Origin of the sequence: Methylocaldum sp. GT1BB (assembly GCF_051027545.1) — a bacterium.
Lineage (GTDB): Bacteria > Pseudomonadota > Gammaproteobacteria > Methylococcales > Methylococcaceae > Methylocaldum.
This window is the reverse complement of record NZ_CP194902.1, coordinates 2,122,935-2,180,605: the sequence shown is the minus strand read 5'-3', so window position 1 is coordinate 2,180,605 and position 57,671 is coordinate 2,122,935. Positions and strand designations below refer to the sequence as shown.

The following is a 57,671-nucleotide window of genomic DNA, read 5'->3' as shown; positions in this document are numbered from 1 at the left end:
AAATGCCCCCGCCCGAACCGGAATCCGTGCCGGTGGAACCGGAACCGCGATCAGCGTCGCAGGCTCAGCTCGCGCCTGAACCCGAACCGATGCCACACCAGCCTGTTTCAGCGATTCCGTCGATGTTTATCGTTCAGATCACGCCCGAGCTCGCGCCCGTCGCCAAAGTCGGCGGCCTCGCCGATGTCGTGTTCGGACTCGGCAACGAACTGGAAATCCGCGGCAATCACGTCGAAATCATACTGCCCAAATACGATTGCCTACGTTACGACCATATCTGGGGCCTGTGCGAAACCTACAAAGACTTGTGGGTGCCCTGGTACGGCGGCGCCATTCATTGCACCGTCTATTTCGGATTCGTGCATGGCCGCAAGTGCTTCTTCATCGAGCCGCATTCCAGCGACAATTTCTTCAACCGCGGCTGCATTTACGGCTTCAACGACGACGTTCTGCGCTTCGCGTTCTTCACGCGGGCGGCCATGGAGTTTCTCTGGAAATCCGGCAAGAATCCCGACATCATTCATTGCCATGACTGGCAGACGGCGCTGGCGCCGGTGTTTCTGTTCGAGATCTATAAATTCCTCGGCATGACCCACCCGCGGGTGTGCTTCACCATCCACAATTTCAAGCACCAGGGAGTCACCGGCGCGCAAGTGCTCCACGCGACCGGCCTCAACCGGCCCGAATACTATTTCCATTACGACCGGCTGCGGGACAATTTCAATCCCCATGCGATCAATCTGATGAAAGCCGGCGTGGTCTATTCCAACTTCGTGACGACCGTTTCCCCGCGCCATGCCAACGAAGCCAAGGACCAGGGCCAGGGTTTCGGCCTTGAACCCACGCTGCATATCCACCACGTAAAATACGGCGGCGTCGTCAACGGCATCGATTACAACGTGTGGAATCCGGAAATCGACCATCATATCGCGCAGCGCTACGGCGTCGACAACATCGAGGAAAAATACAAGAACAAGAAGGCGCTGCGAGACCGCCTGATGATCGCCGACAACGAAAAACCGATCGTCGCCTTCGTCGGCCGGCTGGACCCCCAGAAAGGGCTGGAACTCATCCGCCACGCCATTTTTTATACGTTGCACCGGCGCGGCCAGTTCGTGCTGCTGGGCTCCAGTCCGGACGGACAGATCAACAGCTATTTCTGGAGCCTGAAACACCAACTGAACGATAACCCGGATTGTCACATCGAAATCGGCTTCAACGAGGAACTGTCGCATCTCATCTACGCCGGCGCGGATATCATGCTGGTGCCGAGCCAGTTCGAACCCTGCGGTCTCACCCAGCTGATCGCCATGCGCTACGGCACCGTGCCCGTGGTGCGGGAAGTCGGCGGCCTGGCGGACACGGTATTCGACAAGGATTATTCGTACAAACCGCTGAACGAGCGCAACGGCTATGTGTTCAGGGATTACGATTACAGCGGGCTGGAATCGGCGCTCGGACGGGCGTTGAGCTGTTACTACGACTATCCCGATCACTTCCGGGAACTGATGAAGAACGCCATGCGCTACGATTTCTCGTGGAAGAATCCGGGACAGGATTACCTCAATATCTACGACCTCATCCGCGAGAAATAAGACTCGCTCGGCAAGACCCGGACGATTATTAACCCGGCCTATAAATATAGGCCGGGTTAATCCGGGGCAGGGTTTTCTTAGCGCGGCGACAAGCCGCGTGAGCCCAGGCCGGGCGTGTACCGGCCTGGGCGGCGGCCCGAAATACCAGGAGGGTATTTACGGGTCTGATTAATAACTCAAGATCGCGAAAGCTCGAGCGGCTTGATCAATACCTTGGAGGCGCGTTGGAGGCTATAAGATGCCCGACGCGCCTCGGGCAAATCGGCAGTGTTCGCCGGTTCGAAACCGCGTTCCCGGAACCAGTGCGCCGTTTGAGTGGTTAGCGCGAATAGCCGATTCAGATGCAGGGTGCGGGCCTTCGCCTCCAGATATTCGAGCAAACGCTCGCCCCGCTTTTCGCCGCGGTAGTCGTCATGGAGCGCGAGGCAGGCCAATTCTCCCATCCGTTCTTCCCGGAACACATGCAACGCGGCGCAGCCGATAATCAGTCCGTCCCGCTCGATCACCACGAAATCGTGGATATCGGTTTCCAGCCGTTCGCGGGAGCGCGGCACCAGTACGCCGGCTTGCTCGAGCGGCGCGATAAGATCGAGTACCCCCGCAACGTCCTGAACCTTCGCCGGGCGCATGGTTTCGAACGGCGTTCGGCTAATCAGCGTTCCGATACCGTCTCGGGTGAACAATTCGAGCAGTACTCCGCCATCGATGTGGCGATCGAGCAAGTGAGCGCGCTGTACACCTTCGCGACACGCCCTGACCGCAGCTTTGAGGTGCGGAATAACCTCCTTGTTCGCTAAGGCGCTTTCGTCTTTCAGCAATTCCTCGGCCTCGCCGGTGGTAAGCTGCCGAATCAGCTTCCCGTCGGAACTGGAGATGCAGTCTTGTTCCGTCAACAGCAGCAGCTTGTCGGCCCTGAGGGCGATGGCGGCCGATGTCGCGACCTGTTCGGCATTGAGGTTGAACACCTCGCCGGTGGGCGAGTAACCGATCGCGGAGAGCAACACGATATCGCCCCGGTCCAGTGCTCCGCGAATCCCGTCGACATCGATGCGCCTCACTTCTCCGGTGTTCTGGAAATCCACGCCATCCCGAACGCCCACCGGCTTTGCCGCGACGAAATTGCCCGAGGCTACCCGGATACGCACACCGGCCATCGGCGAATTGGCTAGGCCTTGCGACAACAATGCCTCGATTTCCACCCGAACCGTTCCCGCAGCCTCCTTGACGCATTCGAGCGCCGTTTTATCGGTGATGCGAAGCCCTTGATGATAATTCGCCTCGACGCCACGGAATCTCAGACGGGCGTCGATTTGGGGGCGAATCCCGTGCACCAGAACCAGGCGCACGCCCAGTCCGTTGAGCATGGCGAAATCGTGGATCGCGTTCGGGAATCCGCTATCGGCAACGGCTTCCCCGCCGAACGACACGACGAAGGTTTTTCCCCTATGAGCATGGATGTAGGGCGAAGAATCGCGAAACCAGCGAACGAAAACGTCGGGAGAAGTCGATGAAGGCATTTTCCGCTCAAGCCTCGGGCCGGATGCAAAACCGTTCGATCAAACGGCTCAGGATATCGGTTCCTGCACGGATATGAGTCATCGGAAGATACTCGTCGGGTTGATGGGCCTGTTCGATATGGCCCGGCCCCATGACGACGGTTTGCAGCCCGAGCCGTTTCAGAAACGGGGCCTCGGTGCCAAACGCGACGGCACCGGAATCGTAGCCGCTCAATTCCTCGCAACACCGGACGATTTCCCCGTTGGCATCGCTCTCGAACGGCGGCAATCCCTCGAACATGCGGCGGATTTCGAGGGAAAGCCCATTGGCTTGGGCCAATACCGGCTCCAGCCGTTTTACCAGCTTCTCGTGCAAATCCTCGAGCTCCATTCCCGGCAACGGGCGAATGTCGATCTGGGTTTCGCAGTGCGCGCAAATGCGGTTGGGATTGTCTCCGCCGTGGATAGAACCGAGATTCAGCGTCGGATAATCCACTTTGAACGCCGGATTGCGGTGCCGAGCCCTGAGCTCGGCACGGAAAGCCAGCAATTCCGACAGTACGGCGTGCATGCCATCGATCGCGTTCGCGCCCAAGGAGGGATCGCTCGAATGCCCGGCCTTTCCCCTCACCACGATGGATTCGAGCATGACGCCCTTGTGCATGCGGATCGGCTTGAGACCGGTAGGCTCCCCAATGACGGCGTAACGCCCGAGTTTCACCTTGTCCGCTACCAGGGATTTCACTCCCGACATCGAACTTTCTTCGTCGGCGGTCGCGAGAATGACCAAAGGGTGCCGAAAGTCCTTGGCTTCGAAGCGGTTTGCCGCCTCCAAGGCCAGCGCAAAGAAGGATTTCATGTCGGCGCTGCCGAGGCCATAAATACGACCATCCTTCTCCACGGCCTTGAAAGGGTCCGAAGACCATAATTCGGGATCGCAGGGAACTGTATCGGTATGGCCTGACAGCACTAGTCCGGTGGGATCCTCGCGACTGCCCAGGGTTGCGATCAGATTGGCTTTGCGATCGCCGATAGCACGGATTTCGACAGAAAAGCCCAGTCCGTCCAGCCACTCCGCCAAAAGATGGATGACCGCAAGATTGCTTTGGTCGTAATGGGGATCGGTGCAACTGACCGAGGGGCGCTCGATGAGCGCCTCGATCATTTCGAGCGTTTCCGGAATGGCCCGGTTCACGACCTTAGATGTCCTCCAGATTCATATCGGTTACCGCGCCTTGGGAGGCGGACGATACGAGCTTGGCGTACTTGGCGAGCACCCCTTTGGTATAGCGCGGCTTGGGCTGGCGCCACTCCGCGAGCCGCGAGCGGATTTCGTCCTCGCCGAGGTGCAATGTGATTTCGCGCCTTTCGGCGTCGATGGTAATGGTGTCGCCGTTACGAACGATCGCCAGAGGGCCGCCCGCATAGGCCTCGGGCGTAATGTGACCGACGACGAAACCGTGGGTGCCGCCGGAAAACCGCCCGTCGGTGATGAGCGCCACATCCTTGGCCAAGCCTTTGCCCATGACGGCGGAAGTAGGCGAAAGCATTTCGCGCATGCCGGGACCGCCCTTGGGTCCTTCGTAGCGTATGACGATGGCATCGCCTTTCTGGACCGTCCCATCGAGAATCGCCTTCAGGGCCAATTCTTCGCAATCGAATACCCGCGCCCGTCCGGTGAAGGACAACCCTTCCTTTCCGGTAATCTTGGCAACGGCGCCCTCGGGCGCGAGATTGCCTTTCAGAACCACCAAATGGCTGTCTTTTTTGATCGGGCTGCCAAGAGAACGTATGATCTCCTGCCCATCGGGGTAAGGCCGCACATCGGCCAAGTTTTCGGCGAGCGTCCTGCCGGTGACGGTGAGGCAGTCACCGTGCAAAAGTCCCGCGTCCAGCAACATCTTCATCAAAGGTAAGATGCCGCCGATTTCGATCAGTTCCGCCATGGCGTAGCGTCCGCTCGGCTTGAGATCGGCCAGCATGGGTACTTTCTCGCCGATGCGGGTGAAATCGTCCAGCGTCAGATCGACGCCGCAGGCGTTGGCCATGGCCAAGAGGTGCAACACCGCGTTGGTGGACCCGCCCAACGCGATGACGACCGTAATGGCGTTCTCGAAAGCCGGTTTGCTCATGATGTCGCGGGGGCGGATGCCGAGTTCCAGGAGCTTGAGCACCTGCTGGCCGGCTCTTTCACAATCCGATTGTTTGTCCGGCGAAACCGCCGCCTGGGCGGAGCTGCCTGGAAGACTCATGCCCAGCGCCTCGATGGCCGAAGCCATGGTGTTTGCGGTGTACATGCCGCCGCACGAGCCCGCGCCGGGAATGGCCTTGGCCTCGATCTCTTTCAATTGAGCGTCACCGATCTTGTCATTGGCGCGAGCACCGACCGCCTCGAATACCGACACAACGTCGAGTTTCTTATCGCCAAGACAGCCGGGCAGAATGGTGCCGCCGTAGACGAATACCGCGGGACGGTTGAGGCGCGCCAGCGCGATCAGGCAACCCGGCATATTCTTGTCGCAGCCGCCTATGGCCACGACACCGTCGAAGCCCTGACAGCCGACGACCGTCTCGATGGAATCGGCGATGACTTCTCGGGACACCAGCGAGTACTTCATGCCCTCCGTGCCCATCGAGATGCCGTCCGAAATGGTGATGGTATTGAAGATCACGGCCTTGCCGCCGCTTTGATCCACACCGCGGGCTGCGTCGTCCGCCAGACGGTTGATGTGCATATTGCACGGCGTCACCATGCTCCAGGTGGACGCGATGCCGATCTGGGGCTTTTTGAAATCGTCATCCGAAAAACCGACCGCGTGCAGCATGGCCCGGCTCGGCGCCCGTTCCATGCCGTCGACGACCTGGGATGAAAAGGAACGGGTTTCTTTATCGCTCATCAGTAATCTCCAACAACAGGACTTAGCCGATTTACGGCTTGTAACACAGTAACAAATCGACTGGCGGCTTAGAGGCCATTATGAACTTTCAAGGATAATCCGAAGAATCGAGCATTCGGCGCAAACGTGGGTAGTCTCGACAGGTTTGCCTGCTTCTGTAATTCAATCCGTTAAGCCGAAATCATTACAGGCGCTAGAACGAACCCCAAGCACTTTTCTTGCGCCAGCTCATGCGCGGCAGGACCACTCCGAGCACGATGCCCCCGAAAAGCACTCCGGCGCCGATCATAAACCAATCTTGACGATGATCCTCATCCAAAGCTTGCTTCTCCCGGCGAATCGTATCCAATTCCCGTTCAAGCTTGATAACGCTTTCCCGCAGCATATCGCGCTCGGCCTGGATTTGGAGAACATTGGCAGAGGCCTGACGTATCGCCATCAGTTCGGTGTTCAGGCGGGTAGTCTCTGCTTGAAGTTGTTGGGCTGTCTTATCGGTACTTTGTTTCCCTGATGTTACGGTAGACAGTTCACTTTTCAGCCGTTTGTTTTCTTCCAATGCTGTCTCGAGTTTTTTGGTCATTTCGTCCAGCTGGTTGATAGCGATTGGCTGATCAGAAAGATACCGACTGAGTATCCATCCCTCCTCACCGCTGTCCAACCGCACGAAGGAATAACCCGTCTGGGGATTTTTCTCGAGCACGTTAACCGCCGTGCCCGAAGGCACCATTCTTACAATCTTGTGTTGTAAGCTCTGACCCCGGCGCAACTGAACTTCCAATCTGTCGGTGACATAGGCCTTCTCGGCGGCGTAAATCGTGACAGGGGCAGAAAGAATAAGTACGAAGAGAATCGTTGTTAACGTATTTTTTTGCATCAGCAGAGCCACTTAACGTTCTAGCAATAGTTAAAGGGTGAGATTTGATTTCTCGCCACGACCGACCCTAGCATGAAAAGCCACAGCGCAGAAGAATTCTCTCGGGCAACATTCGGGCCGGCCCGTATCGCTCTCGCCCGGGCAACGCACATTCCGGCACCGAGAAAGTGTCGCGCTTTTTTTTACCCGCTCGGTTGCGACACTACATTCCCTTGAGCAGGATCTCGGCTTTTTCCCGTTCAGCAAAATTTTTCTTCTCCTTCAACAGGCGCTCCAGTTCCTTGCGTGCCTCGTCTTTCCGCCCAGACTTAGCCAAAGCCTCAGCCAAATGAATACGAATCTGCGCCACATGGGGTGCATGCACGGCAGCGTCCTGCAGTAAATTCAGGCCTTCTTTCTGTTTTCCGTTCTGGACGAAAATCCACCCGACCGTATCCATGACTTCCGGACGATTCTCGGATGCCGGGAGCAATTTTTCGGCTAAAGGCAAAGCCTTGTCGCTGCCCAATTCTTGATACAACCAGGCCAGGTTATTTTGGACGAGCGAGTTTTCCGGCTTCAGGCTTTGAGCTTTTTCGTAAGCCTCCACGGCTTCTTTCCGTCTCCCGGCCTCCTGATAAGCCATAGCTAGCATCATCCAGGACTCGACGTCGTCTTGGGACGATTGCAGCCAATGAGTCAGCCCGTCAAACGCCTCGGTATCCTGCCCCAAAGCATGGCGCGTCTGAAACAACCGCCGCGCCAAGGCCGAGTTCGGAGCCAATTGGAAAGCCTTTTCATAAGACGCGAGCGCTTCCTTGAACAGCTTCTGAGCGAACCGAATGTCGCCATCCATTTGGAAGCCCACAGCTAACTTCGGGTGCTTGGCCTTGATATCTTCCGCTATTTTTAATGCTTCTCGGTAATTCTTGTCCTGAAGGTTGAACTCCGCTTTAGCTAAGAGGGCCGGCATATAATCGGGAGCTTGCTTCAAAACACTTTCCCATTCGACCCTAGCCGCTTGCTTTTCGCCCTTTTTATACAGGACTTGGGCCAATTGATGGCGATATTCCGGATTCCCCGGAACCTTGCTCACCAATTTCTTAAACGTGGCGATGGCACTTGCTCCCTGGTCGTTGGCCGATTGAGCCAAGCCCAGACTTTGAAGCGCCAATGGGTGATCGGGATTATTGGCTTCGGCATCGCGAGCAACCTCCAACGCCTGCAAAGGCTTACCCTGTGCCAGGAAGTATCGGGACAGCAACACCGACGGCTGCAACACCTTTGGATTTCTTTCGCGGGCCTCCTTGAGATGTTTCTCCATATTTTGATAGTCCTTACGCATTTCGGCGATCTGAGCCAGACCGATGAGCGCCGCCAAGTTTTTCGGGTCGCGTTGGAGAATCTGTTGATAACGTTGGGACGCGGCATCATGGTTGTTGCCCCTGAGTTCAAGCTTCGCCAAATTAAGCGCGGCGGTAGCATAATCGGGATTGAGCTTCAATGCCGCCGTCCAGTGCTCGCGCGCCTTATCCGTATCGCCCTTGGACATATAGGCGGTGCCAAGCAAATTATCCGGCATTGGGTCGCCCGGCATCTTGCTCATCAGTTTTCGTGCCGCCTCGATCGCTTCATCCGGCTTCTTCTGCTGGATCAAGGCTAGGACCAACATGACGTCCGCTTGCAACAGGTTTTGATCCAGGTCGACGGCGGATTTGAGATCGACCACGGCCTGTTCCATTTGCCCGGACGCGATACGCCCTAGGGCCAACTGCGCTTTGACCGCCGCTACGTCGGGAGCGAGTTCGGAGGCTCGATCCAGATACTCCGTAGCTGAGTCGTATTGTTTGCCCTGGAGGTAAGCGCTGCCGAGAAGAGCGAGAAACTGTGGATCGTTGGATGCCTGATCCTCGACTCCCTTCAATAGTTCGATGGCGTCATGGGCGCGTCCCAATTTCATCCGTGTCGCGGCCAGCAGCTTTGCCGCAGGCAGATGCTTTGGAACGGCTCCGAGATATTGAGAAAGATTGTTCTCCGCGGACTCGTATTTCCCCTGTTGGTAAGCGATCGTGCCCAAAAGCAGCCTGCTGGGCGGATGATTCGGAAGCGCGTTGGTTACTTTGACGAGGGCGTCTTCGGCCTCTTGAAATTCCTTCTTCTGAAAGGCTATGACCGCATGAAGATACAGCGCCAACGGCACATCTCCCGCCGCTTTTCGAACCGCATCGACATCTTTTTGCGCATCGTCCGCCTTACCCGAGGCGAGATAAACCGTAGCCCGCCCGAGCCGTGCCCGTATGTCGAAAGGCTGGACCTCAAGCGCCCTGGTGAAGGCATCGGCCGCCCCGGTCAGGTCGCCATCCAGCCGCTTGGTTTCTCCCAAAATAATCCATCCGCTTACATTCTTGGGATCCTTGACAATGGACTGATTGGCGTATTCGATCGCCTTCTTGTACTGTTTTTGCTGCACCTCAAGCATGGCAAGTCCCAACAAGGCGTCGCTCGCCGTCGAGTCGAACTTCAGGGCTGCATCGAAGCTTTCCTTTGCCTGCTCCGGCTCCCGCAGGGCGATTTGAGCCAAACCACGAATGCCGTACACTTGAGCGCGAATCGTACCGGTCAAATCGTCTTCCGGCTTGATTTGGTCCAGAACGGCTTTCGGCTTGTCCTGCAACAGATAGGCCCGCGCCAGGGGAATGATCCACTTTTCTTTTGACGCCCCCAAGTCTCGGGCTTTTTCCAACTCTTTAACCGCCGACGGGCCATCAGCCAACTTGAGATACGACTCCCCGATCAATATGCGCGCGTCGGCATTTTCCGGGTCGCTCTGCAGCAAGTTTTTCAGCTGAATGACCGCCGCCTTAATCTCACCCTTTTGGATGTAATCCTGAGCCTGCTTGAGCAGGTCCACTTCGGCTCTCGCCCAGTCGTGACCGATGACCGACGTTAGCAGGATAAGCGCCTGAAGCGTGCGGGCCATATCAACCTCCTAAATCTTAAGATTGAATTTGCTCAAGAGTGCATAAAGCGTTGGGCGTGTAATCTCGAGGATTTCAGCCGCTTTGGTGACGTTTTCGCCGGCTTCGCTCAGGGCAGCGCAAATCGCTTGCCGTTCGGCCATGTCGCGAGCCTCCCGCAAACTCCATAAGCGCCGTTTGAATTCGCCCGGTGCAAGCTCCATATCCTTGGCATCAATGAGAGGACCCGAGGCCATCACCACCGCTCTCTTGACCTTATGCTCCAACTCCCGAACATTTCCGGGCCAATGATAGGTTTCCATGGCGGCCAGCGCTCCATCGCTGAAACCGAGGATGTTTGCACGACGCATTTGCTGCGCAAACTTGTCCAGGAAAGCGCGCGCCAAAACCGCCACATCTCCGGTTCTTTCCCTGAGCGGCGGAATGTTGATGATCATTTCGTTGATGCGGAAATAAAGGTCTTCTCGAAACTTCCCTTCACTGATCAGCTTCGAGAGATTTTGGTGGGTGGCGCAAATCAAGCGCACATCGACTTTGATCGGCTGCCGTCCTCCGACCCGCTCGACGACCCGTTCCTGCAGCACGCGCAAGAGCTTCGGTTGTAGCGATAGAGGGATATCGCCGATTTCATCGAGAAAAAAGGTTCCGCCGTCGGCCAATTCGAACTTGCCCTTGGTTTGTTGAGTCGCGCCGGTATACGCCCCCTTCTCGAAACCGAACAGTTCGCTTTCCAATAAGCTATCCGGGATCGCAGCCGCATTGACGGCAACAAAAGGCTTTTTCGAACGCGGGCTCAACGCATGAAGCGCGCGTGCGAGTACCTCCTTGCCGGTACCGCTCTCACCCAACAGCAGCACAGTAATATCGGTCGGCGCCAGACGCTCGATCATGCGACAAACTTCGTGCATCTCGGGACTGGCCGCGATGACGCCTTCCAACGGGTTAGTGATGTGCATCCGCCGAAACTGCCGGTTTTCTTCCTCGAGGCTGTAAAGGCGAAATGCCCGCTCCACCACGAAAGACAAGGTTTCCGGATCGATCGGCTTTTGATAGAAGTCGTAAGCGCCGAGCCCGATGGACTTGACCGGATTGACTTGATCATCGTTACCGGTAATGACGATGACCTTGGTTGTCGGCGCGATGGACAGAATCTCGCTGAGCACCGCGAAACCCTCGCTCACGCCGCCCGGATCCGGGGGTAATCCGAGATCCAGCGTAACAACCGCCGGTTGATTACGCTTGACCGCCGCGATTGCGGATTCTCGGTCGTCCGCCATCAGAACTTTGTATTGCTCGAAGTTCCAGCGAAGTTGACTTTGTAGCCCAGGATCGTCTTCGACGATCAACAGAGTTTGCTCGCTCAAGCGGAATTCACCTCGTTTAAGGCAAGCTCGTCGGAATTGGAAACGACGGGAATCGAGAAGCTGAACAGCGTGCGCTTGCCCGGTTCGCTTGTCACGCTGAGTTCCCCACCCAAAGAACGTATATATTCGCGGCTCTCGTACGCACCGATGCCCATTCCGGTCACTCCCTTCGTGGTTTCGAAAGGCTTGAACAGGCGAGTACGGATAAACTCTTCGTCCATGCCTCGTCCATTGTCCTCGATTTCAACGGCAGCATGGCCGCTCTTACTCATCTTCATTCGAATATGCACCCGACCGTTCTTGCCGGCGGCATCCTGAGCGTTCTGGATAATATGCTCGAAAGAAGACGCCAGGCGGTCGCGATTGGCTCTAACCAGGATCGACTGCCTAAACATATCACACGTGGGAATTGGCGCCTGAGCCTTCCGCGACTCCAGCACCTCACGAACAAGCGCCCCGAGGTCAATCACCTTTTCCGACTGCGCTGAGCCGGAGTTTTTCAATTGGGACATCAGCCGGCTCATTTTCCCGACCGCATGATCCACCGTTTTGATGGCATCTCGCATAAATTCGGGATTGTTGTGATGTCGCTCCGCATTGCGCACCACCAAGCTTAGTTGCGCGATAAGGTTTTTCAAATCATGGATGATAAAAGCGGAAAGCCGGTTGAAACCTTCGAACTGTCGAGCTTCGGCCAGAGCCCGGCCGGCATCCTCGAGCGCCAGATAGCTTGCAGCCAACCGACTGGAGGTCTTCAATAGGTCTATGACTTCCCAATTCCAGTGTATCGGAGTACGAGGACGAGTCAGCAGCAACAGTCCCGACATACACCGTTTCTGCTGAAATAACGGCACCAGCAACCATGCGTCGGAAGCGGGTTCGAGCCATATAGGCCGGTTGAGTCCGTCATAAGCCTCCGGCATCGTCACCATCTCGGGCAAATTGACGATCCACTCCTTATCTTCCATGTAGCGAATTACCGCATCGCCCCCATCGACCAGAGGGACATCGAGCTCCGGTTCTCCGAAGCTCGCCCGCCAGACTAAATGCCCGTTCGATTCCCGGACCCAAAGCACACCGCTAGGACTCTCCACGGCTTGCCCCAAAGCCACGATTATGCGTTCTTCGAGCGCTAACCCGGAGCCGGTATCCGAGAGCATCGTAATGATTCGAAGCCACTCCTCCCGGTAATCGTAGGCATAGTTAAAGAAATTCTTGCTTAGAAAAACTCTCGTGCGGGCCCGCATCTGCCCCGAAAAAAGCAGCAATGCGAGCAACAAGAACGCCCCGACCAGGAAAACGATTTGCGCGACGGTTCCCCATTCCCCGCCGTAAATCTTGATGTAATATCCGGCAGTCGCCATGAGCAACAAATAAATGCCGGCCCCGAGCAGAGTCGCGGAATGAAAGACGACCTGACGGGAAACGAACACATCCACCGACCACTGCGGGTTACGGGCGGCAGAAACGATGAAGAGGGGAGGCAACAGGGCTGAGACAGCGCCGCGCGCCAGCCATAGATCTGGATTGATGCGCTGGAACAACAAGGCGTCCGAGTAAAGATAAAAGTCGTAGGCGAACATTCCTCCCAACGCGAAACAGAGGAATTTGATCCGCCACCGAAGATCGGTCCGGATATTGCGAAAATATTGTTCGACCAATACCAGACCGATCAAGGCCAAGCCGACGTGGCCGCAGAGCTGAAACGCAGGCTGAAAAACGTCCGGATAATATCGTTCCAACCCCGGAGAAATCCAGACATAAACCACCTGGAACCCTACCGCCAGATGAACGCCCCGATTGATGATTCTCGACGTTGTCGAATTCGAGTCGGCGCCGGCATCTTTAAGCGGGTTGAACAGCTTGCTGAGGAAGAGCAGCCAGACATAGGTGCGGACGATTTCGACCGACCAAACGACTGCCGCGGGGAAAAAGTGAAAGATTTCCTGTATCGCCAGAACGCCGGACCAGGCCGTGGTCACGAATGATGCCAGGACCAGCCAACGTCCGGTAACATTGCCGCGCCAGCTGACGAGCAATAACGCGCTTAAAAAAAGATAAGCGAAGAAACCTGCCAGATAGCTGGCGGCGCCGACAGTCATGCGTCCTCTGCGTTAAATAAGAATGTTCCGCGAATAAGCGTAGTCAGAATATCCGGAACCAACTTTTCTAAGCGGGCATTCAGCGAGCGCCCTTACCCCAAACAACCACTTCGATCGTCTGCAACATAATAAGAAAGTCGAGAAAGAGACTGTAATTCTTGACGTAATACAAGTCGTACTGCAGCTTCTCGATGGCATCCTGATAATTCGACCCATACGGATAACACAGTTGCGCCCAGCCGGTAATGCCCGGCTTCACCCGATGGCGTTCCGAATAATAAGGAATGGTTTCTGCGAACTTTTCTACGAATTCAGGCCGCTCCGGACGAGGTCCGACGAAACTCATTTCACCTTTCAGGACGTTGAACAGCTGCGGCAATTCATCAATGCGAGTCTTTCGGATAAATCGCCCCACCCGGGTGACACGATCGTCGTTCCGTGTTGCCCAGCGCGCTTTGCCGTCTTTTTCGGCATCGGTGCGCATGCTCCTGAACTTTATCACCTTGAACAACCGCCAATTTTTCCCAACGCGCACCTGGTGGTAAAACACCGGCGCACGCCAACCGCTCTCGAGCACAATCGCCAAAGCGGTCAGCAACATGATGGGCCAGCTTACCGCGAGTAAAGCAAGGCTTGCCAATACATCGAATGCGCGCTTGGAAAGCTGCTGAAAGCCGCTGTACCGGAACCCGTCGGAAAAAACCAGCCAACTGGGATGCAGACAGTCGACTCGAATCAGCCCCGCCTCGCGCTCGAAGAAGTGCAAAAGATCCACCACTTCCAGACCATTCATCTTGCAGTCCAAAATCTCGTCTACGGCAAGCCCTCCCCGGCGATCATCCGGCGCGACAACGATCTCATCGATATCGTGCGCGATGGCGAATTCGTTGAGAGGCATTTCCAACGCACATAGGCGGTGAGGTTCTATCCGACTGACATCTCCACCCATTTGCACAAAGCCGATAACACGAAAGCTCGGATTGGACGCTTTGTTTTCGAACTCTTGAATCATGTTCGCGTTGTAACCGGCCCCTAAAACCAACACCCGGCGCCTAAGCTCCTGCCGGTCCACGAACTTTAGAAACAGGAAACGCGAGAACAGCGTTAAAACCAGGGCCGATAGCAATGCATAGCCGAATACGCCTCGCCCCACGAAAATCGTCGGAATGGCATAAAAGACCAAACCCATCAGAACCGTACCGAGCACAAAACTGGCCAATACGCGAAGCAGCAAACCCGCATCGCCTCCGTGCTGTGCTCGTTGATAAAGCCCCATGCCGGTAGTGCTTGCCAGCATGAACGTGCAGAACAGCGCGGACGGATTGGTCAGTTCGATCGCCGAAAGGCTGCTTTGGAAATCCGGAAAAAATCGTAGAACCGACCCCATATAAAAGGCCGAAAAGAAAATACCGCAGTCCAGCAGGAAAATAACGACATAAATGCTTGAAATATAATGGCGAAAAACGCGGATCATAAATCTTGCCGATTCCTAATCAGATAGTTGCTGCCAGAGCGTACGAAGCTGCCTTATTCCGACAGAGCTACGGGATGAGAATCGGCCGATCAATTTCGAAGAAAAATTGTATCGAGGTCATACTCAAGCAATGTTCAAGACTGCGATTGCGCGGCAAATCAGTGCTGGCTTACTCGATGAATATCGAGTGAACTGTTCTTATTTATGCTCGCCCCCTAGCGCACGGATTTCTCTTATGCCTCAACACTCACCCCAAAGACGAATGCACTCGAGACTAGTCCGGGCTACGCTCGGCGGAGACCTTAAAGTGCATTTGTCTCCGCGATCTTCCAAACCCCAAGTCGACAAGCCGATAGATATTCGGCTTGCGGTCGTAATCGGGCCACAACTTTAACACATTCGCTTCGTACTAAAAGCGCACCTGATTTTGGATTTTTCATTCAGGAATTCGAGCTTACGATGCATGCCGGCCTTTTAAGGCTACCGCTCGGAAACGATGCTTACCGCAAACGGCCGAACAAGAACAATACGTCAACGTCGCCAGTCATTTCCCAATTTCATCTGCATCCCCACAATGCAGGGCGCTTATCGAACGACTCGAAAAACTTCCCGCTTCGATGACCGTCCTTTAGAATTGAAGGCGACATTGCGTTATCGGCGTCGCAAACAGTTCCGTCTTTCATGAAATCGTCTCGCTTTAAATCCGATACCGGCCGACCATGGGACTGAATGCGCGTTGTCAAGGCTTAGTCGTCACAAGACTCCCAAAATATAATCTAAGCTTTCGCTGAATTTCCATGATTTCTCACTCATTTGGAGGCATGATGCGCTCGCTCGCTGAAACGAAGATCGGCATAATCGGACTGGGCTATGTAGGACTTCCGCTCGCTGTGGAATTCGGCAAGCACTTCGATACCGTAGGCCTGGATATCAACGCCCAGCGCATTGCGGAATTGAAAGACGGACTCGACCGATCGCTCGAAGTCGACGCCGAAGAACTCGCCAGCGTAAAACGACTGAGCTATACGGCCAATCCCGCCGATCTCTTGAGCTGCAACGTCTATATCGTTACCGTCCCGACCCCCATTGACGAACACAAACGTCCGGATCTGACTCCCCTGGAAAAAGCCAGCGACACGGTCGGCAAGCTTCTCTCGAAAGGCGATATTGTCATTTACGAATCCACGGTTTATCCGGGAGCAACCGAAGAAGTCTGCGTACCGATCCTGGAGGCTCGATCGGGATTGAGCTTCAACCGGGATTTCTACTGCGGTTACAGCCCCGAACGCATCAATCCCGGCGATAAGGAACACCGCGTGACCACCATCAAGAAAGTCACGTCGGGCTCGACCTCGGAAGTCGCCGACTTCGTCGACGAGCTTTACCGAAAAATCATCACGGCCGGCACTCACAAAGCCAGCAGCATCAAAGTCGCCGAGGCGGCGAAAGTCATCGAGAACACGCAGAGAGACGTGAACATCGCGCTCATCAACGAGTTGGCGATCTTGTTCAACAAGTTGGGCTTGAACACGTTAGAGGTTCTCGAGGCCGCCGGAAGCAAGTGGAACTTTCTTCCCTTCCGTCCAGGTCTGGTCGGCGGGCACTGTATCGGTGTCGACCCGTATTACCTGACCCATAAAGCCCAAGAAATCGGGCATCACCCCGAAATCATCCTGGCCGGTCGCCGCATCAACGACGGCATGGGCGAGTATGTCGCCAGTCGATTGGTCAAACTAATGACTCGGAGGCGCCTTCAAGTCTGTCAATCAAACATTCTCATCATGGGATTGACCTTCAAGGAAAATTGCCCCGACATTCGGAACACACGGGTAACGGACATCATCAAAGAACTTGAGAGCTACAATGCTCGGGTCGATGTTTACGATACGTGGGCGAATCCCGAGGAAGTCAAGGAAGAATACGGCATCGATCTCGTCAGGGAGCTTCCGGCCGGAAAGTACGATGCCGTCGTGATTGCCGTCGCCCACCGGGAATTCAAAGCCATGGGCGTCCAAGCCATTCGGGCGTTGGCAAAACCCGACGGCGTCTTGTTCGATGTCAAGTACGCACTGCCCCACGACATCGTAGATGATTACTTATAATTCACAGGGACATCGCCAATGAAAGTATTGGTCACAGGAACGGCGGGATTTATCGGCGCGGCGCTGGCGCAGGTGCTATTGGCACGCGGGGACGAGGTTATCGGCATTGATAACGTCAACGATTACTACGATGTCGGTCTCAAGGAAGCGCGGCTCGCCCGGCTCAAAAGTCACCCCGGCTTCACGGAAATCCGCATCGCCCTGGAAGACCGCGAGCGTCTGAATCAGGCGTTTGCGGATCACCGGCCGCAGCGCGTGGTGAATCTTGCCGCTCAAGCCGGGGTGAGATATTCGCTGACGCATCCTCATGCATACATCGATGCGAATCTGGTGGGTTTCTGCAATATGTTGGAGGCGTGCCGGCATCACGAGATCGAGCACCTAGTCTATGCCTCGTCCAGCTCCGTTTACGGTGCCAATACCGCCATGCCGTTTTCGGTCCACCACAACGTCGACCACCCGGTGAGCCTGTACGCGGCCACGAAGAAAGCCAACGAACTGATGGCGCACACTTACAGCCACCTCTATGGCTTGCCTACCACCGGCCTGCGCTTTTTCACCGTGTACGGCCCTTGGGGCCGCCCGGACATGGCTTTGTTCATGTTCACCCGGAACATCCTGGCCGGTAAGCCGATAGACGTCTTCAATTTCGGACATCACCGCCGCGACTTCACCTATATCGACGATATTGTGGAAGGCGTAGTCAGAGTTCTTGACAACATCGCGGCGCCCAACCCGAATTGGAACGGCGACCACCCCGATCCCGGCACCAGCAAGGCGCCGTACCGCCTTTATAATATCGGCAATCACCAGCCGGTCGAACTCATGCGTTTTATCGAAGTTCTGGAGGATTGCCTCGGCAAGAAAGCCGAAAAAAACCTTCTTCCCATGCAAAGCGGCGATGTACCCGACACCTACGCGGATGTGGACGATCTTATCCGTGATGTAGACTATCGGCCGGCAACGCCCATAGAAACCGGGATTTCCAATTTTGTCGGGTGGTACAAAGATTACTATCGTGTGTCCTAGCCGGGCGATGAGGAAAACAGACCCTGAATCGCATTTCCGAAGCGGACACCCATTGGAATGTGAGAGTCTGTGCACTGGCGCCCGGCAAAATCGTCGACTTGCCTCTCATCTCATTTGCGATCCGTCTATCGCTCCATCTGAATGCTGAATTTCCGCAATGCGCAGGTGCCGATACTAGGCTTTGCAGCTTTCAGCGGCACCGGCAAGACCACGCTTTTAAAGAAGATCATCCCGCTGCTCCGATTGAACGAGCTTAGCGTCGGACTTATCAAGCACAGTCATCACAGCTTCGAAATAGATTATCCCGGCAAAGACAGCTACGAGTTGCGGAGGGCCGGAGCAAACCCGGTCATGCTGAGTTCGTCGCACCGCCGCGCCATCATCACGGAACACCGGGTAATCCGAGAACCGACGCTAGCCGAGGAACTGGCCTATTTCGACCAGACCGGCCTGGACCTGATCTTGGTGGAAGGATTCAAGCGAGAACGCTTCCCGAAAATCGAGTTGCACCGTCCTGCTCTCGGCAAACCTCTTTTGTTTCCCGCCGACGACACCATCATCGCGATCGCAACGGACGCCGAACCGGCGGTTGAGCCCAACATACCGAGACTCGATATCAACGATCCGGAACAAATTACCCGTTTCATTTACCAGGAATTTCTTGCCCATGCGCGAGTGTGATTGCTGCTCCGAGAAACAGTCGCAACCCTTGGCATTGGACGAAGTGCTGAATCGGATGCTCAATGCCATATCGCCCGCGGCGGGAATCGAACAGATCCCTTTGAAACAGGCGCTCGGCCGTATCTTGGCGGAAACGGTCTACGCATCGACCGACCTTCCTCCTTTTTCCAGCTCGGCTATGGATGGCTACGCGTTAAGAGCCGATGAAATCCAGGAAACACCCGTGCTTCGCGTCGTCGGTACCGCTTGGGCAGGCCAGCCTCATTCGGCTCCGATCTCGGCCGGGGAGTGCGTGCGGATTTTCACCGGCGCCGCGCTCCCGGAAGGCGCCGATGCCGTGATCATGCAGGAGCACGCGCACCGCGACGGGGATCGAATTCGAGTCACCGAAAAAACCAAGCCGGGCGAATGCATTCGGTCTCGCGGGGAAGAAATAAAATCCGGCGACCGGCTTCTTGACGAGGGACAACGTCTCGGCCCCGCCGAATTGGGACTATTGGCGTCGATCGGCAGTCCCTCGGTTTCCGTCCGCCGCAAACCGCGCGTCGCTTTTTTTTCCACCGGCGACGAGCTCCGCCCTATCACCGAACCGCTGGCATTCGGCGAAATTCATGACAGCAACCGTTATGTGCTGGATGCATTGTTAGCCGGGTTGGGGGTCGAAACGATCGATATGGGCGTGACGGGAGATAACAAGGAAGAAATCCAACGCGTTCTGCTGGAAGCATCGAACCAAGCCGATGCCGTCATCACCTCCGGTGGCGCCTCGGTGGGCGATGCCGATTTCATCACTGAAGTCGTAAAAGAAATCGGCCACATCGATTTCTGGAAAGTCGCCATCAAACCCGGAAAGCCCTTCGTTTTCGGCCGGATCAATTCGAGCTTTTTTTTCGGTTTGCCGGGAAATCCGGTATCTATGATGGTGACGTTTCAACAACTGGCTCGCCCCGCACTGCTGCGCCTGATGGGCGCATCGATCGTCGAACCCTTGCGGCTCCGGGCCGTTTGCACCAATCGTCTTCATAAACAGCCCGGGCGACTGGAATTCCAGCGCGGCATTTATCGCCGCGACCCGAACGGCATCTTCACCGTGACCGGCCTGGGCGGTCAAAGCGCTTCACAGATGACCTCCATGAGTTCGGCCAACTGCTTCATCGTTCTTCCCGTCGAAAACGCGGGAATCGAAGCCGGCCAAACCGTGGACGTAGAACCTTTTCACGGCTTCCATCAAGCGATCGGATCCTGAGAAGCGCGCCGTTCACCATGATCACAAACCCCACCAATCCACCAACGAGGAGCACGATATGGAAAGAAAAGGCGTTTTAGTCACGGGCGGTGCCGGTTATATCGGCAGCCATTTGGTCAAGCAATTGGGTGAAATGGGGGAACGCCTGGTGGTGCTCGACAATCTCTCCACCGGCTTCAAGGAAGCCGTGCTGTATGGAGATTTCGTCGAGGGCGATACGGGCGACACGAACTTGGTATCGCGAATTTTGCGCGACTACGAGGTCGATTCGGTACTTCACTTCGCCGCCCACACCATCGTTCCGGAGTCCGTATCCGATCCGCTGAAATATTACGGCAACAATACCTGCAAGACGCGCAATCTACTGGAATGTGCCCGCGATGCCGGCGTTAAACATTTCATTTTCTCTTCGACCGCCGCCGTATACGGCATTCCTAACGAACCCTACGCATCCGAGTCGTCGCCGACCGCACCGATCAATCCCTACGGCGCATCGAAGCTGATGAGCGAGTGGATGCTTCGGGACCTCTCGGCGGCAACGGACCTGAAACATGTCATCCTGCGGTATTTCAACGTGGCCGGTTCCGATCCGGAAGGCAGGATCGGCCAATCGACCCGCAAAGCGACCTTGCTGATCAAGGTCGCGGCGGAAGTAGCCGTCGGCAAGCGGGAAAAATTATGCGTTTTCGGTACCGACTACCCGACCGAGGACGGCACCGGTGTGCGGGATTACATTCACGTCAGCGATCTCGCCGACGCTCATATTCAAGCCTTGACCTATTTGCGCAACGGCGGCGACTCGGCCACGCTGAATTGCGGCTACGGACACGGCTATAGTGTCCGAGAGGTCATCAACGCGGTGAATCGAGTAAACGGAAAGCCGATCACGGTGGAGGAAATGCCAAGGCGTCCCGGGGATCCGCCTCAGTTGGTGGCGGCGGTCGGAAAGATCCGGGAATTGCTCGACTGGACACCGCGCTACGACGACCTGCCGTTCATCGTAAAGACGTCCCTGGACTGGGAAAAGAAACTTATCGAACATCCTTGGGGCAATTAGAAGCAACTTGGGCTTGAATACCCTAAACACCGATATTCCCCGCTCCGTTCTACTCTATTGCCGCGGCGGATTTGAAAAGGAATGCGCCGCCGAAATTTTGGAGCGAACCGGCGAACTCGGGGTATCCGGCTATGTAAAGGCGAAGCCCGACAGCGGCTTCGTGGCATTCATACCGCATGCCACCGAAGCCGTTTCGCTACACGACAGAGGTCTTCGGCTCAAAGATCTAATCTTTGCACGGCAACTGGTTTTTGCGTTGGGTCCCTTTACCGAGCTTCCCGTCGCCGATCGCACGCAGCCCTTGCTGCAAGCGGCCCGGCACTTGGGAGACCGGTTTTCAGAGGCATTCCTCGAAACCGCGGACACCAACGAAGCAAAATCGCTCGCGGTCTTCTTGCGCAAATTCGCAGCACCCTTCGATCGCGCATTTAAAGACAGCGGATTGCTCGGCAGCCCATCAGATCCCCGCCTGCACCTCTTTTTTCTTAGCTCTATCGCCGCCTATGTCGGTATTTCGATACCCGGCAACTCTTGTCCCTGGTTAATGGGCATTCCCCGCCTGAAATTTCCCCGCGGTGCACCAAGCCGATCCACGCTCAAGCTGGAAGAAGCCTTTCTGACTTTTCTCGACGATCCGAAAGAGAGCCTTAGCCCCGGCATGACGGCGGTCGATCTCGGTGCAGCACCGGGCGGCTGGACTTTTCAGTTGGTCAAGCACCATATCAAAGTCACCGCGGTCGATAACGGAAAACTCGAACCCGCCTTGCTGGACACCGGTCTGGTGGAACACCTGCGGATGGACGCATTTCGTTATCGTCCTCCCAAGCCGGTAGACTGGCTGGTTTGCGACGTGGTGGAACAGCCTGCCAGAATCGCTGCCCTGATCGGCGAGTGGACTGCTCTGGGCTTATGCCGAAGAGCCATATTCAACCTGAAGCTGCCGATGAATAAGCGTTACGAAGAGGTCAAGCGCTGTCGCGAAATCATCGAAGCACGATTAGGAAGAACACTTAACGATTATTCTCTCGCGTTCAAGCAGCTCTACCATGATCGGGCCGAAATTACTGGCTACATTTCGCGGCATATCCGATGAAAACTGGATTTTCCCATTTGGCGCTTAGGGATGGCAGACCGTGGCGCACGAGCTTTCATGCGCCGGAATGAGTTGATAGAATGCGGGACGGAGACATCTCCGCCGTCGATAACCCCGATCACCCAGCACGATGACCAATTTCTTCGATACCGACAACTTGCATCAGCATATTTCCAAGCAGTATGACCACGAGCTGCTGGACATCCGCAATCGGGTGCTCACCCTGGGCGGGCTGGTCGAGGAACAAGTCGAGTCGGCCGTAACCGCACTCGTGAATAACGATGTAGAGCTGGCCGAACGTGTCATCACCGACGACTACAAGGTTAATTCCCTGGAAGTTTCGATTGATGAGGAATGCACTCAAATCATCGCCCTACGCCAACCCACCGCCCGCGACTTGCGGTTAGTGGTAGCGGTCATCAAAACCATTACCGACCTCGAGCGGATCGGGGACGAAGCCAAGCGCATCGCCCGGCTGTCTATCGATCTTGCCAGCCATTATCCGAAGAAGAACCAGTTGACCGAGGTCGAGCAACTGGCGAAACATGTGCGCGGATTGCTTCGAGAGGCGTTGGACTCTTTCGCGCGCATGGACGTCGATGAGGCCTTGCGCGTCGTTCAGGAAGACAGGATGGTGGATCGGGAATACGAAAGCATCATGCGCCAGCAGATCACGTATATGATGGAAGATCCCCGAGCCATTCCGGTGTCGCTCGATATCATGTGGTCGGCCCGGTCGCTGGAGCGCATTGGTGACCGCTCCTGTAACATTTGCGAATACGTTATTTACTATGCCAAAGGCAAGAATATCCGGCACATCAGTATCGAGCAGGTGGAGAAAGACTTGCGGGAAGCCTGATGTCATCGCCTTGGACTTCAAGGATTTTGGATTCCCTTCCATCAGCGAAGATTGAACTCGCCAGGATCGTCATGGATTTGATCGCAAGCGTGTAATGGGCCATATCCATTAGATTTTCCGAGCTACTTATACCAACCATCCCCTGCGATCCCAACTCCCCTAATCCATGAACCGCTACAAACTAGCGAAATTGCTGTTGTTAGGGATTTTCTGTTCCTTCTCTGCCTGGGGGCTCGAACCGTTCGTGATCGAAGACATACGTGTCGAGGGGTTGCAGAGAGTTTCAGCCGGTACTGTGTTCAATTACCTCCCGGTCAAAGTCGGCGACCTTTTCGACCAGCGGCAGTCGGCGGAATCCATCAAAGCCTTGTTCAAGACGGGCTTCTTCAGGGATGTTCGACTGGAACAGGACGGAAACGTCTTGGTCGTCGTCGTCGACGAGCGTCCTTCCATCGCGAATGTGAAGATCGAAGGCAACAAGGACATCAGCACGGAAGACCTCACAAAAGCCTTAAAAGGCGTAGGACTTTCCGAAGGAAAAGTATTCGATCGCCAAATCCTCGATAAAGTCGAACAGGAACTCCGCCGACAGTATTACAGCCGCGGAAAATACGGGCTGAAAATCGATTCGGTTGTGACCGACCTTCCGCGCAACCGAGTCTCGGTCAACATCAAGATTTCCGAAGGTAAGGTCGCCAAGATCAAACAGATCAATATCGTCGGCAACAATACCTTTGACGATGAAGAGCTCCTGGAACAATTCGAGCTCAGCACGCCGAACCTGCTTTCGTTCTACACCAAGAACGACCAATACTCGAAGCAAAAACTCTCCGCCGACCTGGAGCGTTTGCGATCGTATTATTTGGACAGGGGCTACATCAACTTCGAAATCGAGTCCACCCAAGTTTCCATTACGCCCGACAAGAAAGAAATCTATATTACGATCAATGTCAAAGAGGGCGAGGTCTACTCGGTCAACGAAGTCAAACTGACAGGCAAACTGATCGTTCCGCCCGAAGAGTTGACACCACTGGTCAAGATCGGCCCGAGCGATACCTTCTCGCGCAAGCTGGCTACGGAAACCTCCAAGGCAATATCCGATCGCTTGGGCGATGAAGGGTATATATTTGCGAACGTCAACATGGTGCCCGACATCAATGAGGCGCAAAAAACCGTTTCGATTACCTTCTTCGTCGATCCCGGCAAACAGGTTTATGTTCGCCGCGTCAATTTTCACGGCAACACCAAGACACGGGACGAAGTACTGCGGCGCGAAATGCGCCAAATGGAGGCGGCTTGGGCTTCCACCAGCAAGATCGAGCGATCCAAAACCCGACTGGAGCGGCTGGGCTATTTCCAGGAGGTCAACGTCGAAACGCCGGCCGTCGCCGGAACCACCGACCAGATAGACGTCAATTACAATGTCGTGGAAAAACCGTCCGGTAACCTGATGGCGGGCGTCGGCTTTTCCCAGGCGCAAGGCATCATTTTTAATGCCAACATTACTCAGGACAATGTCTTCGGCACCGGCAAAAGGATCAATTTCACATTCAACAACAGCAGCGTCAATACGATTTATCGACTCGGTTATTTCAATCCGTACATGACCCTGGACGGCATCAGCAGCGGTTTCGATCTCAGCTACAGAAACACCGATGCGTCGCGAATGTACCTTGCTCGTTACAACACCGACGTCGCCTCCGCGGGGGCCAACCTCGGTATTCCGCTGAACGAATTCGACAGTCTGCGCTTCAACCTGGATCTTGAACACACGAAGCTCGATGCCGCATCCAGATCGTCGCAGGAGATTCTCGACTTTATCGAAGAAAACGGCGACAAGTACAACACCTTGACGATGGCGGCCGGCTGGGTTCACGACACCCTGAACCGAGCCATCTTTCCGACGAAGGGTGGATCCCAGCGCCTTTCAATACTGGCATCGGTGCCTATCAGCGACCTGAATTACTATAAAGCCAGCTATAAGCTTCAGCACTATTTCCCGATCGCGAAGGATCTGACCTTCATGCTGGAGGGTGAAATCGCTTATGGCGATGGTTACGGCGATACCGGAAGCCTGCCGTTTTTCGAACATTATTTCGCGGGAGGTCCTCAGTCTGTCCGGGGCTTTCGACCCAATACACTGGGTCCGCTCACCAAGCCCAACAACCAGGGGCTCGGCGGCAACCTCCCTTTCGGGGGATCGAGCAAATTGGTCGGCACCGCCGAACTCTTCTTCCCGGTGCCCTTCATGCAAGACAGCAAGAACCTCCGTCTGGGGACATTCATCGATGCCGGCAATGTTTTTGACGGTACCTATGATTTAGGTGAAATCCGCTACTCCGCGGGACTTTCGGCCAAGTGGCTGTCACCTTTCGGCGCTTTGGGTTTCAGTATCGCGCAACCTATAAACGCTAGTGGCAGAGACGATGTTCAAAACTTTCAGTTCTCGTTCGGCTCCGGATTCTGACGATCCCGCCACGGCACAAGACGATGTCGAGAGTCGCTGGGCGCTGAACAGTTCTTGTATAATCCGTGAGAGACAACTCGGCGAATTTCAATTCCAAGACTATTAAGCTTCAATATTTCTTCCATCAATAACCTTTCCATTAACCGAATTTTCGAAGTGAGACTTAGAACATGTTAAAGAAAAGCATTGGTTTTGCACTGCTTGGCTTATTGGCGAGCATGAGCCTTGAGGCCGCCGAACTCAAAATTGGATTTGTCAATGTCGCTCGGTTATTGGAAAAGGCACCGCAGGCGGAAAAAGCCAAGAAAGAGCTGGAACGGGAATTTGCACCGCGCGACAAGAAACTGGTTACCGAGCAGAAAGCGATCAAATCGATGGAAGAAAAACTCGCCAAGGATGCCGCGATAATGAGCGATTCCGAACGGCAAAAAATGGATAAAGAAATCATCAGCCGTAAGCGCGAAGCCAAGCGCTTGCAAGACGAGTTTCGAGAAGATTTTAATCTCCGCCGTAACGAAGAATTGACCCAATTGCAGAAAGAGATCTTCGAAGCCATTCAATCCCTGGCCAAGGACGAGAGCTTTGACCTCCTTTTGACGGATGGGGTGGTATTTGCCAGCGAAACGGTTGACGTGACCAGCAAGGTCGAGAAAAAACTCAGAGATAGCTATAAAAATTAATTCGGCTGAGCTGTAATCTCATCCATACCCGAAAAAGGAAAAGCGCCTTTGGATATTCAAAAAATAAAAGAGTATCTACCTCATCGATATCCTTTTCTTCTTGTGGACAGGGTTCTTGAGGTAGATCCCGGCAAGCGGCTCTTGGCTTTCAAGAATGTGACCTATAACGAACCTTTTTTTACTGGACATTTCCCGGAACTGCCCATCATGCCCGGGGTTTTGATTATCGAGGCGCTAGCTCAGACGACCGGCCTGCTTGCATCGGAAACCGCACCGGATGTCTTGGGAAAAGGGATGGTTTACTACCTTGTCGGCCTGGACAAGGTTCGTTTTAAGCGCCCGGTCGTTCCAGGCGACCGTCTGATGCTGGAAGCGACTTATCTGCGTCACAAGCGGAATATCTGGGCGTTTTCCTGCCGTGCCGAGGTCGACGGGGAATTCGTAGCCAGTGCGGAAATCATGTGTGCGGCGGCGGAGCAGGAGTCTTGATTCATCCCACAGCTATTATCGATCCTTCCTGTGAGCTAGCGAACGACGTCCGTGTAGGAGCCTACGCGATCATCGGACCCGATGTCCGAATCGACTCCGGCACCGAAATTGGTCCTCATGCGGTTATCAAAGGGCCGACCCGTATCGGAAAACATAACCGGATCTTTCAGTTCGCTTCCGTGGGGGAAGACCCACAAGACAAAAAGTATCATGGTGAAGTCACCTATCTCGATATCGGCGATCGCAACGTCATTCGCGAGTACGTCACGATTCATCGCGGCACTGTTCAAGATCAAGGAACTACCCGTATCGGTGATGACAATTTGCTGATGGCATACACCCATGTCGCTCATGACTGCGTCATAGGCAGCCATGTCATCATGGCCAATGCCGCTTCGCTCGCGGGCCATGTCCGCGTGGACGACTACGCCATATTGGGTGGCTTTTCGCTGGTACACCAATTTTGCAAGATCGGGCAACACAGCTTTTCCGCCATGGGCAGCGTCATTACGCGCGACATTCTGCCTTATGTCATGGTTGGTGGCTGCCCCACGAAACCCCACGGGATCAATACGGTGGGACTGGAGAGACAAGGTTTTAATCCCGAATCGATTCGGCAGATTCGCAAAGCCTACAAGACTGTGTACAAGTCCCGGCTAAAACTCGACGAGGCAATCCAGCAACTCGACGAGATGACTTCCGAAACGCCCGAGATTCAAAAAATGGTGGACTTCCTCAAGCAAACCGGCCGGAGCATCATCCGCTGATAGACGGCGGATAGGCTCGTTCCGAATCGAATGCCATGGCACTGATTGCCGGTTGCGACGAAGTGGGCCGCGGATGTATCGCCGGACCGGTAGTGGCGGCGGTGGTGATCATCGAAGATCGTTTTCACATCTCGGGGCTGGCCGATTCCAAAAAGCTGACGCCGCAGCGCCGCCAAGATCTGGCCGCAGCCATCAGGACCAAAGCTTTCGCTTGGGCAGTAGGCCGAGCCGAAGCAAGCGAAATCGATCGAATCAACATCCTCCAGGCGTCGCTCTTGGCGATGCGCCGGGCCTTTGACGCTCTACCGATAAAACCGGATTGGGCTATGGTGGACGGCAACCAATATCCGGCATTCCCTTGTCCGGGCGAAGCCATTATCGGTGGAGACGCCACCGTGCCGGCGATTTCTGCCGCATCGATACTGGCCAAAGTGTTTCGGGACCGGGAAATGCAAATTCTCGACAGCCTGCATCCCGGCTACGACTTCGCCGTCCACAAAGGCTATCCCACGGCGGTCCATATCTCTCGCTTACGCGAATTGGGACCGACTCCGAGCCACAGGCGATCTTTCGGACCGGTAAGGCGAGCGAGCGTCCCGGGATCGGATTAGCATCAGTCCAACTTTCAACGAGGTGCCGATGGAACTCTTGGCAATCAGCCTAGCCGAGCCGAAACAGGTCGAACATGACGGCCGCCGGATTTTCACTGGCATTTACAAAGAGCCCACGAAGGGTCCGGTCAAAGCCGGCGCCTTCGGGCTAGAGGGCGATGCACAAGTCGATCTCAAGAACCATGGCGGCAAGGACAAAGCGATATATGTTTACACCGTAGAAAACTACCGCTTTTGGGAACGAGAATTGGAGAAGCCGTCCCTGCCTTTCGGGCAGTTCGGCGAAAACTTCACTGTCAGCGGAATGCCCGATGAATCCGTTCACATCGGCGATGTCTTTCGAATCGGCAAGATTGTGGTTCAAGTCACCCAACCGCGCGTCCCTTGTTTCAAACTGGGGATCAAAATGGGCGATCCCTCGTTTGTAAATGTTTTTCTCAGCTCGGGCCGAACCGGATTTTATTTTCGAGTACTTGAGGAGGGCGAGGTGCGTTCCGGCGACACGATTGTTCGCCTTCGGGAGGACGAGGAGCAATTGAATATCAAGGATGCGATGCTCGCTATCGTAAAAGGACCGCGCCAACAAGAGATTATCGAGAAAGCCCTCCGGGTCGAGGCGCTGTCGCAGTCCTGGCGGGAAAGTTTGGAGAAGCGCCGCTCGCGGCCATAAAAAACCGGCTCACGGCTCACGCATCCCGCCCCGCCGGGATCGCGTGCCCGATGGACGGCAGCCATGCACGGAGCCCCGGCGCCGTCATGATCGTACTGGCGATCGCCATGAGCACCAGCATGGTGAAGACCTGAGGAGGAATCACGCCGAGCTCGAATCCTAAATTTATGACGACAAGCTCCATCAGCGCCCTCGTATTCATCATGATGGCGATGTTCCGCGCCTCCGGTCTCTTCAGGCCGGAAATCCGAGCCGCGACGTAACAGCCGCCGAATTTACCCAAAACCGCTAGAAAAACCAGCGCTGCGCACCAAAACCAGAGCTCAGCGGTTTCCAATCCTCCCACATCGGTACGCAGGCCGGTATACGTAAAGAAGATCGGCAGGAAAAACACCGTCACCAAATCCGCGACCTTATGCTTCCATGCCTCCACGAGTTCATGCTGATCATGCAACAGCACGCCCATCATGAATCCGCCGAAGATGGCAAAAATTCCGAGCTTGCTGGTCAACATGGCCGAAGTGAACACAATAACCAGGAGAATCGCCATCAGGTCTTGCGGCAACGCCTGATGATTGAATTCGAAACGACGTACGATGAACCGCAGAGCTTGCCGCACCACAGACCAGCACACAATGACGTAAAGCAGAAGCGAGCCGACCTGCGCCAACATGCCGATAATGGAAAAATGCGCGGTCACCGTAGCGGATATGAACGCCAGCAAAGTCCACCCGACCGCGTCATTGACGGCAGCCGACGAGATGGTGATTACCCCGATCCGCGTGCGCGTCAGATCGAACTCCATCATGATGCGCCCCAAAATAGGTACCGCCGTAATCGAAAACGCAGTGGCCATGAATAAGGCGTACGCCGACGCCGAAATTCCGGAGGCGAGATGGGGAGCGGACCCATAGCCGAATACCAGTCCGAGCGTGAATGGCGCCGCAATTCCCATCACGCTGATTAGGCCGACCGCCCGCTGGTTTTGTCGCGATTTGAGCTGTGAGAAATCGAATTCCAGACCGACTTGAAACATCAACATAATCAGTCCGATCTGACTCATAATGCTGATAGGCGTCGTGTCGGCAGTCCGAAATATCAGCTGGAACGTTTCCGGCGCGAGCACGCCGAATAGCGAAGGACCGAGCAAGAGCCCGGCGACGATCTCGCCCACGGCCCGAGGCTGGCCGACCCGCCTGGCCAAATAGCCCGCCACGCGCGCCGCAATAATGATGATTGCGACCTGTACCAGGGTAAAAAAGAGCACCTGCTCGGTCGTCTGAACACCACCCTGAACCGAATCGATCGCCATTATCCGATATTCCGCTTCCGTAAAATCCGCTACGAGCCACACTGCTCGCAGCTTATCGGGCGCATGGTCAAGCTGCGCCAAAGTCCCTTTAAATAAAGTCCTTTCGTGATCAGCTTCCACGCCACCATGCGCGTAATTCTGAGGATATCCGTCACCGGGCGGAAATGGCTGGGACGCGCATTAGCGCGATAAACGGTACTGACCCGCACCGGCATGGCATAAAACCCCATGCGAGCCCCCTCGATCAGAATTTCGCTCTCAAATACAAAACTCCTTTCTCGAGTACAGGACAATTTCACCGAGCGGATCAAATCGGCGGGATAAATCCGAAACCCCGATTGGCTATCCTCTATCGGTTGCCCGGAAGCCCAAGCGATCCAAAAATTGGCGAAACGGTTGGCGCGGTAGCGTGCCGACGGTATGGCTGCCCTATTCCACAGCCTGGATCCGATCACGATATGGTGCGGGAACCGATACGCCGCCGAAAGCAGCCTGGGAATTTCAGCCGGATCATGTTGACCGTCGCCGTCCATCGTCATTACGGCAAGGATGCTTTCATCTCGCAATGCGTGCTGTAAGCCACGCCAAAGACTAGCCGCTTTGCCCTGATTCGTTTCGTTCCGGAGCAATTCGATATCGAGCCCGTCCAGTGTCGAGGAAGTCCCGTCGGTCGAGCCGTCGTCCACGACGATGATGCGCGGCACGTACCGAAGCGCTGCGCCCACGACCTCCCGGATGGTCGCCGCCTCATTGAACGCCGGAATCACCAGGGCATATGCCGCGTTTCTGCCGCCGGTCCGATCCGGATTCATGCCATGCCGCCATTGACGGAGAACACCTGCCCCGTAATATAGGACGCCTTGTCCGAGGCCAAAAAGCCGACCAGATGCGCCACCTCCTCTGGCGTTCCGGCGCGCTTCATGGGCACCAGTTGCTGGATCAATTCGGGATTGAAGGCTTCTGAAATCATCGGACTTTCGATAATTCCCGGCGCAACCACGTTCACCGAGATTCCGCGAGATGCAACTTCCAGAGCCAACGACTTGCAGGCACCTATCAATCCCGCTTTCGCAGCTGCGTAATTGGCCTGCCCCCGGTTCCCCATGAGTGCAGCTACCGACGAGACGCTTATAATGCGCCCCCACCGAGTTCGGATCATAGGCAGCAGCAAGGGCTGGGTGACATTGTAGAAACCGGTCAATGAAACCTCGAGAACGTTCCTCCACTGCTCCCTGCGCATACCCGCCAGCGGCGCGTCGTCATGGATGCCGGCATTATTCACCAAGACCTGGATAGGGCCGGCCTCCAAGAGCGTCTCCAAAGCCCGTTTAGCCGATTCGTCATCGGCAACGTCAAAGAAAACGGCTTCTGCCGATCCGCCTTGCGCCATGATGTCTTCGACCACGCGGCACGCTCCGTCGCGATTTCCAAAACCGTGCACCACCACATGCAGACCGTCAGCGGCCAATTGTCGAGCAACCGCCGCGCCGATGGCGCCGCTACCGCCGGTAATGAGTGCTCTTCTCATCGATCAAGCCGCCTCAGTCCAAAAGCACGGCCCAACCGAAATTCAGTCCGGTATAGGCTCATTTTTTCTTAATCTATGCTTTACGTTAAGATTTCGGAATTCCAATCGTACGGCTGACATCTAAAAAACGAGCCGACGAGTTCGCAATGAGGAGCGAATTTTAAGTTTTGCCGGCCGTGAAAGCCATCCCGAATCCCGGACCGTTCGAAGAAAGCGAACTCCAATACGCGAAAATCAAGTTCGAAACGGTTATAGATGGACTCCAGCCGCTGGTTACTCCGTAACGCGGCTTTACCCGACCAACTTGCACATAATGAATTCCCGAATCGATGCCATCGCGCATCCTAAAGGCAAAGAAATCCACGTTTGGCACCTGAATCTCGGCGTTATGCCCGTTAATCGTGATGCGTTTTGGAAGGCGCTCGCTCCAGCCGAACGTGATCGCTGTTCGCAGTTCCGCTCCGATATTCATAAGCAGCGCTTCATTGCCACGCAAGGGGCATTGCGATGCTTGCTGTCTTGCTATTTAGGCATTGCACCGCATACCGTCCAGTTCGAACGCAACCAACACGGCAAACCCCGTCTCGCAGGGACAGAACCCGACCGAGGGCTAGTATTCAATCTTTCCCACTCGGGAGACCAGGCCCTCGTTGCCGTGGGCGTGGACATGCCACTTGGGGTGGATCTTGAAATCAGGCGTCCGCTTACCCACATAGAAGGTCTGGTTGAGCGCTGTTTTGCTCCTTCCGAACGCAACCGCTGGTGTTCGCTGCCCCCCTCTCACCGGTTGGCCGCATTTTTCAATGTTTGGACGTGTAAGGAAGCGTTTATCAAAGCGGTAGGCCGGGGCTTGGGACTCGGACTTACCCGATGCGTCCTCGCTTCCGGCGAAGTTCCACGCTGGGAAACGATTCCGGAATCGTGCGGTAATCCCGATGAGTGGTCCCTTCGAAGTTTAGATCTCGGCGAAAATATCAGCGCCGCGCTCTGCGCGCGGGCAACGGACATCCATTGGCGATTAAACGAGCTCGACCCATTCCCGCGCTGAGGCGCGCGGCCCCGGCTCTTTGATGACAGAAAACCTTGAATCACGGATAGGCTTTTCAGTAAGTCGAGGCCTAACGTATCATCCGCCTACCCGTCAATCTTGTGAGGCATTTCGATTATGCAGCAGATCCTTCGTTTTCCGCCTCCCGTCATCGCCTTGGCTCTTGTCGGTCTAGGTTTCGGCTTAGTCCCGATAACCTCCGGATTCCCGTCCTTCAGCATACCCAGCCTGGGAATCATACTTATCGCCGTAGGCATCGTCACTAGCGCTTCGGCGCTGTTTCAATTCCGCCTTATCCGAACCACATTCATCCCCACCGACGATCCTACGGCGCTCGCCAAAGATGGCCCTTATTGCTGGACCCGTAACCCCATGTATCTAGGGATACTAACGGCCTTAACCGGACTCGCCTTTTTTGTCGGCTCGCTATCGATGTTTATCGCTCCGATAGGCTTCTATTTCGTGATCGACCGGCACTTTATTCCTTACGAAGAAACCAAGTTAGCCGGCCTCTTCGCGGAGAACTATCTGGAATACCAACGCCGAGTACCGCGCTGGCTGTAAGCAAAGGGAAGGCGGCGTTCTGCGCCCGCGGCAAAAACTGCCTCGCAGGAATGAGTCAGGATAGATAAACAAATCTAAAGAAGAAGAAATAGAAAAAGGCCGGCGGCACTTTGGCTCAAACCTGTGCCGCCGGCCTATGTAAGAGAAATCAGTCGATGGCTTGGATGCGGATGGCCGGCCGCGCTTTGGCGCCAACCGTTTCCACATCGTACTCCGGCACCGGCTCGGGCGCCATCGGTCCATCGCTACGCGGCCCGAATAGAGCAACCCACGCCGCTTTCAAGGGATTTCTGACGGCATCTTCCACGGCGCTCGCCTCGTATCCGCAATGGGCCATGCAATTGGCGCATTTCGGATTCTTGGAGTTGCCGTATTTATGCCAGGGCGTCTCTTCCATCAATGCCTTGAAAGATGGAGCGTAACCCTCGTCGACCAACAAATAACAAGGCTTCTGCCAGCCGAATACATTGCGGGTGGGGTTACCCCAAGGAGTACAGTTGTAGGCTTGGTTGCCCGCCAAAAAATCCAGATACAGGCTCGAATGGTTCAGCTTCCACTTGCGGCCGCGGCCTAGTTTGAAAACCTTGCGGAACAATTCCTTACTGTCGCGCATCTTGATGAAGATATCCTGCAACGGCGCATGCTCGTAGCTGAAGCCCGGCGCGATGGTCGTGCCTTCGACTCCGAGTTTCTTGCAGTAGTCGAGGAATCCGGCAATTTCTTCGGCGTTCTCGCCTTGAAACAAAGTACAGTTGATGGTGACGCGGAACCCGCGCGCAATGGCCATTTCCACGGCTTCGGTAGCCCGATCGAACACGCCGTTCTGGCAGACTGAAGCATCGTGGCGTTCGCGATTGCCGTCCAAGTGTATCGAGAAAGTAAGGTAGGGGGAGGGTTTGTAATCGTCGATTCGTTTCTTGAGAAGCAGCGCGTTCGTACAGAGATAGACGTATTTCTTACGCTGAATGATGCCTTCGATGATCTGCGGCAACTCCTTATGCAACAGAGGCTCGCCGCCGGCGATGGAAACGATGGGCGCGCCGCATTCGTCAACAGCTGCCAAACACTCATCGATGCTCAGCCGACGATTCAGGATATCATCGGGATAATCGATCTTACCGCAACCGGCGCACGCCAAATTGCAGCGGAACAGAGGTTCGAGCATCAACACTAACGGATAACGTTTGTTTCCATTTAATTTTTGTTGTAGAAGATACTTAGCTACGCTGAGTTGTTGCCTTATTGGAACGCTCATTCACCTTCCCCCGATTTAACAAGTTCGATTCACTTAAAATTAGCCTGTATTCGTGTTTCCACCACAACGAGCACAGCGCCGCAGACTATAAACCATAACTAAATTCCTGACCAATGCACTTTGGAATTCATCAGACCACCTGTCATGTTGATAAGCAGGTTAATTCGGGTTGGTCCAGGCATTAATTCTAATGCAACATCCTAGCTTGTAGTTGTATTTTCCTCAACTAAATTTCGTTAAAATACAACACATCTTGACGATCGGGGCAATCCGGCTAGAATTTGCTGCTTTCCCAGCGAACCGTTGCTGCCTTATCTCAAGACGAACTGGCCGGAACATCGCATCTAGAAACTGGTTGGAATTTCAGAACTTGAACGGAGCAACACTCGTCCGCACGAGCGGAAGCTTTTCCTCGGATCCAAGCGTGATGAGCGACGACGACGCGTTGCAGTCTCACCTACTGGAAGGTGTCTCCCGCACCTTTGCGCTTACTATCCCGCAATTGCCGCCGGTCTTAGCCAAGCCGGTCTCGAATGCTTACTTGTTATGTCGCATTGTCGACACCATCGAAGATGAGACGGCACTTTCATCCACGGAAAAGCGCAAGTTCTGTCAGCAATTCGTGCGCGTGGTCCAAGGCAACGAGGCCGCCGAACTGCTTCGAGACGAACTCGGCCCTCGCCTTTCGACAGTCACCAGTCCGGCCGAGCACGAACTTATCCACTTGATTCCCCGGGTCATCGCCATTACTCACAGCTTCGATCCGCCGCAACGGGAAGCACTGGCCTCCTGCGTCGAAATCATGGCGAATGGCATGGCAGAATTCCAGGACCGAGACCTGCGATACGGTCTCGCAAACATGGAGGAAATGAGCAACTACTGTTATTACGTGGCCGGCGTGGTCGGGGAAATGCTGACCAAGCTTTTCTGTCACTACTCCCCCGAGATCGCCGCCCATCGCGACGAGATGATGAAGCTCGCGGTATCGTTCGGGCAAGGTCTGCAAATGACCAACATCCTCAAGGACCTTTGGGATGACCATGCCCGCGGCGTTTGTTGGCTGCCACGCGATATTTTTGGCCAGTGCGGATTCGATTTACGCAAGCTTAAACCGGGCCATAACGACCCCAAGTTCTGCGAGGGATTCAAGCATCTGATTGGAATTGCACACGGACATCTGAAGAATGCGCTTGCCTATACCTTGTATATACCCTCGCGCGAGACCGGTCTTCGCGAGTTCTGTCTGTGGGCGCTGGGGATGGCAGTGCTGACCCTGCGCAAAATCAACAAAAACCTTTATTTCAGCGACTCATCGCAAGTCAAGATTACACGCCGGGCAGTGAAAGCGACCGTTCTGACAAGTCGTCTGCTGCGTTCGAGCGATATCCTGCTCAATACCGCATTTTTCCTTGCAGGATCCGGCTTGCAACGTAGCAGCCGTCAGCTCCCGGCCCTCGGTCACCATACCGACACGTGAGAAGCCAACCACAAACAGGGGATTCCTTGCTCATGTTGAAAGAAGCGACTGCACTTTCCGCTCTCGATACGGCTTTCCTCCAGCCTTATAACGAATCGCCCTTGGATAACGCTATCCGTCGCGCCAAAAAGGAGTTGCTCGGATTGCAGCACCAGTCCGGCTACTGGGTGTTCGAGCTCGAAGCGGACTGCACGATTCCATCCGAGTACATCTTGATGATGCACTACATGGACGAAATCGACGCAGCATTACAGGCCAAGATCGCCAACTACCTGCGCGCCAACCAGCAGGCAGACGGCAGCTATCCGTTGTTCTTCGGAGGTCCTGGCGATATCAGCTGTACTGTCAAAGCCTATTACGCACTGAAACTGGCCGGCGACGACATCGACGCTCCGCATATGAAGAAAGCCAGAGCATGGATTCTGGCCCAAGGCGGCGCGGCACGCTCCAACGTCTTCACCCGCATCATGCTGGCCATGTTCGAGCAAGTGCCGTGGCGCGCCGTGCCGTTCATTCCGGTGGAAATCATGCTGCTGCCGCGCTGGTTTCCGTTCCACTTGGACAAGGTCTCCTATTGGTCGCGCACAGTGATGGTTCCCTTGTTCATCCTGTGCAGCTACAAGGTTAAAGCGCGCAACCCAAGAAAGATCGGCATTCGCGAACTCTTTACTGTCGATCCGGAAAAGGAAAAAGGATATTTCAGCCACGTCAAGACGCCGCTCGGCAAGAGCATTCTGGCGCTGGAACGCATCGGCCGCCTGATGGAACCGCTCATCCCAAAAGCGATGCGGCGAAAAGCCACCGAGAAAGCACGCGATTGGTTCATGGCACGATTGAACGGGGTAGACGGTTTGGGCGCCATCTTCCCCGCCATGGTCAACGCTTATGAAGCCATGGACTACTTGGGTTTTCCACCGGAAAACGAGCATCGCCGCATAGCCAAGGAGGCCATCGAACGCCTGCTTGTCGTCGGCGAAAACAGCGCTTATTGCCAGCCGTGCGTATCGCCGATTTGGGACACCGGGCTATCCAGCCTGGCACTGCAGGAAGTCAACAGGTTCGAGAAGGATCCCGAGATCGACGACGCACTAACTCGCGGGCTACGCTGGCTGGCGAGCAAGCAGTTGACCGACGAGCCGGGTGACTGGCGTATCAACCGGCCGAATTTGGAAGGCGGCGGATGGGCTTTCCAGTTCGAAAACACTTATTACCCCGACGTGGATGACAGCGCCGTAGTCGCCCAAGCCTTGGCTCAGGCCGAAAACCACGAGTTCGACGAGAACATTCGCCGCGCCACCAACTGGATTGCCGGCATGCAATCCGACAACGGCGGATTTGGTGCGTTCGATGCGAACAACACGCATTATTACCTGAATCACATTCCGTTCGCGGATCACGGCGCCCTGCTCGATCCGCCCACCGCCGACGTCAGCGGACGCTGCGCGATGTTCTTGGGCAAGATGCTGGAACAACGCCCGGATCTTAAACCGGCGCTGGATCGTACGATCGAATATCTGAGAAAAGAACAGGAAGTCGATGGCTCGTGGTTCGGTCGCTGGGGCACCAATTACATCTACGGCACCTGGTCGGTACTCGTAGGCTTCGAGGCGGCAGGCATCCCCAAGACCGACCCGAGCATACAGAAAGCCATCGCTTGGCTGAAGAGCGTACAACGCCCGGACGGCGGCTGGGGCGAGGACAACTTGACCTATCACGACGCCAGCCCGGAACGGCGGGGCCGTTTTCACACCAGCACGGCCTTTCAGACCGGATTGGCCTTGCTCGCGCTGATGGCGGCAGGCGATACCGATTCGCCCGAAGTCGAGGCCGGCATAGATTACCTCGTCAGAACGCAAAACGCCGATGGTTTCTGGAAGGACGAATGCTTCACCGCGCCGGGCTTCCCGCGGGTCTTTTATCTCAAATACCACGGCTACGACAAATTTTTCCCGCTGTGGGCGTTGGCGCGTTATCGTAACGAGCGCTACGGCACGGCGTGAAGTCCCTTGGGTTTGTGATTGCGCTGCCGGCCGAGGCTCGTACCCTCGTCCGGCAGCGCGTCTGCTTTGACGACCTGCTGGAACTGCCGGACGGTCATCGGTTGGCCGTCTCCGGCTCCGGTCCGAATCATGCGCGCAGTGCCGCATTCCGACTTCTCGAACACAAGGTCGATGCCTTAATCAGCTGGGGCTGTGCGGCGGCCCTCGACGGTTCCATGAATGCAGGCGATCTGGTATTGCCCGATCGAATCTTAAGCCCGGACGGCATCGAGCATGCGGTCTGCCCCGAATGGCACGACCGGGTTCGGCAAGCCTTAGCCCCGATGCTGCCGGTCACGACGGGCCTTCTGCTGGGAAGCCCCAAGGTCGTCGCGAACGCGGCGGAAAAACGAGAACTTCATGCCAGCAAAGGCGCAGTTGCACTCGATATGGAAAGCGCCTCCGTAGCCTCGGTCGCAAACGCCCGGGGCGTACCTTTTCTAGCAGTTAGAGCCATCGCCGATCCGGCATGCATGAACCTTCCCAACTCCGTGGCCGTCGCCGTAGATGAACGCGGCGACGTCAACATTCCGAAGCTCCTGAGATATGCCTTGGCTCATCCTGCCGAATTCGTTGCCTTGGCCCGACTGGGGAAGGCTTTTTACGCAGCCGCAAATACACTTCGCCGAACGGCGCATCTTTTGAGAACCGACATCTCTCTTACGCCGTCCGCCGACCGTTAATTCTCGCAACTAAAACGTCGATGAGCAGAACCGCCGAGAACCTTTTTATTCGTGTCGTCCACTGGTGGGAAGAAAACTTCCTCAACCGGCCGTGGTTAGTCACTTTGCTGTTCCTGATCGCCTCCGGCTTTACGCTCCAGTACACCATGGAGAACCTGAAGTTCGACACGAACACGGCGGACATGATTTCGACGGAGCTGCCATTCCAGAAAAACCGCATCAAGCTGGAAAAAGCATTCCCTCAGGATGTCAGTACCATCATTCTCCTGGTCGAGGGAAAAACGCCGGAGGAAACCGCCGACGCCGTCAAACTGATCGGCGAGAAACTCAGACAAAATAGGACCGAAATCAAGTCGGTCCATATTCCGGACGAGGGAGAATTTTTCGCTAGGAACGGCTTGTTATATTTGGATTTAGAAGAATTGGAGGATTTGTCCGCCCAACTCGCAAATGCCCAACCTTTTATCGGCCGGATTTCCGAAAACAACAGTCTCGGCGGTCTCCTCGATATCTTGGGCGAGGCCTTGAAGGCTTCGGAAGAAGGCTTCGAAATCGAACTGAATCCTTTGCTAGAGAAAATTCGCGAGGCGGTCGTTGCAACGAGCGAAGGCAAGCCTTACCGGCTGTCGTGGCAGCAATTGATGCTCACCCGAGATGAGGGGCTCGGGGTCACCAAGCGGTTTATTAATATCACGCCGGTCCTCAATTTCGAGGAATTGCTGCCCGCCGAAAAAGCAATCGGGGCTATCGATAAAGTTTTGGCAGAAGTACTGCAGGGCGATCTTGCCGATGTCAGCGTCCGCAAAACCGGCGAGGTGGTGCTGGAGCACGAGGAAATGCAGACCGTCGGAACCGGGGTTTCGATCGCCAGCGTCGCATCCCTTATTCTCGTGTCCGCCACCTTGTGGGTCGCTTACCGATCCTTCAAGCTGATGTTCGCCACTTTCGTCGCGTTGACCATGGGGCTGATTTTTTCGCTCGGTTTCGCTACCGTCGCCATCGGCCAGCTCAATCTGATCTCCATCGGCTTCGCAGTCTTGTTCATCGGCATGGGCGATGCGTATTCCTCCCATTTCTGTCTGCGTTACCGGGAATTGGTCCTGCGCGGCGTCTCCCAACGGGAAGCGTTGCGGGAAACCTTGACATCCACCGGCTCCTCGCTCGTTCTCTGCTCCATCACCGCGGCAACCGGCCTCTATGCCTTCATCCCCACCAACTACTCCGGAGTCGCGGAACTCGGTATTATCGCCGGCACCAGCATGTTCATCGCTCTGGCGACGACCTTCACCATACTGCCGGCGCTGTTGAAGATCATGCCCTTGAGGCCGCCACGTCGGCGCAAGGAAAAGAAAGGCGCATCGTTCCTGTCCTCGAACTGGCCGATCCGCTATGCCCCATCGATTCGCACGGCCACGGTTGTTCTTGGCTTGATCTCCGTGGGTCTCCTCTGTGACGTCACCGTGGACTTCAATCCGATCAACCTGCGCGATCCCAATACGGAATCGGTCAAGACCTTTAAATATCTGCTGCAATTCGAAGATACCTCCCCCATGACATTGGCTTCCCTGGCACGGAGCGAAGCCGAGGTCAAAGCCAAGAAAGCCGCATTCGAGTCCTTGCCAACAGTCGACAAGGTTGTCAGCATTTTCGACTTCATTCCCGAGAATCAGGACGATAAGCTCGCGATTATCAGCGATCTGTCGCTCATCATGGGTCCTCAACTCGAGAGTTTCCCCCCGTCCACGCGAGAGAAAGTCGATCCCCAGGTCATCGAGAATTTTCATCAGGTGTTGCGGGACCGTGCTGCGGCAGGTGAAAACGGCGTAATCAAAGCCTTGGACGAAGCTCTGACGCAGTTGCACGCCCGCCTGGAAACCGCCGACGAAAGCACGCGTCAAGCGATGCTCGGCCGGCTTCAGGACAGCATTTTAGGCCCGCTTCCGGCTACCATCGCCAATCTTCGCGAAAGCCTTCAGGCCCATCCGATTTCCATGGGGACCTTACCTCCCGACCTGAAAAATCGCTGGGTCAGCGCCGACGGACTGTACCGTCTACAAATCTTCCCGAATAAAGACTTGAACGATCTCGAGAACTTGCGCGAATTCATCCTTGAGGCGCAAAAAGTCGACAAGAATGTAACCGACGTGCCGGTCGCTTATCTCGAATCCATGAACGAGGCCATCAACGCCTTTCAGCAAGCGTTCGGCATTGCCTTCGTCGCCACCACGATCCTGTTGCTGCTGATCGTACGAAATCTGAAGGACACGCTGTTGGTCCTGCTGCCGCTGCTGCTGGCGTCCCTATTTACCGCCGCCTCGACGGTGCTGTTCGATATCCCGTTCAACTTCGCCAATATCATCGCCCTGCCCTTGCTTTTCGGTCTGGGAGTCGACAACGGCATTCACATGGCACACCGTCTACACTATCTGCATTCGAACGATGAAAACCTGCTCAGTACCAGCGAAGCACAAGGGATATTCTACGGCTCGCTGACGACCGTATTCAGCTTCGGCAGCCTAGCCTTTACCGCTCATCAAGGCACCGCCAGCATGGGAATGATCCTGACCATCGGCCTCATGCTCACCCTGATCTGCGCGTTGGTCGTGCTGCCCGCCTTCAGTACGCTGAGAGTCTCCCACCGGCGTTGATCCGTGTAAAATTCGAGCGTCTTTTTAGCCCTAGATAATTCCCGAGGTCTTGATGTCCACCTACATTGCGGATTTGCTGGCCACCCATCGCGGCAAGAACTTCGAACTCCACGAAAATTACTTGAATACCCAAATGGTGCGGGTGCTCAAGGCCATCGGCTATGACCGCATCTACACCAGAGCCCGTGGCCCGTATCTTTATGACGATCAGAATAACGAATATTTGGATCTCTTGAGCGGCTTCGGCGTGTTTGCCCTAGGCCGCAATCATCCCGAGATCATTCAGGCGCTTCAGGACGTACTGCAAAGCGAATTGCCAGACATGGTACAGATGGACGTATCCGTGCTGAGCGGTCTCCTCGCGGAGCAAATTCTGAAGCGCTGCCCGGACAATCTCAGCAAGATGTTCTTTTGCAATTCCGGTGCGGAAGCCGTCGAAGCGGCGATCAAATTCAGCCGCTATACCACCAGGCGGGAAAAAATCGTCTACTGTGATCACGGGTTCCACGGCCTCACCATGGGCGCGCTTTCACTGAACGGCGAAAAGATTTTCCGCGAAGGTTTCGGTCCTTTGTTGCCGGAATGCGTCACGGTTCCGTTCAATGACATCAAGGCTTTGGACGAGGCCTTGCGCAACAAAGATGTCGCGGCCTTTATCGTCGAGCCGATCCAGGGAAAAGGCGTCAACCTGCCGAGCGACGACTACCTGCCGGAAGCGGCTCGCTTGTGCGCCAAATACGGAACGCTTTTTGTCGCCGACGAGATCCAAACCGGCATCGGCCGCACCGGCAAGTTTTGGGCTATCGAGCACTGGGGCGTGAAACCCGACATGATTCTGATGGCGAAGGCACTGTCCGGTGGTTTCATCCCGGTGGGCGCCGTGGCGATGACCAAGAGCATCATGGATGCCGTCTTCAGCCGTATGGATCGCGCCGTAGTTCATGGTTCGACCTTCTCCAAGAACAATATGGCCATGGCGGCGGGGCTCGCTGCACTCAAGGTCATCGATGATGAAAAGCTGCTGGAGAACGCCGAACATCTCGGGGAAAAACTTCTGGCCGGAATGCAGAACCTGGTCGACAAGTACGAGTTGTTCCAGGAAGTCCGCGGAAAGGGACTGATGATCGCTCTGGAGTTCGGCTCTCCCAAGAGCTTCTCCTTAAAGGCCGCATGGAACCTCCTGGAAACCGCCAATAAAGGGCTGTTCAGCCAAATGATCACGATTCCGCTGTTCAAGAACCATCGTATCTTGAGCCAAGTCGCCGGGCATGGCATGAACGTGGTGAAGTTTCTCCCTCCGTTGGTGATTAACGAAAACGATACGCAGTGGGTCCTCACTGCTCTCGACGATGTCATCGCCGATTGCCACAAGGTTCCCGGAGCCATCTGGGACCTTGGGAAAAACCTTACCAGCCATGCACTTAAATCCAAAGCGGGCTGATTCCCATCATTCACGACCAACACCGGCACCACCATGCACCAACCACTCTCTTCTCGCAGCCGTAAATTTGCCGTTTTGCTGTTTTCCATGTCTTTGCTGCTGGCCTATGGCCAACGGCCTTGGGCGCACGCCGTCGTCACCGAATCCTCTCTGACCCAAAACCCGATTCAGCCGAATCACGCGACGACGGTAGTACTCTTTTTCAATTCCAATGTGGAATTGCCTTTGTCCCGAGTTTTTCTGGTCAGCAAAGGCGATGTCTTCCATCCGGTACAAATCGAAAAAGGCAAGAAACCGGGCGAGATGCGCATCCAGGTGCCCGCACTGACGCCAGGCGAATATGCCTTGAAATACAAGGTATTCGCTGCGGATGGACACTTCACGGAAAATGTCATTCGTTTCCACGTCTCTGAACCGCGGTAACCCCTATGTACATGCAAGGTTTGGCCAATTTCATCGATGATTTCCTCGGCGGGCTGATTTTGATCAGCTACGCGTTAGTAGTGGGGAGCCTGCTCTGGAGTGCGTTTATCCTCAGAGTATGGTCGCCCGGATTCGCCGCGCATGAATCCGTGGTCCGCCGAGCCGTTAGCTTGCTGCGCGCCGGCGCCATCGCCCTAGCTATCACCCAAGGGCTCAAATTGATCATCAAAGCCGTGGTTCTGGCATCGGTCTTGGGCGATTTTCCGGCCGACGCTTATATGGGCACCGTTCAGTTCCAGGCCGGTTTGATACGTTTCCTGCTTGCCTTGGGTCTGATCTACATCGCCGGCCAGTTGCGCCAAATACCGGATAAGCGGTTTTTGTGGAATCTCGCTGCGATTTCGATGATTCCCATGGTGATTGCCGGCGCCTGGCTGGTGCATGGCGTGGGCCGCTTCGAATATCGGGAGCAGCTCATGACCATGACCGTTCTCCACCAGTTTGCGGCGGCCGTGTGGTTCGGCGGCGTTGCGCAACTTTTGTCGCTCTGGCACATGAGCCGGGAATCTCAAGAGGCAAAAGCACTATGGCCCATCGCGATCACCCGTTTCGCGCTGCTCGGCGTCAGTTCCGTCGTCGTTCTTCTGTTGACCGGGCTTCCCCTGGCCTGGACTTACGTCGGCAGCTGGGATGGCCTTTTCGGCACCGGTTACGGCAGCCTGGTCGTCACCAAAGTCGTTCTTCTCATGGTCGCGCTCGGCTTCGCCTATCTGAATCACCGGGCCGGTCGGCAGTGGTTGAGACACCGCCAAACCGAAGGACTGAATAACAAGGTTCCGCATTACATCGAGGCCGAGACCTTCATACTGGTAGGGATACTTTTCATCGCCGCCACCCTGTCCTCGCAGCCGCCGTCGGAAGATATCAAGGAACTGTCCGCGACCGTCTCCGAAGTCGCCGAGATGTTCACCCCGCGCATGCCGCGCCTGACCTCGCCCACGCACGAGCAACTCCTGGCCGGTGAGCCGGGGCGTGTGGCGGTGGTCGACAAAGTTCCCTCACCCGCGGCCACGGAATGGTCGGATTACAATCACAACGTGTCCGGAGTCTTCCTGACCTTGATGGGATTGGTCGCTATGCTTTCCTACTACAGGCGGTTCGAATGGGCGAGGTATTGGCCGCTGGGCTTCGTAGGATTGAGCATTTTTCTCTTCTTCCGTAGCGACGCCGAGACTTGGCCCTTAGGCCCGATCGGCTTTTGGGAAAGCACCTTCGGCAACGGCGAGGTGTTCCAGCATCGTATCGCCACCCTTCTGGCTTTCGCATTGGGGGTTATGGAGATGCGCGCGCGCACCAATCGGAACGCCGACCGATTACGCTATACGTTCCCGGTCTTGTGCGCGTTCGGCGGCATTTTGCTGCTCACCCATGCCCATGCGGAGTTCGAGCTGAAAAGCGAATACCTCATCCAGTCCACGCACACCGCAATGGGGCTCCTGGCCGTGATCATGGCGAGCGGGCGCTGGCTGGAACTGCGCTTGGCGGAACCCAACGTGAGTTACGGCGGGTATGTGGACGGAAAGATTGCGGGATTTATATCCATCGTGGCGATGTTCCTGATCGGCGCGATATTGCTGGTCTACCGAGAACCGTTGTTCTGAAGCCGAAACAGGAAAAGCACTCTATTCTAGTTGCGTGGCTGAAACGCCTTAGGGACAAACGAAAATGCCCGTCACTCACGTGACGGGCATTTTTTGTTACGAACTGTAATCCAAGATAAGAAAGAACCGCCTCGGACGCATTTGCACGGCCTGCGGCCGCGCCTCATTATCCGGACGTGGCATTGTTACTCGAGTAATCGGCGATCTTCTGGGACAGTTTGTTCAGAAGACTGTCGAATCCCTCGCGGTCGATGACGCTGGTATATTGAGCCTTCTTGAGCGCCAAATCGCTGATACCGTCCACGATGATATTGATGATGTGCCACTGCCCGCCGAACTGGTTCACGATGTATTCGAACTTGATGGGCTTTTCATCCGGCGAAGTAAGAAAGTAGCGTAGCAGCACGCGATCGCTCTTCATGTCTTGGGCGGAATCGTATTTGAATTCTTCCCCCGAGTAGCCGTTAAACTGCGCGGCATAAGTGGCAATACTTAGATCGGTCAACTTCTCGATAAAAGCCTTTTTCTGTTCTTTATCCAGTTTCTTCCAGTGATTTCCAAGCGCGATCTGGGAAACAGCCTCGAACTCGAACACCTGCTTGACCACCGGCTCTAGCTTTTTGTACCGTCCTTGATATCCCAATTGTTTCGCATCCTTCATAACGTCAATTAACGTGTTGTTGAGCAAGTCTACGGTTTTCTTGGCTTCCGTAGGAGCCTCCGCTGCAACAGACAGCGGAGCCAAAGCAATTAGAAACAATCCCAGGAAAAATTGAAGAAACATTGTCTTTCCCATAAGTCCGAAATCGAAATCGTCGCGACTATATCATAAAACGCCAATCAGAACGCTACGCTTAGTTGCGATCGCGCTACGGTTTTGCGTCTGAGCAACACATAATCTTCGAATCGAGCTCCTGGTATTCGATTCAGAAGCGTGAGAATCGTTCTCGACAGTCGGCTCGACTTATTGACCCTGTCGCTGCGCATAAAGATGTGCCAGCAAGTTTGCCTCGGATAGGGAAAGACCCAACTGGGACACCAACTCCTGGGGAGCGACGCCGTCCTTAAGTCTTTCGATTGCAGATCGATAGGATTGGTAGCCGGTATCCTGCGACGAGAGCGACGCCAGTCTCTCGTCGCACTCTCGAAGCCGCCGTTCTTGATCCAGCATACGCCGATCCACTTGCACGGCGGCCGCCGACAGCCCGATCAAGTCGTTTTGCTGCTGTACGAGCCGCGCGGCCAGCGTTGCATAATCGCGCCTGAGGGCCAGGCAAGCACGGGTCAGCATGAGCATTCCCGCCACCAACGCGACGATCAGCCCGACCAGAATAAAATAGGGGAGATGCCAATCCATCAGGCGTATTCATCGATATGGGGCAGCGAATCATCACTCGCCGGTCCCGGTTTTTTCTTTTCTTGTGAATCGGGCTTTTGCTGTTTGCGATTCTCGTCGCCTTTGACCTTGTTCGCCGCCGGCAAAGGTCCGACGTGTTCGACGGGATGAATCTCGACCATAACCCTATCTCGCCATTCTTCGAAAAAGCTCTCCCTCCCAGGGTGGGCGGGATCAAAGCAGATCGAGCTGCGCCTTGTCTTCGTCGTTCAAGAACTGATTCAGGTCGACCAGAATCAGCAAGTCGCCATTATGACTCGTCACGCCCTGAATGTATCGGGCGCTTTCTTCATTGCCGACGCTGGGAGCCGATTCGATTTCGGAGGCTCTGAGTTCGACCACCTCCGCGACACTATCGACCAAAATACCGATGACTTGATCGTCCGCCTCGATAATGACGATCCTCGACGCATCGTCCGGCTGCTTGGGAGGCAGCGCGAAGCGCCGCCGGGTATCGATTACCGTCACCACGTTTCCGCGCAAATTGATGATACCCACCACATAATCCGGCGCTCCCGGAACCGGCGCAATTTCGGTGACACGCAGCACCTCCTGTACCTGCATTACGTTGATGCCGTAAGTTTCTTCGCCCAAACGGAATGTGACCCACTGATTCACCGGGTCGCTGCGTCTTGCCAACGCTTCGCTCATATTACCCTCTCGCCTCTAGCATTATCGTAAAACTCTCAGATTTTTGGATCGGCCGGCCGGAATCAGGCTGTGCGGATCCACCAGCACGCATAAGCGATCGATAATCGTGCCGGCCGCCCATGCTCGCCGGGATCGGTTTACGCGCCAGCGGACATCGCTTTCGCGCAGCCGGACCATATCGACGATCTCGCCGCACACCAACCCCCACCGCCCTTCATTGAGCAATAAGGCATGACGATGGGAGTCTTCTAAGGAGATGGAACGCTTGCCGCCTATGAGAAGCTCCGTGTCCGCCAGTTGAATGATCTCGCCCTGAAATCGGGTCAGCCCTTGAAACCAATCTGGCTTTCCCGGCAAGACCGTCACTCGCGTCGAATCGTCAAGGCGTTCGATTCTCCTCACCTCGGTCAACGGCGCGGCAAGAACCGCATGACCGATTCGAAAATAAACCACTTGAAATTCCGATTGCGCCCAGTCGGGCAAAGCCGCAGGGGCAGACAGGACGGGCTGGGATGCCGTTACCGAATCGGAATCCGTGCGCTCGGCCGGCAATGCTTCCGACTGGCCGTAGGTTTGATTCAGCAGGCTCCGCAGATAGAAAAGGAGTACTTGATCCTGCCATCCCGTTGTGCTTCGGGCTAGGCGATCGGCTTTCATGCGGTTGCCAAAGCCGGCTCGACCGAGCGTGATCGATTTTGCGACAACATATGCTCGAGCAGTTCGGTGTAGGCGATGACAGCCTTGGCCTTGGGCATGTAATAAGACAGCGGAATTCCGGCGTCGCTCGCTTCCCGCACCTGGGTATCGACCGGAATCACGGAATCCCAGACCTGATCCCCATAACGCTCGCGCATCACCCTGAGGGTTTGTATCGACGCGCGGGTACGCCGATCGAACAAAGTGGGAACGACCGTGTAATCCAATCGCGTTTTCCGAGACTTACCGATCATTTCCAGGGTGTGCAGCATGCGCTCCAGCCCTTTGAGCGCGAGAAACTCGGACAGCACCGGAATGAACAAATGTTCGCAGGCGGCTAGTGCGTTCACCATCAGCACACCCAGCATGGGTGGGCTGTCGATCAGCACGAAATCGTACTGCTTCCGAACGGCTGCCAGACTATTGGCAATTACCAGCCCCATGCCGCCGGCGCCCCCCTGCCGCTCTACGGTCGCGATAGCGGTCGAGGCCGGCAGTACCGACAGCCCTTCGAAATCCGTAGAGGCGATATAAGGACCCGGAAGCAAGCTTTTCTTGGCAATTGCGTCTTGAAACAGGTTGTAGACGCTGACATCGATTTGATCCGGGTTCATTCGGAAATAGCTGGTCAGCGAACCGTGCGGATCGAGATCGATCAATAAAGTTCGGTACCCCCGCGACGCGAGAATCCCCCCCAAGGTAACGACTGTCGTGGTCTTGCCGACGCCGCCTTTCTGGTTGGATACGGCCCAGATTCTCATGGCTTCGAAACCTCCGTCGGAGTGATGGGCGCTTCCGTAGACACCGGCTTTTGCGAAGCGCCGAAATCCTCAATTCGGTCCCCGGAAGAAAGCTTGTAACGAGCCGCTCCGTGGGACATCAGAACGATGACCACTCTCCGATTTTGGTAGCGTCCTTCCTCCGTCCTGTTGTCGGCAATCGGATGATGCTCGCCGTAGCCTATCGCCGCCATGCGGCGCGGATCGATGCCGTTGCTCATCAATTGGTTGACCACCACGGCGGCGCGGGCGGACGACAAGGCCCAGTTGGAAGGAAATTCGGGAGTGTTGATCGGCAGATTATCGGTATGACCCTCGACGTGAATGGTGTTGTCGATTTCGCGGAAAATTTCGGACATTCGGTAAAGTATGGGCAGCGATTCCTTAGAAAGTTCGGCTTTGCCGCTGGAGAAAAACATCCCGCTCTTCATTTCGACCTCCACCCACAGCTCATGGCGTTTGACGGCAACTAAATCGTCCTGAATATACGGCGATAAAGCCGCTTCGATCTGATCCGCCAGGCTCTCGAGCTGGGCGTATTCCGCATCGAGATTCTCCGGCATCGGCCGAGTCTTGTCCTGGGACGATGCCGAACCGTCCGACGCCGCGGGTTCGCCCAAAAGGTCTTGTCCTTTCTTCAACTGGCCGAATTGAATCGGCTCCAGCGTATGCCCGAGGTTGTGCTCCTTCCCCGGCTCCTTGAACACCGCGGAAAGCGACTCCGACAACACCCGATACTTGCCTTCGTTGACCGAAGAAATTGCATACATGACGACAAAAAACGCAAACAAAAGTGTAATGAAATCGGCATAGGAAACCAGCCAGCGCTCCAGGTTCACATGCTCTTCTTCCGAATGCTTCCGCCGCGACATACGTTAGTCATCCGTCTAGGAAACCGGTCAGCTTCATTTCGATATTCCGCGGGTTCTCGCCTTCCGCGATCGAAATGATTCCTTCCAGAATCAGTTCCCGCGCCTGGTTATTGGCCTGTGCTCGGGATTTCAGTTTGTTGGCGATGGGAAGAACGATCAAATTGGCGAGACCGACGCCGTAAATCGTCGCCACGAATGCCGTCGCGATGCCGCTCCCCAGCTTGCTGGGGTCGGACAAATTCTGCATCACGTGAATCAACCCCATGACCGCGCCGATGATTCCCACGGTCGGCGCGTAGCCGCCCATCGCCTCGTATACCTTGGCCGCGCCCAAATCCCGCTGCTGGCGAGCGTATATTTCCACCTCCAAGCTGTCCCTTATGGCCTCGGGCTCGTTGCCGTCGACCAGCAACTGAAGCCCTTTCTTCGCCAGCGGTTCTTTCTCGGCGCTGATGAAGGTCTCTAAGCCGAGCAGACCTTCCCGCCGCGCCAAGGCACTCCAGCTGACGATTTTCTTGATTTGTTCCTTATGATCTATCGGCGGCGTCATGAAGACCCATTTGAGCATTTTGACGGCATAGAAAAACGCTGCCGGCGGCGTTTGCAGCATGGTCGCACCCAGCGTACCGCCGAACACGATCACTATCGCCGGGCCGTTCAGCAGTGACTGGATATGCCCACCCTCGAGCCAATTGCCGCCTAGAACGGCGGCGAGCCCGAGAGTGACTCCGATAATGCTTAAAGGGTCCATGCCTAAAGATTCTTCAATTCGCCGGCCATTTCATCGAGATCGTAGATGCAATCGGCCAGGTTAGCTTCGACGATCGCTTTCGGCATGCCGTAAACGACGCAACTCTGCTCGTTCTGGGCCCAGATGGCCGCGCCCTTGGCTTTCAATTTTTCCGCTCCGAGCTTTCCGTCCGATCCCATGCCGGTCAGCACGATGGCGAGAACCTTGCCGGGCATGTTCTTGGCTATGGAGCTAAACGTGACATCGGCACTGGGACGAAAATGTTCCCCGCTTCCGCTCTCCCGAACGACGACGGTTTTCCGCGCCCCGTGCTCGCTCAGCTCCAACTGAAAGCCGCCGGGCGCCAGAAGAGCGACACCGGGTCGCAGTTCGTCGCCGTTCTGGGCCTCCTTGACCCGAATTCGGCAAAGCTGATCCAGGCGTTCGGCAAAGCTGCCGGTGAAATTTCCCGGCATGTGCTGGACCAAAAGAATGGGGACCGACGCGGTCTCCGGAATTTGCGTCAGAACTTTCTGGATAGCCACCGGGCCGCCGGTAGAAGCGGCGATGACCAGCAAACGGAAATCCCGAAGTTGCGCTTTGGCGGCCGGAGGCCGGGCAACGACCGGAGCGGCGACAGGCCTCGATGGCCGACGGAGCCGCCTCAGCCTCCCCGCATGCTCGGCCAAATCGCGAACGCGCCGCCGCAAAATGCGCTTGGCCAAGTCCTGGTCTCCGCTGATTTCCTGCAATTGTTTGGGCATGAAGTCCATTGCGCCGGCCTCGAGAGCATCCAAGGTAGCCTTGGCGCCCGCTTTGGTGGACGCGGAAAACATCAGAATCGGCGTGGGCCGATCTTTCATGATCTCGCGCACCGCGGTAATACCATCCATTACGGGCATATCCACGTCCATGGTGATGACGTCCGGATTCAAGGATGCCGCCTTTTGCACGGCCTCGGCGCCGTCGGCGGCGCTTCCTACGACCTCCATGTCGCCATCGGCGTTGAGGATTTCGGTCAGTCTGCGGCGTATGAAGCCCGAGTCATCCACCACCAAAACCCTGATCGTCATGAAAACCTCTTAGTTGTCCTAGGCTTAATGCAAGGAGGCGTACCGTTTCATCAAACCGGGTACATCCAGAATGAGGGCGATTTTTCCGTCGCCGGTAATCGTCGCACCGGCCATTCCGCATACCCCTTGGAGTTTCGCCCCCAAAGGCTTGATGACGACTTCTTCCTGTCCGACCAAATGATCGACCACGAAGCCGACATGTCGTCCCCCGACATTCACCACCACTACATGGCCGCATTTCCCGTCCTGATTTCTATCATGCCGGTAGCCCGGAACCAGCCATTCCTTGAGATAAAACAATGGCAACGCGCGCTGCCGGACCAGCACCACCAACTGCCCATCGACCGTATTGGACTTCGTGAGGTCGAGGTCTAGGATTTCGACGACGTTCGCCAACGGAAGAGCGAATGGTTGATTGTTCAGCTTGACCATCAAAGTCGGCATGATGGCCAAAGTCAGCGGCAATTTGATGGTGATGCGGCTGCCCTTTCCCTTGCTCGAATCGATGGCTACCGAGCCGTTCATCTGGGCTATTCGGGTCTTTACCACATCCATGCCGACACCTCGTCCGGAGATATCGGAAATCTCGGACTTGGTGGAAAAGCCGGGCATGAAAATCAAGTTGTAACAATCCTTGTCGTCCAGGCGGGCGGCGCTCTCCTGGTCCATCAGTCCCTTTTCCACGGCCTTGCGCCGGAGCACGTCCGGATCCATGCCTTTGCCGTCGTCCTCGATGGTCAATTCGATATGATTGCCCTCCTGAGACGCGGTCAGAACGACCGAGCCCTCGCGCGGCTTACCCGCTGCGATCCGCTCCCCGGGGGTCTCGATGCCGTGATCGACCGCGTTGCGAACCAAATGCACCAATGGATCTGCCAAGGCCTCGACAAGATTTTTGTCGAGATCGGTTTCTTCGCCGCGCAACTCGAGCTGCACCTCCTTGTTGAGGCTTCTGGCCAAATCCCGCACCACGCGGGGAAAGCGGCCGAATACCTTTTTGATGGGCTGCATGCGCGTCTTCATGACGGACAGCTGGAGATCCGAGGTCACCACGTCCAGGTTGGCGACCGCCTTGGCAATCTCTTCGTCATTGAGCGCGATCTTGAGGGTTTGAAAGCGGTTGCGAACCAAGACCAGCTCGCCGACCATGTTCATGATCTCGTCGAGACGCTGGGTATCGACGCGGACCGTGGTTTCAACTGCCGCGGCCGCCTGTGGTTTGACGGTCTTGGCCGGTTCCCTTGTCGCGCTGCGCGCTTCCGTAGGTGCCGAAGACAGAGCCGCTGGACGCGCGCTCTCCTGCTTCGGTACGCCACCATGCTGGCCTTTGCCATGAAGCTCGTCCAGCAGGCGATCGAATTCTTCCTCAGTGATGCGATCACTTTCGGCTACAGGTCTCGGCGCCTCGGGAACCACGGCGCTCGGCATGCCGGTGTGCTTGCCCTTGCCATGGAGTTCATCCAGCAAGCGCTCGAATTCTTCCTCGGTGATGTCATCATGCGATTTGGCATTCGGAGTGTTTAGCGCTGGCGCATCGGGCACACCGCCATGCTTGCCCCTTCCGTGAAGTTCGTCCAGCAGACGCTCGAATTCTTCTTCGGTGATTTCGTCCGAAGTCGAGCCGTTCGAGTCAACCGCCGAGACGGGCGAGGGCCGGCTCGGCTCCTCCGCCGCATCCGGCAACGGTTCGAATTCCGCCTCGGCCGGATCGTCATCTTGGCCGGGTTCCAGCATCGCCGCGAGCGCCTGTTCCACAACATTCATCGCGGACGGAAGCCTCTCGGGTTCGGCCGCCGAAACGGATTCGGGCTCCACCGACGCCGGAGCCGGCGGGACAAGAGTAGAATCGCTTCCCGGCTGGGCGAGAACTTTCAGCCGATCGATCAGCGACGGGTCGGCCGGTTCGGGATCGTGTCCGGAGCGGATGTCCCGAAACATGGCGTTGACGACGTCCAATACTTCCAGAATGACGTCCATCAAGGCCGGGTCGGCGCGCCGCTCGCCTTGTCGAAGCACGTTGAATACGTCTTCGGCGTTGTGGCAAACGTCGACCAAGGCGACAAGATTGAGAAACCCCGCTCCACCCTTCACGGTGTGAAAACCGCGAAAAATGGCGTTCAATAAATCGTAATCGTCCGGCGACTGCTCAAGCTCGACCAGTTGAGCATTGAGCTTTTCCAGTATTTCCCCGGCTTCTACCAAGAAATCCTGAACGATTTCGTCATCGAGATCGATCGCCATTGCGCCTTACCTTCAGAAACCCAAACTCGACAGCAAACTGTCCACGTCGTCTTGATTCTGCACGGTATTCTTGTCCACCCCCGGAACAGCCGGGCCGAGTGGTTCCGATTTGGTTTCCGGCACGCTATCGCCGGAGGGCTTGAAGCGCCGTCCGGAAATTCGGATCAATTCGACCAGACTGTGCTCGAGATCCTGAACGAGCTTGATCACGCGCCGAATGATCTGGCCGGTGAGATCCTGAAATCCCTGCGCCATGAGCACTTCGGTGAGACTATGCTGAATGGTCTGCAAATGCCCCGCGGAAACGTCGAAATACTGCGCCAGGTCTTGAGTCAGGGACTTGAATTCCTCATAAGGCATTTCCCGCTGGCGAAAGCGTTGCCACTGGGCGCTGAGTTCGTTCGACTGCTCGCGAAGACTTTCGGCGAACGGCAAGATGGATTCGACTGCATTCAAGGTGGTGTTCGCCGCCTGCTCGGTCATGGTGATGACGTAGTTGAGGCGCTCTTTGGCGTCGGGAATTTCTTTCTCCGTGAGATCCGCGATTCTTTCGTCCAGGGAAAAATTCGCCAGCGTGTCGTGGAGCTGGCGGGTCAACTTGCCGACTTCCTGAAACATCAGGGTTTCCCGGACGCGGCCGATATCATCGAGGATACGGTCGGCCGACTCGTCGTCGCCGCGCTCCAATGCCGCCAGAAGTTCGCGGGCCTGTTCGATCCGCCCGTCGGCGGACGGTTGCTTGTCAATCATTAGCCGCCCCCAAAGGTTCGATCAGGCTTCCAGGCGTTCGAAGATCTTTTCGATCTTCTCTTGCAGGGTGGCCGCGGTAAACGGCTTGATCACATAGCCGTTTACACCGGCCTGCGCCGCCTCCACGATCTGGTCCCGCTTCGCCTCGGCGGTCACCATCAACACCGGCAACTGAGCCAGGTTCGGATCGGCGCGTACTGCGCGCAGCAGATCGATACCCGTCATTCCGGGCATATTCCAATCGGTGATCAGAAAATCGATTCCCCCCGACTGCAATTTGGGCAGAGCACTCTGCCCGTCGTCGGCTTCGAAAATATTGTTGAACCCGAGCTCCCGCAGCAGGTTTCTGATGATCCTTCGCATGGTGGAAAAGTCATCCACAACCAGGATTTTCATGTTCTTGTTCAAGGACGCTCACCTCGTTCCGGTTAACCATTTTTTATTATCGATTCATCGGGGCCTCAGACTTGCGCGGCTTTTCGCCTTCCCTTCGAACGGGCTCCGGCGGATTGCTCCGCATCCAGCCAGCCTTGCATTCTCGCCCTAAGGCGCAACATGGCCTGGCTTTGCAATTGACACACTCGGGACTCGCTGACCCCCAGCACTTCGCCGATTTCGCGCAGGTTGAGTTCCTCTTCGTAATAGAGCGAAATCACCAAGCGCTCGCGCTCCGGCAATCCCGCGATCGCGTTCGCCAAAGCCTCGGCAAATCCGGACTGGGTCAATACCTCGACCGGAGGCGCGGCCGAATCCGCACAGTCGTCCAAAGCCGAATCGCCGGCCTCCAACAACTCTTCGAAACTGAACATGCGACAGCTCAAACTATCGTGAAGAACCTGATGGTATTCGGAGAGCGACAGTCCCAAATGCTCGGCGACTTCCGCATCTCGGGCGTCGCGTCCGGTCCTGGCCTCGATGCTACGCATTGCTTCAGCCACATCACGCGCCTTGCGATGAACCGAGCGCGGCGTCCAATCGTAGCGCCTCAGCTCATCCAGCATCGCGCCGCGGATCCGGATCCCGGCATAGGTTTCGAAACTCGCGCCCTGAGCGTGATCGTACTGGCGGGCTGCTTCCAGCAAGCCCACCATGCCGGCCTGGATCAAGTCCTCCACTTGCACGCTGGACGGCAGCCGGCTCATGAGATGATAGGCAATCCGTTTGACCAGTGACGCGTGCTGCCCCACGATGGCGTCCAATCCGGGCGCCTGTACCGATGCGTACAAGGCGATGCCGCTCATAAGGCTGCTGCGCTGTGGTACTGAATCATCCGCTCTACGAAAAACTCCAGCCGCCCACTGGCTTGGCCGGAAATCGGCAAGGCATCCATTTTCAGCGCCAAGGCGCGAAACGCCCGCGCCGCTTTGCTGTGCGGATAGGCGACGACCACCGGAGTTTGCTTTTGAACCGCCTTTCTCAATTGCTCGTCGCGAGGAACCACGCCCAATAGATCGAGCGTCACGTCGAGATAGCGGTCCGTCACCCGGCACAGCTTGCCGAACAACGCCTGACCCTGTTGATAGTCCTGGACCATATTGGGCAGGATTTGGAACCGATGAACGCCGTAGTCCCGGTTCAGCAATTTGATGAAGGCATAAGCGTCGGTAAGCGACGTAGGCTCGTCGCACACCACCAGAATGATGTCCTGGCAGGCGCGCGCGAAGTTGACCACCCCCCCCGAAATACCCGCTGCCGTGTCGACCAGCAGCACGTCGATGTCCTGGTTCATCTCCCCGAAGGCGCGAATCACGGCGGCCTGTTCCGCAGTGGTAAGCTCCGACATGCGCTGAATACCGGACGAGGCCGGCACGATCTTCAGCCCCGACGGCCCTTCTACGAGGATTTCGTCCAAACTGCGCTCGCCGCTCAACACATGGGACAGATTGAATTTGGGCTGCAAACCTAGGAGCACGTCGACGTTTGCGAGTCCCAAATCGGCATCCAGCAGAACCGCGTGCCGACCGAGCTCGGATAGGCTGACCCCGAGATTGACGGCGACATTGGTTTTGCCGACCCCGCCCTTGCCGCTGCTCACCGCCAAGACACGCACCGGCCTGGGCTGTGCCATACGTCGAATTCCGTCGGCCTGATCAGTATCAAACATTCGCATGGACTATCCAGTCTTCGTAGGTAGGCATCGGAGCGCCGACAGTCTCCGCTTCGGACCTTTCGGCAAAACACCGGTTTAATAATAGATGAGTTCTCGCCACGTGCAGGTCTTCCGGGACCTGCTGTCCGTCGCACACGAAGGACACCGGCAAGCGGTTCTCCACCACCGTGGACACCGCGGCGCCGAGTTGGCCGGTTTCGTCCAGTTTGGTCAGAATGCAGGCTTCCGGGGAAAAGACCTTGAAGGCCTCCACCGCCTCTTGCATCACGCGTAGCTGGCTGGCCGCGGACATGACCAGATAGGATTTGACGGGCATGTCGGCGCGGCTGAACAGTGCAGCTTGCTCGGCCAGGCGCCGGTCGCGCTGCCCTATGCCGGCGGTGTCGATGAGTACCAGGCGCTTATCGTAGAAACTCGACAGCAGCTGACGCAGATCCTCGATACTGGAAGCCGCCCGGACCGGTACGTCGAGGATGCGGCCGTAAGTCCCGAGCTGCTCATGAGCCCCGATGCGGTAGTTGTCGGTGGTGATCAGCGCGATTTGGCGCGGTCCGTGCTTGAGTCTGAACCGGGCCGCCAGCTTGGCAATCGTCGTCGTCTTACCGACGCCCGTAGGCCCGACCAGGGCGACGACGCCGCCGTAATCGAGCAGGTTGTCTTCGGCCAGCGGGATCTGCCGTGCCAAGACATGTTGACTCGCTTGCCACGCGACGTCGGCGTCGGCGACGCCGCCCAAGCGCTCGGCCAGTTCCAGACTGAGTTTCTTGGAGAACCCGAGCGCGCCGAAACGACGCAAGAGATCCAGTCGGGTCGGATTTCGGCCCGCCGCGGCCTGCCATCCGGTTTCACTCAAATGGGCGTCGATCACGCGCCGCATCTGTTTGAGTTCCCGTTGCATTTCCTTCAGCGCGTCGGCATCGACGCTCGGTTTGGCAGGAGCCGGCTGGGAAACGACGGCTTCGACAGAAGATTCTCGCTCGGGCCGGGAAGCCGGCTTTCCGGCAGCGGGTTCGACCGCAGGACCGCCCTGTTCGCTCCGCCCTGATATGGCATGGGTATCTACACAAGCTCCAAGATTGTCATTCCGGCAGAGAGTACTCGCCCCTTCCCTGCCGGGGTGACGATTTGTGCGAATATCTTTGCCCGATACGGAAGGAGCCGGCTTGCGAAGGCTCGTCGCTGCCGAACCGGCTCCCAGTGCGGCCGAGCTCTTTCCAAGAGCCTCGCGAAAGGCGTCCTCGGCGCGCCGCCGGGTATCCGTTTCGGCTTTCGCGACCGGTTCGGCGTCGCCCGTCTCCGATTCGCCGCGCGACTCCGATTTCGCACGATCCAATAACAGCTGCTCGTCGAAGTCCCGAGCCGCGACGATCTCCACCCCGCCATCCACTTTGCGGTTGGACAAAATCACGGCGTCCGGCCCCTGCTCTTCGCGGACCATGCGGATCGCTTGACGAATATCGGGTGCGAAATATCGTTTGATCTTCATGCCTATGTCCTAGTCTTTCGGAAGCTGTCCCCAAAACTTTGCTAACGACTCCGGCAAGTGCAGCGGGACTGTGCGCGGCGGCTCAGCCGCGCTGGCCGATGCTGGCCACCACCCTGACTTGCCGGTCTTCCGGGATCTCGTTGTAAGCCAAAACATTGAGCCCGGGGATGGAATGGCGCACGAAGCGCGCCAACCAGGGCCGCACCGGCGAGGACACCAGCAGAATGGCGGGATGTCCTTCCATTTCCAGCTTCTGCGTCTTCTCATCCAAGGATTTGTGGAGCTGCTCCGCCAAGCC

At 56.0% G+C, this 57,671-nt stretch carries 52 protein-coding genes (2 of these 52 cut by a window edge); 23 read left to right on the top strand and 29 right to left on the bottom strand.

What is annotated here, in order from left to right; all coding sequences use genetic code 11:
- Positions 1–1,595, top strand: partial view of a glycogen synthase GlgA gene (gene glgA, locus ACR2TX_RS11080; RefSeq protein WP_434132150.1) — the 3' portion only. The gene continues 358 nt to the left of window position 1, outside the view; only the last 1,595 of its 1,953 coding nucleotides appear in the window; its start codon lies off the left edge, out of view; it ends in the stop codon at positions 1,593–1,595.
- 176 nt (positions 1,596–1,771) lie between these two features.
- On the opposite strand, the gene argA is transcribed toward glgA, so the two are convergent.
- The 8 genes from argA to ACR2TX_RS11040 all read right to left on the bottom strand — a co-directional run bounded on the left by argA (position 1,772) and on the right by ACR2TX_RS11040 (position 14,759).
- Positions 1,772–3,112 carry an amino-acid N-acetyltransferase gene (gene argA / locus ACR2TX_RS11075; protein WP_434132147.1) on the bottom strand — a complete coding sequence of 447 codons (1,341 nt, stop codon included), beginning with the start codon at positions 3,110–3,112 and terminating at the stop codon, positions 1,772–1,774.
- Between the two features lie 7 nt (positions 3,113–3,119).
- Positions 3,120–4,286, bottom strand: a complete 1,167-nt coding sequence (gene argE / locus ACR2TX_RS11070) for an acetylornithine deacetylase (RefSeq protein ID WP_434132144.1) — start codon at positions 4,284–4,286, stop codon at positions 3,120–3,122.
- Between the two features lie 4 nt (positions 4,287–4,290).
- Complete coding sequence (ilvD, locus tag ACR2TX_RS11065; RefSeq protein ID WP_434132141.1) at positions 4,291–5,988, bottom strand: dihydroxy-acid dehydratase; 1,698 nt, start codon at positions 5,986–5,988, stop codon at positions 4,291–4,293.
- Positions 5,989–6,181: 193 nt separating this feature from the next.
- Positions 6,182–6,874: a TIGR04211 family SH3 domain-containing protein gene (locus ACR2TX_RS11060; protein ID WP_133716720.1), complete on the bottom strand. Its 693-nt coding sequence runs from the start codon at positions 6,872–6,874 to the stop codon at positions 6,182–6,184.
- A gap of 190 nt (positions 6,875–7,064) precedes the next feature.
- Entirely contained in the window at positions 7,065–9,821 is a 2,757-nt protein-coding gene (gene prsT, locus ACR2TX_RS11055; RefSeq protein ID WP_086134979.1) for an XrtA/PEP-CTERM system TPR-repeat protein PrsT, read from the bottom strand.
- Between the two features lie 9 nt (positions 9,822–9,830).
- Complete coding sequence (prsR, locus tag ACR2TX_RS11050) at positions 9,831–11,183, bottom strand: PEP-CTERM-box response regulator transcription factor (RefSeq protein ID WP_205780766.1); 1,353 nt, start codon at positions 11,181–11,183, stop codon at positions 9,831–9,833.
- The gene (gene prsK, locus ACR2TX_RS11045) at positions 11,180–13,285 is read right to left on the bottom strand and encodes an XrtA/PEP-CTERM system histidine kinase PrsK (protein WP_077730394.1); all 2,106 of its coding nucleotides are present in this window, start codon (positions 13,283–13,285) and stop codon (positions 11,180–11,182) included. The genes prsR and prsK overlap by 4 nt, the downstream gene beginning before the upstream one ends.
- Before the next feature lie 79 nt (positions 13,286–13,364).
- Positions 13,365–14,759: a TIGR03013 family XrtA/PEP-CTERM system glycosyltransferase gene (locus tag ACR2TX_RS11040; RefSeq protein WP_077730393.1), complete on the bottom strand. Its 1,395-nt coding sequence runs from the start codon at positions 14,757–14,759 to the stop codon at positions 13,365–13,367.
- Between the two features lie 824 nt (positions 14,760–15,583).
- On the opposite strand from ACR2TX_RS11040, the gene tviB reads away from it, so the two are divergent.
- The 13 genes from tviB to ACR2TX_RS10975 all read left to right on the top strand — a co-directional run bounded on the left by tviB (position 15,584) and on the right by ACR2TX_RS10975 (position 28,510).
- The gene (gene tviB / locus ACR2TX_RS11035) at positions 15,584–16,861 is read left to right on the top strand and encodes a Vi polysaccharide biosynthesis UDP-N-acetylglucosamine C-6 dehydrogenase TviB (RefSeq protein WP_077730392.1); all 1,278 of its coding nucleotides are present in this window, start codon (positions 15,584–15,586) and stop codon (positions 16,859–16,861) included.
- Positions 16,862–16,879: 18 nt separating this feature from the next.
- Positions 16,880–17,890, top strand: coding sequence for an NAD-dependent epimerase (locus ACR2TX_RS11030; RefSeq protein WP_077730391.1), 1,011 nt, complete (start codon positions 16,880–16,882; stop codon positions 17,888–17,890).
- A gap of 141 nt (positions 17,891–18,031) precedes the next feature.
- On the top strand, positions 18,032–18,571 hold the full coding sequence (gene mobB / locus ACR2TX_RS11025; RefSeq protein WP_086134981.1) for a molybdopterin-guanine dinucleotide biosynthesis protein B: 540 nt from the start codon (positions 18,032–18,034) through the stop codon (positions 18,569–18,571).
- The gene (gene moeA / locus ACR2TX_RS11020; protein ID WP_086134982.1) at positions 18,558–19,817 is read left to right on the top strand and encodes a molybdopterin molybdotransferase MoeA; all 1,260 of its coding nucleotides are present in this window, start codon (positions 18,558–18,560) and stop codon (positions 19,815–19,817) included. The genes mobB and moeA overlap by 14 nt, the downstream gene beginning before the upstream one ends.
- A 58-nt stretch (positions 19,818–19,875) precedes the next feature.
- Positions 19,876–20,874 carry a UDP-glucose 4-epimerase GalE gene (gene galE, locus ACR2TX_RS11015; protein WP_347257269.1) on the top strand — a complete coding sequence of 333 codons (999 nt, stop codon included), beginning with the start codon at positions 19,876–19,878 and terminating at the stop codon, positions 20,872–20,874.
- A gap of 13 nt (positions 20,875–20,887) precedes the next feature.
- A complete protein-coding gene (gene rlmM / locus ACR2TX_RS11010; RefSeq protein WP_240507086.1) occupies positions 20,888–21,967 on the top strand; it encodes a 23S rRNA (cytidine(2498)-2'-O)-methyltransferase RlmM in 1,080 nt (359 codons plus the stop codon).
- Positions 21,968–22,097: 130 nt separating this feature from the next.
- Entirely contained in the window at positions 22,098–22,826 is a 729-nt protein-coding gene (gene phoU / locus ACR2TX_RS11005; RefSeq protein WP_077730387.1) for a phosphate signaling complex protein PhoU, read from the top strand.
- A gap of 166 nt (positions 22,827–22,992) precedes the next feature.
- Positions 22,993–25,293: an outer membrane protein assembly factor BamA gene (gene bamA / locus ACR2TX_RS11000; RefSeq protein WP_077730386.1), complete on the top strand. Its 2,301-nt coding sequence runs from the start codon at positions 22,993–22,995 to the stop codon at positions 25,291–25,293.
- A gap of 170 nt (positions 25,294–25,463) precedes the next feature.
- Positions 25,464–25,973 (top strand): OmpH family outer membrane protein, encoded by a 510-nt coding sequence (locus tag ACR2TX_RS10995; protein ID WP_077730385.1) that lies wholly within the window; start codon positions 25,464–25,466, stop codon positions 25,971–25,973.
- A 48-nt stretch (positions 25,974–26,021) separates the two neighbouring features.
- A complete protein-coding gene (gene fabZ / locus ACR2TX_RS10990; protein WP_077730384.1) occupies positions 26,022–26,462 on the top strand; it encodes a 3-hydroxyacyl-ACP dehydratase FabZ in 441 nt (146 codons plus the stop codon).
- Positions 26,459–27,229, top strand: coding sequence for an acyl-ACP--UDP-N-acetylglucosamine O-acyltransferase (gene lpxA, locus ACR2TX_RS10985; RefSeq protein WP_086134984.1), 771 nt, complete (start codon positions 26,459–26,461; stop codon positions 27,227–27,229). The genes fabZ and lpxA overlap by 4 nt, the downstream gene beginning before the upstream one ends.
- Positions 27,230–27,264: 35 nt before the next feature.
- Positions 27,265–27,840 (top strand): ribonuclease HII, encoded by a 576-nt coding sequence (gene rnhB, locus ACR2TX_RS10980; RefSeq protein WP_086134985.1) that lies wholly within the window; start codon positions 27,265–27,267, stop codon positions 27,838–27,840.
- A gap of 28 nt (positions 27,841–27,868) precedes the next feature.
- Positions 27,869–28,510, top strand: coding sequence for an MOSC domain-containing protein (locus ACR2TX_RS10975; protein ID WP_086134986.1), 642 nt, complete (start codon positions 27,869–27,871; stop codon positions 28,508–28,510).
- Between the two features lie 16 nt (positions 28,511–28,526).
- On the opposite strand, the gene ACR2TX_RS10970 is transcribed toward ACR2TX_RS10975, so the two are convergent.
- The 4 genes from ACR2TX_RS10970 to ACR2TX_RS10955 form a co-directional block, all read right to left on the bottom strand.
- Positions 28,527–29,822 carry a cation:proton antiporter gene (locus ACR2TX_RS10970; RefSeq protein ID WP_434111637.1) on the bottom strand — a complete coding sequence of 432 codons (1,296 nt, stop codon included), beginning with the start codon at positions 29,820–29,822 and terminating at the stop codon, positions 28,527–28,529.
- Positions 29,823–29,851: 29 nt separating this feature from the next.
- Entirely contained in the window at positions 29,852–30,634 is a 783-nt protein-coding gene (locus ACR2TX_RS10965; protein WP_347257267.1) for a glycosyltransferase family 2 protein, read from the bottom strand.
- On the bottom strand, positions 30,631–31,350 hold the full coding sequence (gene fabG / locus ACR2TX_RS10960; protein WP_077730379.1) for a 3-oxoacyl-ACP reductase FabG: 720 nt from the start codon (positions 31,348–31,350) through the stop codon (positions 30,631–30,633). The genes ACR2TX_RS10965 and fabG overlap by 4 nt, the downstream gene beginning before the upstream one ends.
- 160 nt (positions 31,351–31,510) lie before the next feature.
- Positions 31,511–31,822 (bottom strand): hypothetical protein, encoded by a 312-nt coding sequence (locus tag ACR2TX_RS10955; protein ID WP_434114309.1) that lies wholly within the window; start codon positions 31,820–31,822, stop codon positions 31,511–31,513.
- On the opposite strand from ACR2TX_RS10955, the gene ACR2TX_RS10950 reads away from it, so the two are divergent.
- Together ACR2TX_RS10950 and ACR2TX_RS10945 are read left to right on the top strand one after the other, a co-directional pair.
- Positions 31,739–32,398: a 4'-phosphopantetheinyl transferase family protein gene (locus ACR2TX_RS10950; RefSeq protein ID WP_434114282.1), complete on the top strand. Its 660-nt coding sequence runs from the start codon at positions 31,739–31,741 to the stop codon at positions 32,396–32,398. The genes ACR2TX_RS10955 and ACR2TX_RS10950 overlap by 84 nt on opposite strands.
- Positions 32,399–32,515: 117 nt before the next feature.
- Positions 32,516–32,962, top strand: coding sequence for a methyltransferase family protein (locus ACR2TX_RS10945; RefSeq protein ID WP_077730377.1), 447 nt, complete (start codon positions 32,516–32,518; stop codon positions 32,960–32,962).
- A 148-nt stretch (positions 32,963–33,110) separates the two neighbouring features.
- On the opposite strand, the gene hpnH is transcribed toward ACR2TX_RS10945, so the two are convergent.
- Positions 33,111–34,217 (bottom strand): adenosyl-hopene transferase HpnH, encoded by a 1,107-nt coding sequence (gene hpnH / locus ACR2TX_RS10940; protein ID WP_077730376.1) that lies wholly within the window; start codon positions 34,215–34,217, stop codon positions 33,111–33,113.
- A 427-nt stretch (positions 34,218–34,644) separates the two neighbouring features.
- Here hpnH and ACR2TX_RS10935 point away from each other — a divergent pair, with 427 nt between their 5' ends.
- The 7 genes from ACR2TX_RS10935 to ACR2TX_RS10905 all read left to right on the top strand — a co-directional run bounded on the left by ACR2TX_RS10935 (position 34,645) and on the right by ACR2TX_RS10905 (position 44,589).
- Positions 34,645–35,694 (top strand): phytoene/squalene synthase family protein, encoded by a 1,050-nt coding sequence (locus ACR2TX_RS10935; RefSeq protein WP_077730413.1) that lies wholly within the window; start codon positions 34,645–34,647, stop codon positions 35,692–35,694.
- Between the two features lie 32 nt (positions 35,695–35,726).
- A complete protein-coding gene (shc, locus tag ACR2TX_RS10930) occupies positions 35,727–37,694 on the top strand; it encodes a squalene--hopene cyclase (RefSeq protein WP_434111634.1) in 1,968 nt (655 codons plus the stop codon).
- Positions 37,691–38,416: a hypothetical protein gene (locus tag ACR2TX_RS10925; protein WP_086134989.1), complete on the top strand. Its 726-nt coding sequence runs from the start codon at positions 37,691–37,693 to the stop codon at positions 38,414–38,416. The genes shc and ACR2TX_RS10925 overlap by 4 nt, the downstream gene beginning before the upstream one ends.
- Before the next feature lie 20 nt (positions 38,417–38,436).
- Complete coding sequence (locus tag ACR2TX_RS10920) at positions 38,437–41,064, top strand: MMPL family transporter (RefSeq protein ID WP_077730373.1); 2,628 nt, start codon at positions 38,437–38,439, stop codon at positions 41,062–41,064.
- A 52-nt stretch (positions 41,065–41,116) separates the two neighbouring features.
- Complete coding sequence (locus ACR2TX_RS10915) at positions 41,117–42,505, top strand: aspartate aminotransferase family protein (RefSeq protein WP_077730372.1); 1,389 nt, start codon at positions 41,117–41,119, stop codon at positions 42,503–42,505.
- A gap of 87 nt (positions 42,506–42,592) precedes the next feature.
- Entirely contained in the window at positions 42,593–42,928 is a 336-nt protein-coding gene (locus ACR2TX_RS10910; protein ID WP_077730371.1) for a copper resistance CopC family protein, read from the top strand.
- A 5-nt stretch (positions 42,929–42,933) separates the two neighbouring features.
- Positions 42,934–44,589 carry a copper resistance D family protein gene (locus tag ACR2TX_RS10905; protein WP_086134990.1) on the top strand — a complete coding sequence of 552 codons (1,656 nt, stop codon included), beginning with the start codon at positions 42,934–42,936 and terminating at the stop codon, positions 44,587–44,589.
- Positions 44,590–44,755: 166 nt separating this feature from the next.
- Here ACR2TX_RS10905 and ACR2TX_RS10900 read toward each other — a convergent pair whose 3' ends face one another.
- The 16 genes from ACR2TX_RS10900 to flhA form a co-directional block, all read right to left on the bottom strand.
- Positions 44,756–45,373 (bottom strand): HpnM family protein, encoded by a 618-nt coding sequence (locus ACR2TX_RS10900; RefSeq protein ID WP_077730369.1) that lies wholly within the window; start codon positions 45,371–45,373, stop codon positions 44,756–44,758.
- A gap of 180 nt (positions 45,374–45,553) precedes the next feature.
- Entirely contained in the window at positions 45,554–45,946 is a 393-nt protein-coding gene (locus tag ACR2TX_RS10895; RefSeq protein ID WP_434111629.1) for a DUF2802 domain-containing protein, read from the bottom strand.
- The gene (locus tag ACR2TX_RS10890) at positions 45,946–46,107 is read right to left on the bottom strand and encodes a hypothetical protein (protein ID WP_156879648.1); all 162 of its coding nucleotides are present in this window, start codon (positions 46,105–46,107) and stop codon (positions 45,946–45,948) included. The genes ACR2TX_RS10895 and ACR2TX_RS10890 overlap by 1 nt, the downstream gene beginning before the upstream one ends.
- 52 nt (positions 46,108–46,159) lie before the next feature.
- Positions 46,160–46,636 carry a chemotaxis protein CheW gene (locus tag ACR2TX_RS10885; protein WP_347257264.1) on the bottom strand — a complete coding sequence of 159 codons (477 nt, stop codon included), beginning with the start codon at positions 46,634–46,636 and terminating at the stop codon, positions 46,160–46,162.
- A gap of 21 nt (positions 46,637–46,657) precedes the next feature.
- A complete protein-coding gene (locus ACR2TX_RS10880; protein ID WP_434111627.1) occupies positions 46,658–47,293 on the bottom strand; it encodes a chemotaxis protein CheW in 636 nt (211 codons plus the stop codon).
- The gene (locus ACR2TX_RS10875) at positions 47,290–48,093 is read right to left on the bottom strand and encodes a ParA family protein (RefSeq protein WP_077730365.1); all 804 of its coding nucleotides are present in this window, start codon (positions 48,091–48,093) and stop codon (positions 47,290–47,292) included. The genes ACR2TX_RS10880 and ACR2TX_RS10875 overlap by 4 nt, the downstream gene beginning before the upstream one ends.
- Positions 48,090–48,983, bottom strand: coding sequence for a flagellar motor protein MotD (gene motD / locus ACR2TX_RS10870; RefSeq protein ID WP_077730364.1), 894 nt, complete (start codon positions 48,981–48,983; stop codon positions 48,090–48,092). The genes ACR2TX_RS10875 and motD overlap by 4 nt, the downstream gene beginning before the upstream one ends.
- A gap of 7 nt (positions 48,984–48,990) precedes the next feature.
- Positions 48,991–49,734, bottom strand: coding sequence for a flagellar motor protein (locus ACR2TX_RS10865; RefSeq protein WP_077730363.1), 744 nt, complete (start codon positions 49,732–49,734; stop codon positions 48,991–48,993).
- A gap of 2 nt (positions 49,735–49,736) precedes the next feature.
- Positions 49,737–50,786 carry a protein-glutamate methylesterase/protein-glutamine glutaminase gene (locus tag ACR2TX_RS10860; protein WP_086134996.1) on the bottom strand — a complete coding sequence of 350 codons (1,050 nt, stop codon included), beginning with the start codon at positions 50,784–50,786 and terminating at the stop codon, positions 49,737–49,739.
- 24 nt (positions 50,787–50,810) lie between these two features.
- On the bottom strand, positions 50,811–53,027 hold the full coding sequence (locus ACR2TX_RS10855) for a chemotaxis protein CheA (RefSeq protein WP_434132137.1): 2,217 nt from the start codon (positions 53,025–53,027) through the stop codon (positions 50,811–50,813).
- Positions 53,028–53,039: 12 nt separating this feature from the next.
- On the bottom strand, positions 53,040–53,777 hold the full coding sequence (locus ACR2TX_RS10850; protein WP_156879650.1) for a protein phosphatase CheZ: 738 nt from the start codon (positions 53,775–53,777) through the stop codon (positions 53,040–53,042).
- A 21-nt stretch (positions 53,778–53,798) separates the two neighbouring features.
- Positions 53,799–54,185 carry a chemotaxis response regulator CheY gene (cheY, locus tag ACR2TX_RS10845; protein WP_077730359.1) on the bottom strand — a complete coding sequence of 129 codons (387 nt, stop codon included), beginning with the start codon at positions 54,183–54,185 and terminating at the stop codon, positions 53,799–53,801.
- 53 nt (positions 54,186–54,238) lie between these two features.
- Positions 54,239–55,018 (bottom strand): RNA polymerase sigma factor FliA, encoded by a 780-nt coding sequence (locus ACR2TX_RS10840; RefSeq protein WP_077730358.1) that lies wholly within the window; start codon positions 55,016–55,018, stop codon positions 54,239–54,241.
- Positions 55,015–55,845, bottom strand: coding sequence for a MinD/ParA family protein (locus tag ACR2TX_RS10835; protein ID WP_077730357.1), 831 nt, complete (start codon positions 55,843–55,845; stop codon positions 55,015–55,017). The genes ACR2TX_RS10840 and ACR2TX_RS10835 overlap by 4 nt, the downstream gene beginning before the upstream one ends.
- A 28-nt stretch (positions 55,846–55,873) precedes the next feature.
- Positions 55,874–57,373, bottom strand: coding sequence for a flagellar biosynthesis protein FlhF (gene flhF / locus ACR2TX_RS10830; protein WP_434132133.1), 1,500 nt, complete (start codon positions 57,371–57,373; stop codon positions 55,874–55,876).
- 82 nt (positions 57,374–57,455) lie between these two features.
- Positions 57,456–57,671: the 3' portion of a flagellar biosynthesis protein FlhA gene (gene flhA, locus ACR2TX_RS10825; protein WP_086135000.1), read on the bottom strand. 1,878 nt of this gene lie beyond the right edge of the window; 216 of the gene's 2,094 nt are visible here — the last part of the coding sequence; the start codon falls outside the window, past its right edge; it ends in the stop codon at positions 57,456–57,458.

Bases quoted from the DNA above. Each gene is read 5' to 3' on its own strand.
- argA (WP_434132147.1), bottom strand. From the start codon at position 3,112: ATGCCTTCATCGACTTCTCCCGACGTTTTCGTTCGCTGGTTTCGCGAT.
- ilvD (WP_434132141.1), bottom strand. From the start codon at position 5,988: ATGAGCGATAAAGAAACCCGTTCCTTTTCATCCCAGGTCGTCGACGGC.
- prsT (WP_086134979.1), bottom strand. From the start codon at position 9,821: ATGGCCCGCACGCTTCAGGCGCTTATCCTGCTAACGTCGGTCATCGGT.
- prsK (WP_077730394.1), bottom strand. From the start codon at position 13,285: ATGACTGTCGGCGCCGCCAGCTATCTGGCAGGTTTCTTCGCTTATCTT.
- ACR2TX_RS11040 (WP_077730393.1), bottom strand. From the start codon at position 14,759: ATGATCCGCGTTTTTCGCCATTATATTTCAAGCATTTATGTCGTTATT.
- tviB (WP_077730392.1), top strand. From the start codon at position 15,584: ATGCGCTCGCTCGCTGAAACGAAGATCGGCATAATCGGACTGGGCTAT.
- ACR2TX_RS11030 (WP_077730391.1), top strand. From the start codon at position 16,880: ATGAAAGTATTGGTCACAGGAACGGCGGGATTTATCGGCGCGGCGCTG.
- mobB (WP_086134981.1), top strand. From the start codon at position 18,032: ATGCTGAATTTCCGCAATGCGCAGGTGCCGATACTAGGCTTTGCAGCT.
- moeA (WP_086134982.1), top strand. From the start codon at position 18,558: ATGCGCGAGTGTGATTGCTGCTCCGAGAAACAGTCGCAACCCTTGGCA.
- galE (WP_347257269.1), top strand. From the start codon at position 19,876: ATGGAAAGAAAAGGCGTTTTAGTCACGGGCGGTGCCGGTTATATCGGC.
- phoU (WP_077730387.1), top strand. From the start codon at position 22,098: ATGACCAATTTCTTCGATACCGACAACTTGCATCAGCATATTTCCAAG.
- bamA (WP_077730386.1), top strand. From the start codon at position 22,993: ATGAACCGCTACAAACTAGCGAAATTGCTGTTGTTAGGGATTTTCTGT.
- ACR2TX_RS10995 (WP_077730385.1), top strand. From the start codon at position 25,464: ATGTTAAAGAAAAGCATTGGTTTTGCACTGCTTGGCTTATTGGCGAGC.
- rnhB (WP_086134985.1), top strand. From the start codon at position 27,265: ATGGCACTGATTGCCGGTTGCGACGAAGTGGGCCGCGGATGTATCGCC.
- ACR2TX_RS10975 (WP_086134986.1), top strand. From the start codon at position 27,869: ATGGAACTCTTGGCAATCAGCCTAGCCGAGCCGAAACAGGTCGAACAT.
- ACR2TX_RS10970 (WP_434111637.1), bottom strand. From the start codon at position 29,822: ATGGCGATCGATTCGGTTCAGGGTGGTGTTCAGACGACCGAGCAGGTG.
- ACR2TX_RS10965 (WP_347257267.1), bottom strand. From the start codon at position 30,634: ATGAATCCGGATCGGACCGGCGGCAGAAACGCGGCATATGCCCTGGTG.
- fabG (WP_077730379.1), bottom strand. From the start codon at position 31,350: ATGAGAAGAGCACTCATTACCGGCGGTAGCGGCGCCATCGGCGCGGCG.
- ACR2TX_RS10950 (WP_434114282.1), top strand. From the start codon at position 31,739: ATGCCCGTTAATCGTGATGCGTTTTGGAAGGCGCTCGCTCCAGCCGAA.
- ACR2TX_RS10955 (WP_434114309.1), bottom strand. From the start codon at position 31,822: ATGAATATCGGAGCGGAACTGCGAACAGCGATCACGTTCGGCTGGAGC.
- ACR2TX_RS10945 (WP_077730377.1), top strand. From the start codon at position 32,516: ATGCAGCAGATCCTTCGTTTTCCGCCTCCCGTCATCGCCTTGGCTCTT.
- hpnH (WP_077730376.1), bottom strand. From the start codon at position 34,217: ATGAGCGTTCCAATAAGGCAACAACTCAGCGTAGCTAAGTATCTTCTA.
- ACR2TX_RS10935 (WP_077730413.1), top strand. From the start codon at position 34,645: ATGAGCGACGACGACGCGTTGCAGTCTCACCTACTGGAAGGTGTCTCC.
- shc (WP_434111634.1), top strand. From the start codon at position 35,727: ATGTTGAAAGAAGCGACTGCACTTTCCGCTCTCGATACGGCTTTCCTC.
- ACR2TX_RS10920 (WP_077730373.1), top strand. From the start codon at position 38,437: ATGAGCAGAACCGCCGAGAACCTTTTTATTCGTGTCGTCCACTGGTGG.
- ACR2TX_RS10915 (WP_077730372.1), top strand. From the start codon at position 41,117: ATGTCCACCTACATTGCGGATTTGCTGGCCACCCATCGCGGCAAGAAC.
- ACR2TX_RS10910 (WP_077730371.1), top strand. From the start codon at position 42,593: ATGTCTTTGCTGCTGGCCTATGGCCAACGGCCTTGGGCGCACGCCGTC.
- ACR2TX_RS10905 (WP_086134990.1), top strand. From the start codon at position 42,934: ATGTACATGCAAGGTTTGGCCAATTTCATCGATGATTTCCTCGGCGGG.
- ACR2TX_RS10900 (WP_077730369.1), bottom strand. From the start codon at position 45,373: ATGTTTCTTCAATTTTTCCTGGGATTGTTTCTAATTGCTTTGGCTCCG.
- ACR2TX_RS10895 (WP_434111629.1), bottom strand. From the start codon at position 45,946: ATGGATTGGCATCTCCCCTATTTTATTCTGGTCGGGCTGATCGTCGCG.
- ACR2TX_RS10890 (WP_156879648.1), bottom strand. From the start codon at position 46,107: ATGGTCGAGATTCATCCCGTCGAACACGTCGGACCTTTGCCGGCGGCG.
- ACR2TX_RS10885 (WP_347257264.1), bottom strand. From the start codon at position 46,636: ATGAGCGAAGCGTTGGCAAGACGCAGCGACCCGGTGAATCAGTGGGTC.
- ACR2TX_RS10880 (WP_434111627.1), bottom strand. From the start codon at position 47,293: ATGAAAGCCGATCGCCTAGCCCGAAGCACAACGGGATGGCAGGATCAA.
- ACR2TX_RS10875 (WP_077730365.1), bottom strand. From the start codon at position 48,093: ATGAGAATCTGGGCCGTATCCAACCAGAAAGGCGGCGTCGGCAAGACC.
- motD (WP_077730364.1), bottom strand. From the start codon at position 48,983: ATGTCGCGGCGGAAGCATTCGGAAGAAGAGCATGTGAACCTGGAGCGC.
- ACR2TX_RS10865 (WP_077730363.1), bottom strand. From the start codon at position 49,734: ATGGACCCTTTAAGCATTATCGGAGTCACTCTCGGGCTCGCCGCCGTT.
- ACR2TX_RS10860 (WP_086134996.1), bottom strand. From the start codon at position 50,786: ATGACGATCAGGGTTTTGGTGGTGGATGACTCGGGCTTCATACGCCGC.
- ACR2TX_RS10855 (WP_434132137.1), bottom strand. From the start codon at position 53,027: ATGGCGATCGATCTCGATGACGAAATCGTTCAGGATTTCTTGGTAGAA.
- ACR2TX_RS10850 (WP_156879650.1), bottom strand. From the start codon at position 53,777: ATGATTGACAAGCAACCGTCCGCCGACGGGCGGATCGAACAGGCCCGC.
- ACR2TX_RS10840 (WP_077730358.1), bottom strand. From the start codon at position 55,018: ATGAGCGGCATCGCCTTGTACGCATCGGTACAGGCGCCCGGATTGGAC.
- ACR2TX_RS10835 (WP_077730357.1), bottom strand. From the start codon at position 55,845: ATGGCACAGCCCAGGCCGGTGCGTGTCTTGGCGGTGAGCAGCGGCAAG.
- flhF (WP_434132133.1), bottom strand. From the start codon at position 57,373: ATGAAGATCAAACGATATTTCGCACCCGATATTCGTCAAGCGATCCGC.